This is a genomic window from Caldinitratiruptor microaerophilus, from assembly GCF_025999835.1.
Classification (GTDB): Bacteria; Bacillota; Sulfobacillia; order Symbiobacteriales; family ZC4RG38; genus Caldinitratiruptor; species Caldinitratiruptor microaerophilus.
Window position 1 is genome coordinate 114,342 of sequence record NZ_AP025628.1, and the last position, 57,671, is coordinate 172,012.

Sequence of the window (57,671 nt, forward strand, 5' to 3'; positions counted from 1 at the left end):
CATGTTCCCCCGGGAGGCCATGCCGCCGGTGGTGGCGGCGATCGGGCTGATCTTTCCCCTCACCTTCTTCTTGCGAGTGCTCCGGGGGATCATCGTCAAGGGCATCGGGCTCGACCTGCTCTGGCGGGACGTCCTGGTGCTGGCGGCCTTCGCCGCGGCCATCGTCGGACTTGCCGCCCTGCGTTTCCGGAAGCGCCTCGGATGACTCCTCGCGCCGTTTCCACCGGGCGATCGCCACGCCAGCCGCCTCGTGGTACCATGGAGGTCGGCCTCGCCGCTTGTCGAGCGCTGTAGTCCTGACCGGAGCGCTGCTGCCCGCAGGAGACCACGAATGTCTGGAGGGGGTCCACTTGAACCCGACAAGAGCCGTGTGGTTCCGATCCTGGGTCCGGAGAGCCGCGGGGATGACCCTGCTTGCGGTGGGCCTCGCCTTCGTGGCCGGGGGCACCGGCCGGGCTGCCGGCGCCGGCGGTGAGGTGAGCCTCTCGCTCGGCCAGGCCACGGAGAAGGCGCTGGCCAGCAGCCAGCAGGTCCGGCTGGCCGAACTGGCCGTCGAGCGGGACCGGCTGGGGGTGCGGGAGGCCCGCAATCTGGCCAGTACGATGCGCGACTTGCAGGATATGCCCCTTCCTGCGGAGAGCGGGCCGAGCGGACCCGGCAAGATCGATGTCGATCTGGCCGTTGAGGTCGGGCCCGGCCAAGCACAGGACGCCCTTTACGTCTCCGAGCGCAACGTGGAGGCGGTGAAGCGCCAGGTTCAGGCGGACGCCGAGCAGGCGTACTTCAGCGCCCTCCTCGCCCAGGAGGCCGTGAAGGTCCGGCAGGAGAGTCTACGGCTGGCCGAGGAGCAGCTCCGACTGGCCCGTGTGGGCCTCGAGGCCGGGGTACGGGCGAGGGCGGAGGTGCTCGCCGCCGAGGTGCAGGTCGCCCAGGCCCGTGCCGCCCTGCAGACGGAGGAGAAGAACCGTGAGCTTGCCTTCGCGGCCTTGCGGCAGAAGCTGGGGCTGCCGGCGGAGACCCGGATCACGCTGACCGACCCGCTCGCACCCGGGGAACTGCCCGCGACCACCCTGGACGAGGCCCTGCGGCACGCGACGGAGAACAGCCTGAGCCTGTACCAGCTCAGCCGGGGCGTCGAGCACCAGAAGAAGGTCGTGGAGATCGTCGCCCGGTATCTGCCCGGCACCTTCCGGCACCGGAAGGAGCTGTATACGCAGAAGCAGCTGGAGATCCGGCTCGAGGACGCCCGCAACCAGCTGGAGCTCGCCGTGCGCGGGGCCTACCTCGACATGGTGAACGCCCACGCGCAGATCGCCCAGTACGACAAGGCGATCGAGCAGGCCGAGGAGAACCTTCGCCTGCAGCGCCTGCGCTACGAGGCCGGTCTGGGAACCGGGGTGGAGGTGGACGGTGCTGCCTCCCAGCTCACGGCGGTACGCCTCCAGCGCCTGAAGGCCGTCTACGATTTCCGGGTCAGCCGCTCGAAGTTCGACCTGCTCGTCCAGGGGCCGCCGGTGAGCACCCAGGTGCCGGCCGGGCAGGCAGCGCCCGGGGCGCCGGCGGGCTTCGGAGCCTAGCTCCGCGGTCCGATGCGGAGGTGACCGAATGGAACCCGCACCCCTCAGCGCGATTCGCGAGTTCCGTCCGGAGGACTACGAGACCGTTCGTGCCCTGTGGGTACGTGCCGGGCTGGCGCTCCGGCCGGGTGACGACCTGCCCGACCTCCTGCGGTTCGTCGAGCGCAATCCCGGGCTCTTCCTCGTCGCCGAGCGGGACGGGGAGATCGTCGGCACCGTCATGGGCGCCGACGACGGCCGGCGCGGGTGGGTCTACCACCTGGCGGTCGAGCCCCGGCTGCAGGGGCGAGGGATCGGACGGCGCCTGATGGCGGAGGTCGAGGCTCGCCTGGCCGCCCGGGGCGTGCCCAAGGTGAACCTGCACGTCGCCGAGGGCAACGAGCGCGTCGTGGGCTTCTACCGGCGTCTCGGGTACGAACCCGGCGGCGCCCGCATGCTCGGGAAGTACCTGCGGTGAGCTGTCCGGGTCGGGCGGGAGTTGCGAGTCAGCGTGGGCGGCGGTGGGCGATCCAGCGTTTTGCCGTGATGGTCCCGTCCGGGGCGATCACCACCCGCCACCGACCGGTGTAGCACCCCTCCGCGTCGTAGCGCCCCAGCAGCACTTCCGTGGTGCCCGGTTCCACGATGGGCACCCAGGCGTCCCAGCGGGAGGCGAGCCAGCGGGCCACCGGCAGGTTGGCGGGGATGCCTCCCGCTGACCGACCTCGGGGCGGGGGTGACCCCCCGAACACGGCGGCTGCGGCGCGATCCCCCCACATGGCGATGACGGCGCCCCCGGCCTCCCGCAGGCGCTCCTGGACCCAGGGGGGAAGCCAGACGCGGTTCTTGCCTTCCAGCGAGAACCGGGCCCCGGGCTCGCTGGCGACCAGGACCCCGTCGCGATCCAGGCGGAAAACGGTGGGCGGCTCGCCGGGCGCTTCCCGGGCGAGCGGTCCGCCCGGGCGGGGTTCCCGCCGGCACGCCGGGGCCGCGCCCACCCGGGTGCAGCTGCCCCGGGCCCGTCCGGCGACAAGAGCTCCGCTCGCGGCCCGTCCGGCCGCCCGCACTGCGTTCGCCAGCCGCCGGCCTGCTCTCCGGTTCTCCAGGAGGAGGGCGGCGATTCCCAGCACGGTGGCGAGGAAAGCCGCACCGGCCGCTGTGGCGGGGTGCGCCGAGACGACCACCACGATCCCGAGCACTCCGGCCGCGGCGGCCAGGAGGCCGGCTGCAGCACGGACCGCCCTGTCGTACCCGTCCTCCCCGGCCCGGCGACGTCGCAGGGCCTCCACAGCCCGGTAGACGCCGAGCGCGACGCCGAGGACGCCCCCCGCCATGCCGGCGATGCGGCCGAGCGTGGCGGCCCAGTTCCCGGGGCTCGCCCGCACGGCCGCGAGGACGGCCGAGGGGCGCAGGCTGCGCGCGAACGCCCTCAGGTCGAACGCGTGGCGCAGGCCCAGCCCGACGGCCCGGCGCACCGTGATGGCCCACGCCAGGCCGCGGGCCCCCGGAATGCCGGTCTGCCGGAGCGCGGCGTCGGTTGAGGCGACGTGTTCGAGGAAGCGGGCCGTCAGGGTAGAGAGGCCGCTTCCCGCCGTATAGGCGGCGTCCACGGCGTCCTGGGCCGGACCGTCGGGGAGGAGCGGGCCGGCCAGGCCCGTCCCCGACCAGAGGGCGAGGAAAATCCGGGCCGGACTCGGTTGCCCCGACGGGCGAAGCCCTTCCGCCAGGATGTTCAGGGGCATCTGCACCGCGCGAAGGAGCGTCTGGGCGATCCGGACGGGCAGGGTGACGTCGCGCCCCCCGGCCTCGGGGCCCGATCCAGCCGCCCGGACCGGCCCGGGCGTTTCCGGCCGCCCGGGACGCGGGTTTCCCCGGTCGGCGGCCCCGGCGCGGGGGCCGGGGCCCGCAGGTGGGAGCTGCCCGTTCTCGCCGGCGGGCATCGGTCGGATCTCCGCGTCGACGGGCGCGAGGCGAGCCCCGGGCGCGGCTCCCCCGGGACGGCCTGCGGCGCTGGCCTCGGCGGCCGCTGAGCCCCATACCACGAGCCCGGCCGTGGCCACGGCAGCGGCCCAGCGGAGGGCCAGCCGGACCAGCTGCCGCCGCGTGCGCCGGACCTGTGCGGACCGCAGTTCCCGGAGCGGCACCGGCAGGCACACGGACCTCACCTCCTGCCCACCTGCGTGGGGATCCGGTGCCGCGCCACGAGGCGCCGGATCACCGCCTCCGGCAGGTCGAGCTCGTGGGACCGGGCGTTGGGGTAAAGGTTCAGTGAGGTGGAGCCGGCGAGGAAACCCTCCAGGTGCATGAGGGCCCTGCGAAGGTCCTCCACCGCTGCCCTGGACACCCCCGGTCTTTTCGGCCGCAGCCCTTGGAGCAAGTGGATCGCAGGCATGTACTGTTCCCGCAGTTCCCCGTTGAAATGGGAGCGCTTGATCTCGAGGGCGGCGATGTGCGGAGTGAGGACCGTCCACGGGTCGTCCTCGGTCACCACGGCCTCCTCACCCCTCGCCTCCAGCCGCTCGTAGAGCCGCCGTGCAGCCTCCCGGGCTCCCTGGCGGAGCTCGTCGATCTGAAGTTCCTTCTCGTTGAGGTACCGGACCAGGTCCAGGATCCGGCCGAACGCCTCGCGGTACGTCACCGGCCAACCGGCACCCGTCACCCGGGCCTGCCATTCAGTCAGGTATTCGCGGAGCTGGCGTGAAAGCTCCTCGTAACGGGTCATCTCCGAGGGCGGGGCTGGGGCCTCCAGCCCCGACTTCAGGGCCAGACCGAGCAACCACAAGGTCCGTACAGCACGTGCCGTCAGCTCCAGCGGGGCCGGGCGCAGGTTCTCGTCGAGCACCATGCTGCCGGTGGGCCACAGGTCGCTGAGATGGTAAATGAACACGCGGAATCGGGCACCGCTGCCGTCCTGGAACCAGGGTACACACGTGACCACCTGTTCGAGGGCACGCTTGCGGCTGAGCACGGGTGGCTCCCACGGGGGGTCGACGCCCGGGCGGAAGCAGACCGCCAACACCGAGCCGCTCATGGCGCCGTCCGGGTGGATGCGGGGGCAACGGACCGCCCCGGTCCAGGGTTCGTGGCCACCTGGGCGCGGACCGGTGCCGGCGGGGACCACAACATGAGCAGGATCCAGGGGGACAGCGAGGCCGTTAGGAAGAATCGGACCAGACCTCGCACCCATGGCCGTTGCGGGTTGTGTCCAGTCATTCCCGTCTCACCTCGACCGCGATAACGGACACCGGTGCTGTCTCGTTCGGCGCCTGGCGGAAAAACTTGGAGCCGCACACGGTCGCCCAGACAGAAACCAGCGCCGGCGAACCGGCGCTGGCTGTGCGTTCGTTCTCCCTTGTCCGCTGTCCGAGGGGTTTCGCAAACCGCAGGCCTAGATCTGCGGTCCCTTGTATCCCGGGGGCAGCATGAGAGCGATGAGGGCAGTGGCGAGCAACATCACGATGGCCCCGACCCAGAACTGAGTGCGGAGGGCAGCCCACAGCTCGCTGCGCCGGCGCCAGACGGTGAACAGGAGGGCCAGCGCGAAGAGGACCAGCGTGAAACCGGCCGGCCAGGTGATGTTGCGGGGGAAACCGAGCATGCCCAACCGTCGTCCCCCCTTTCCGGGCGAACACCGCGTGACAATCACGTTCATAAGGATACAGGAAGTCCTGCGCGGACGTCCACACCCGGACCGCCGCGATGCCGCACCGCCACGAGGTGGCCCGCACCGCCGCGATGCATCGCCGCGGCCCGCCGCGCCCGGGAAGAACCGGCGAAACCGGACCACGGGGTCCGGTTTCGCCGCTGCAACCTCTCTATGCGCTGAGAAATGCGCCGAACTCGCTCAGAACTGCACCCGCCGGTATCCTTCCGACAGCGCACGGGTGGCCGCCACCGCGGCATAGGGCCACAGCCGGTCGTAGGCGATCCATGTCACGGTACCGAGGATGTCCGGGTCGATGAAGCCGGTGGCGCGGGCGAGCGCCCCCAGCAGCGCTGCTGCCGGCTCCGCGCCGGTCTCGTCGCTGATGCCCTCGGCGTCCACGGTGGCGGTGGTTCCGCCGAACCAGCGCAGGCCTCGCCTGACCGCATGCGGAGCACGAGGGGTCGCCACCACCAGCGTCCCGTCGGGGTTCAGCGTCCGGCGAAGGTCGGCGCGTGCCAGCAGGGATTCGTCGAGGACCACCAGGAGGTCGGCCCGCCCCGACTCCTCACCGGCGAACCGGAGGGCGCCCCGGCCCCGGCGACCTTGCACGTGCACCACCGGCCGCTCCCGGCTCGCCGTGCAGTCGAGCCCCTGCCGGCGCAGGGTCTCGGCGAGGATGTCGGCCGCCTGGCGGGCACCGCAGCGGTTGTCACCGTCGACGAAGCGAACGGAGAAGTCCCCGACGGGCAAGGGCGAGAGCTGGACTCTGGCCTCGGGCAGCATCGATCGCGGCCTCCTCCGGGCGGATCGCCCTCCGGACATCGCACTTCTCAAGGTCGGATTGTAACGGATGCCACGCGGGCGGTCCCATGGCGGACGGCAAACGGCCGCACGGTGCCGGTGACACGCGCGCCGGGGGCAGAGCCCGGCCACCGGCAGGGGTGGCTGGTGGGTTCGTGCAGTTCAGGGGTCCAGGAACGCGTCTTGCCGCCCTTCTCCGACCATTTGCTGCTTACAAGCCGCTGGTGGGCGTCGGCGGTCACGCGTGTAGTGGTTCCGAAAAGCGGCGCGAATTCAGGATGGTTGCGTTCCTGGCTGGCAGGAACCGGGGGCCCAGGATACGAATTCAAAGGCAAAAACGGCCATGGAGCAACCAGGAAGAGGTCTCCACGAGGGAGCACGACGGCGTGTTGGACACCCAGCCGTTTCTCGAGGCCATTCCCGTCGGGGCGCTCGTCTGGAGTCCATCCAGCGGTGTGCGGCCGAACGCCGCCTTCGCTGCGATGCTCGGCTACGGCCCGGGGGAGCAGGGGCTGCACGCCTCCGCCGAGGCCGTGGCCCGGTACCTGCAGGAGATCCACGGCACACCAGAGCGGTTGGAGGCGCTCCGGCGGGGGGAACAGCGGGAGCCGGTGTACAGCGAGGTGCGGCACCGGAGCGGCAGCTCCGTCCCGGTGGTGGTCATCCCGTCCGTGTGGCCGGGTCCACCGGAGGAGACCGCCCTTCTGGCTCTGGTGGTGGACCTCCGGCCAGGCCTCGATCAGGAACGGAGGGAAAAGATCGCCATCGTGGGGCGATGGGCGGCGGGGGCGGCGCACGACCTCCGCACGCCGATCGCGGCGGTGAAGATGGCGCTGCAGGCGGTAGAGCGTCGCCCTGACCGCGCTCCGGAGCTGATCGCCGAGGCGCTCCGGCAGCTCGCCCGGGTGGACCGGATCATGCAGAACCTTCTCTTCATGGGGAAACCCCAGCTCTCCGAGCTGCAACCGGTGTCGGCCTGGGACCTGCTCCTGGCCGCGGTGGCCGAAGTCCAGGAGCGTGCCGAGGCACAGAACGTCCGGGTGTACTTGCCCGCGCTGCGGGCGGCGGATGGGCCGCCCCCGGTCGTCGTCCACCCGCCCCTCATGCAGCAGGCGTTCACGTACCTGCTCGACAACGCCCTGGATGCCATGGCGGAGGGCGGCATCGTCCTCCTGGACTGGACGGTCCTGGACGGGCGCCTCCGCCTTGACGTGTGCGACAGCGGACCGGGCATCGGCGAAGCCCTGCGCACCCGCGTGTTCGAGGCGTTCTTCTCGACCAAGCCGGAAGGCCTGGGGCTCGGCCTGACGCTCTGCCAGGACATCGTCCAGGCCCATGGGGGCGAGGTGGAGATCGCCCCCGGGCCTGCCGGGGGGCTAAGGGCTTCCGTCATCCTGCCGCTCGCCGGCGACCCGGCTCCGGACCCCGGCGCCGGCGGATCCGACTAACGCCCCATCGCGCGGGGGTTGTAACCCGCCGCCTTCAGGTAGCCGGCGACGCCCGAGCCGCTCAGGACGTGCAGGAGCAGTTCGGGCGTCACGTCCATCCGGGGTCCCATGGTGCCGTACGCGAGCAGCCCCCCGACCGCGCCTGCCAGGATGTCCGAGAGAAACCCCATATACACCCCGTCCCGGCGCAGGCGGGGTAGGTCGAGCGTCCGGTCCTGCACGATGTCAAGCACCAGGCCACCGAGCGCGCCGGTGGCCGCGGCAAGTGCCAGCGGCGACCAGTTCACGTCCGTTGCCACTCCTTCCCGTGTAGGCTGTTTACAGAATATGACCCATCGCTCGGCGGAGTTGCCATACCAGCAGGAGTTCCGGCTCCCACGGAGAATAGGACAGGCGGAATAGTGATACGCTCCTGAATGTGGATGACAGGTCGGGGATCAGGGGGATGCGCCTGGGAGACCTGAAGCAGGAGGTCATGCGAATCAACAACCGGGTCAACCAGGAGGTTTTTGGCACCGGGCTGGTATGGCAGCGCGTCGAGGTGGTCGGTCCCCGCGTCCTCGTGATCCTGGCGGAGAATCGGCGTCTCAAGGCCCTGTCGACTTTGAACGGAGCGGAGGAACTGACTGCCCGGCTAACCGATATCGCTCTCTTGCGCCAGTACAAGGAGCGCCTGCGCCGCCAGCTGGAGGAAGGGCTCGGTGTGTCCGTGCGGGCGGTGCTCAAAGATTACGATGGTGAGGCCCAGCTGGCCGGTACGGTGGTGTTCTTGGACACTAGCTTGACGGTGGAATAGAAGCGCCCGGCGACAATCTCGAGAACAGCTGGTTGGTTGCGGGAGCTCCCTGAGGAGAGCCCAGTGAAACCGCCGGCACTCGTCCCGAAACGGGGGTTTCGACTCCCGAGGCGGGGCGAGTCCGGCGGTTGCTTATTCAGGCAGTTCAAGGGGGTTGGGACACCATGACGAGAGTACCAAGGTGCGCGGTGTGGAGCCTGGTCGCGATGCTTCTCTTGGTGGCAGGCGGGTGTGGGGTGCGCGGTCCGGGTGGAGGGTCGGCAGCCACCGGGGGGCTGCCCGCCGGAGGCCCCGGCGCTGCGTCCGCTCCGAGCCAAGGGGCATCGGCGGGGGTCACGGCTGGCGGTGCCGGGGCTAGTGCTCAAGCAAGCCATACCTCCCTGCCGCCGCTCAGCCCGCCGGCGCGGGTGACCGTCGGCATGAAGGCTGTGCCGTCCGACGCCGGCGCCCTGATCGGGATGGAGAAAGGGTACTACAGGGAACTCGGCATCGAGATCGAGCGGCTGGACTTCAAGACCGGGCAGGACATGATCAACGCCCTGGCCACCGGGCACTTGGACGTGGGCTTCACGGTGACGGCAGCGGGGCTCTTCAACGCCATGAGCCGCAACGTGAAGATGAAGATCGTGGCGGACAAGGGCTACAACATCCCGGGCAAGGGCTACTACCGGCTGGTGCTGCGCAAGGACGTCGCAAGCCAGGTGCGGGATTTCAAGGATTTGAAGGGGAAACGGCTGGCCATCGTGGGGGTCGGATCCCTGGACGAGATCGCGCTCGACCGGATCCTCCGCAAGGGCGGGCTCACCACCCGGAACAACCCTGACATCAAGGTGCTGAGTTCCTTCCCCGACATCGTGGTCGCCTTGGCGAACGGCTCCATCGACGGTGGCATGCTGATCGAGCCGTTCGTCCAGCAGGCGATCCAGAAGGGCGTGGGGGATCCGTGGAAGGACCCCTCGGAATACGAAGATAACGCCCAGATCGCGATCATCGTGTACGGCACGAGCATGATCGAGCGCCCTGACGTGGCAAATCGATTCATGGTCGCGTACTTGCGCTCACTCCGGGATTACAACGACGCGTTCATGAAGAACAAGAACAGGAAGGAGATCGTCGACCTGCTCGCCCGGGTGTCCACCGTCAAGGACGCAGCTCTCATGGACAGCATGCTCCCGGCCGGCCTCAACCCCAATGGTTACGTGCGGATGAAAGGGATCCAGAGCGACATCGATTGGTACGCCGAACGCGGCATGCTTCAGGGTGGTCCTCTGAAGGCGGAGGACGTCGTGGATAATCGATATGTCGAAGAGGCGTTGAAGGTTCTCGGGCGGTACGAGTGAAAGAAAACGCCAGTAAAACTGGACGACACAGGGGTTCATCGCAATGACCAGACCGTACACGACCGTTGCGGACGTGCTGCGGGCCCTCAGCCGTCTCACACGGGGGCGGCTCTTCCAGGGAGAACCTGCGGGGGCGGCGAGGGCTCGCAGCCCTCACGTCGTCTGGAAGTCGTCCGGAATCCCGGGCAAGGAGGTGCTCGAGATCCCCGGGCTCATCGTCGGGAAGCGGGACCGGCCCGTGCGCCGGGTTGCCATGGGCATCACGTTGACGGAGAACGCGATCGAACTGGCGGGCGCCATGAACGTGGATCTTCTGATCTGCCACCACCCGGTGGCCGACGGGGCTTCCGCCGGCGGAGTGCCGCTCAGTCAATACCTGGGGCTGTACGACCTGGCCCTCATCGAGGTGCACGAGGCGTTCCACGGGCTCCATCCGGGAATCCCGTATCTACACGGACTGGACGTCGTCTTCCGCGACACGTCTTTCGGCGGCATCCCCGGGAACGTGGTCGTGGTCGGGGAGCCGTTACCGGAGGTGCGCCGATTGGGCGACATCCCGGCGCGCCTGGAGCGTTTCATGGGCCTGGGACGAGAGGAATCGATCCTCGAGGCGGAACGGGCAGCCGTCGGGACATCGGCGGTGGAGAGCGCTGCCGTCGCCACACGGCCTCGGATCCTCCTGGGCCGTCCGGACGACCCCGTGACGGGCATCATCCAGGTGTTCCCACACTCGGGAACCCGCCCGGAGCACCTGGAGGCCCTGGTCACTCGCTTCCCCTGGTGCAACACCGTCGTGGCGAGCATCAGCCGAGTTCGGGCCGGAGCCCCGCTGGTCGACGCGGCCGCCCGGATGGGCCTCCGCTTCGTACTGGGAAATTCGCACGCCATGGAGGTGTTCGAGAACTGGGTGCCGCTGGCCCACGCACTGGCCGCCCTGTTGCCCGGGTTGGAGTTCCTGATCTGGCAGGAACGGGTGAGCGTGGTGCCGCTGGAGTTCGCAGGATCACCCGACCTGCGTGAGTACGCGGCGGATATCGCCCGGCATCTTCTCGGAGAGGGCTGAGTATTTCGGCGTTTCGACGGTATCTTGCGCTGGGGCGGGCGGGTCGGTATACTCATGCTGAAACGACTTTGGGACGAGGCTTTCTTTTGACCTACCTGCCGCTCATAATTGATGAGCGACTGGTCTCCAGGCGGGCGTTCAGTCAGAACCCCTTGAGGCAGAACCCCGGCGGATACCTTGCCTGTGTTGCGGCGAAGTCAGGGTCCAGGGAGGGAGCGTCGTGCAGGGGAGGCACCACGAGATGGCGGTGGCTGCCCGACGGCTGCTGCAGGGGAACGAAGCTTGTGCGGAAGCGGCCATCGCGGCAGGGTGTCGCTTCTACGCCGGATACCCGATCACCCCCTCGTCCGAGATCGCCGAGTACATGGCGCGCCGGTTGCCTGAGGTCGGCGGCACCTTCATCCAGATGGAAGACGAGATGGCCAGCATCGCCGCCTGCATCGGCGCTTCCCTCGCCGGGGTCCGGGCGATGACCGCAACGAGCGGACCTGGGTTCAGCCTCATGCAGGAGAACCTCGGCTACGCCTGCCTGGCCGAGATTCCGATCGTGGTCGTCGACGTACAGCGGGTGGGGCCCAGCACGGGTATGCCCACGCTGCCGTCTCAAGGTGACGTCATGCAGGCCCGGTGGGGGACCCATGGTGATCACCCCATCGTGGTGCTCGTGCCGGCCTCTGTGGCGGAGTACTACGAGCTCACCGTGAAAGCGTTCCAGATCTCGGAGATCCTGCGGACGCCGGTGGTGCTCTTGGCGGATGAGGTTGTGGCCCACATGCGCGAGGTGGTCTCCGTGCCGGCCGAGGTGACGGTGAAAGAGAGGCCGACCCCCGCCGTGCCGCCGGAGGCATACGTGCCCTATCGGGTGTCGGCGCCGGACGAGGTGCCACCCATGGCACCGCTGGGCAGCGGCTACCGGTTTCACGTCACCGGCCTGTACCACGGCGAGGACGGGTTCCCGACGAACGACCCGCGCGTGGCCGAAGCCCTCATCCGGCGGCTTCACGCGAAAATCGAGGCGAGGCGCGACCTTCTCACCCTGGCGACCCGCCACTATCTGGAGGATGCCGACGTGGCCGTGGTCGCCTACGGCTCACCCGTACGGGCGGCGCTGCGGGCGGTGCGCGAAGCCAGGGCGCTGGGCGTGAGGGCCGGGCTCCTCCAGCTCTCCTGTATCTGGCCCTTCCCCTCGCACCTGGTGCGGGAGCTGGCTCAACAGGTGCGTGCGTTGGCGGTGCCCGAGATGAACCTGGGCCAACTGGTCGGCGAGGTCGAGCGCGCCGCTGCCGGGTTGGTCCCGGTGCGGTCGCTCTCCCGTGTCGGCGGCGAACTGTTCACACCCGACGAGATCCTCCAGGCACTGGTCTGAAAGGGGCGGGCCTGATGGGTGACCGTACGGCCGTGCAAGAGCTTTCCCGTACACAGAGGCGGCGCCACGAGGTGCGCCTGGCGGGTAGTGGCGGCCAGGGCCTGATCCTGGCCGGGATCATCCTGGCCGAGGCCGCCGGGCTCTACGACGGGCTCCACGTCGTCCAGACCCAGGTGTACGGCCCCGAGTCCCGCGGGGGGGCCAGCCGGGCCGACGTGATCATCAGCCCGGACGAGATCGACTACCCGAAGGCGACCACCCCGCAGGCCCTGCTGGTGATGAGCCAGGATGCCTACGACCGCTTTGCCCGTACTCTGGCGCCCGGCGGACTGCTGCTCCATGACTCGAGCATGGTCGAGCACCGATACGTCCTGGGCGAAGGGCGACGCGTCGTGGGCTTGCCCTTCACCCGTGTTGCCCTTGAGGAACTGGGCCGCGCCATCGTGGCGACGATCATGGGTTTGGGGGTGCTGGTAGCCTGGACCGGAGTGGTCACGCCGGGAGCGCTGGAAAAGGCCGTGGCCGGGCGCGTTTCGGGCGGGACCCGTGAGCTGAACCTGATGGCCCTTCGCCGGGGCTTCGACCTGGCACGGCAGGCGCGGGAGGGAACGCTGTGAGCGATACGCTGGCTTGCGCAGGGCACGGGACCGGGATCGTCGACAGGGCGGAGGGGATTCACCGGGTTCGGGAAGACCCGGGGTGGCGCGAGAGCCCCGACACGCCGGAGATCGTCATCAACCGGGGGTACTGCAAGAAGTGCGGGATCTGCATCTCCATCTGCCCGGCGGACGTGTACGCGGCAGGCCCGGATGGCAGCCCGCAGGTGGTGGAACCTGACCGTTGCATCTGGTGTGAACGCTGCGAGATCTATTGCCCCGACTTCGCCATTCAGCTCCTGGGGGACAAGGCCTGGTAGCGAGGTGTCCGCCGGGCCGACGCGAAGGTTCGAGCAGGGGGTTCAGACCCGTGCGCTACCTGGAGACGCAGGCGCTCGTGGCCGAGTACTTTCGGCCCAAGCTCCCCCACATCTGGTGTCCCGGCTGCGCCCACGGCATCATCACCAAGGCCCTGGTCAAGGCCATACAGGAACTCGACCTGGACCGGGACCGGACGGTGGTGGTCTCCGGCATCGGCTGTGCGTCGCGGGCCACGGGCTACCTCGACTTCGGGACCGTCCACGCCACCCACGGCCGGGCCCTGGCCTTTGCCACGGGGATCAAGGCAGCCCGCCCGGACCTGACCGTGATCGTGATCAGCGGCGACGGCGACGCGGCCGCGATCGGCGGAAACCACCTCATCCACGCGGCGCGCCGGAACATCGACCTGACGCTCATCGTGTACCAGAACGGGATTTACGGGATGACCGGGGGACAGTACGCCCCCACGACGGCCCCGGGTCATGTGACGACCACCTCCCCCGGTGGACACGTCGAAAGGGCCTTCGACCTGGCGGCTCTGGCAGCAGCCGCAGGCGCTACCTTCGTGGCCCGCTCCACGGCCTACCACTTCGACCTCACGGTCCAGCTCTTTCAGCGGGCCATCCGCCACCGAGGCTTCAGCTTCGTCGAGGCGATCTCGTCCTGTCCCACGTACGCCGGCCGATTGAACGGGCTCGAGACGGGACTGGACGCTCTCCTCTGGATGCGGAACAACGCCGTGCCCGTCGGCACCGGCCAGGAGGGGGACGGCAGGTTCGAGATCGGCGTCATCCGGGAGTCCGAGGCGCCGGAATGGACGGAGGCTTACCGGCAGCTCAGCGTCAAGGCGCAGGCAGGGAGGAGGGTGTAAGATGGCGCGAGTCGTCGTGGTGGGGGGCGGCTGGGCCGGCTGCGCGGCGGCCCTGGCGGCGGCGAAGGCCGGGGCGGAGGCGGTTCTCGTGGAGAAGACCGACATGCTCCTCGGCACCGGGCTCGTGGGCGGCATCATGAGGAACAACGGGCGGTTCACGGCCACCGAAGAGATGATCGCCATGGGCGCCGGCGAACTCTTCGAGGCCACGGACCGGGTGGCGACCCACCGGGGGATCGACTTCCCGGATCACCGCCACGCCACGCTGTACAACGTCACGCGCATCGAGCCGGAAGTACGGGCGGTGCTCCGGAAGGCGGGGGTCGACGTCCGCCTGCGCACGCGTATCACGGCCGTGCGCATGGAGGGTGAACGGATCCTCGCGGTGGCCTCACGCGGGGGTCCTCCCATCACCGGGGACGTGTTCATCGACACGACCGGCAGCGCCGGACCGCCCGGGAACTGCACGCGGTACGGGGAAGGCTGCGTCATGTGCGTGCTGCGGTGTCCCACCTTCGGAGGACGGGTGGGGCTGGCGGCGCTGTGCGGCGTTCGTGAGCTCCAGGCTGTCAACGCCGCCGGGAAGGTGGGCGCCTACAGCGGCTCGTGCAAGCTCGCCAAGGACTCCCTGGCCCCCGAGATCGTCGCAGAGCTGGAAGAGAAGGGCGTCGTGGTCGTGCCGATCCCTGACCGCCTCCAGGACACGACCAAGCTGGCGCTAAAGGCCTGCCAGCAGTACGCGACCGAAGCGTACGGCGAGAACCTCATTCTGCTGGACACCGGCCACGCCAAGCTGATGGCGCCGTACATGGACCTGGAGAAGCTCCGGGCGGTGCCGGGGTTCGAAGAGGCGCGCTACATCGACCCCTACGCTGGCGGGGTGGCCAACTCGGTGCGTTTTCTCGCCATCGCCCCGCATGATGTGGCCCTCCGGGTCGAGGGGGTGGCCAACCTGTACTGCGCCGGCGAGAAGGCAGGCCCCCTCGTCGGGCACACCGAGGCGATCTGCACCGGCACTCTGGCGGGGCACAACGCCGCTCGCCAGGCGTTCGGACTCGAACCTGTGACGATCCCCGAGACGCTCGCGGTCGGCGACGCGATCGCATACGTCACCCGCCGTCTCGAGGAATCGGGCGGTCTGGGGAAGAAGTACACCTTCTCGGGTTCCGTGTACTTCGAGCGGATGCGCCGGCTGGGCCTCTACACCACCGACGTGGACGCCGTCCGCCGGCGCGTGGAAGCGGCCGGGATGACCGGGTTCTTCGCACGCCCGGTGGCCCGGGCACAGGCGCACGCCGGTTAGCCAGCCGGTGAGCTGGAAGCGGGCGAGAACATTTTTTCTCCGGAACTTGGCGATCGACAGAAGGAATTCGGCGATCTGTGCCGAAAAAGGTTCACCAGCAACCGCTCACCAGTGATGAGTGGATCGGAACAAGCCTCGGGACCTCGGCGCGACGGCCACGTCGGGGTTGGGGAAACGGTACGGTGGCGGCAGGGTTGCCAGGTGGGGTGAGCGAATTCCGATGCCAGACCCGTATGTGGGGGGGCTATTTCGGTCGAGTCCGTACGCCGCGCTGCGGGAGATCACCGGCACCGTGGTGGCCGTATTGGATGCCCGGCTGGCGGGGCGGGGGCTGAACCTGATCGCCCCGATCTCTCGATGCCTTCTGCGGGACGAGATCCACGAGCTGATCCTGACCACGGGGGCGGTCGGGCCGGGAGACCGGGTGGAGGACGTACACTACCTGGCGTTCTTCGAGGTCAGCCAGGGTGGGGTTGCCGTCGTCGGGCAGACCGTCCGGATCGCCGGGTACGAGGTCGGGCGCATCGCGGGGTTCGACGAGACGCACATGCCCAACCACATGAACGTCGTGTTGAGCGGACCCCGGGGGGTCACCGGCGGCGAGCTGGGACTGCAGCCGGGGGACCCTGTGATCATATCCGGCAGGCTGGGGGCCTGACGGAGGGCAGGCAAGGAGCGAACCGAGTCGATGACGCGGAGTAACCCGGAGGACGTCGAGTTCCTGATCCTGGAGTGCCTCGGCCAGGCGGGCAGCCCGCTGGGCTGCGGTGCCGTCGCGGATTACCTGCGCCGCCACGGCCACCCGGTGAGCGAGGCGACGGCAGGCCGGCTGCTACGGGATCTGGATCTGCGGGGCTATACCACCCGCGCCGGATTTCGAGGGCGCTCGCTTACGGAGGTGGGACTGGCTCGGTTGGGCAGCCTGCGGCAGAGCCGCACCCTTTCGAGCTACAGCTCCGAACTGCTTGAAGCGCTGAGCGCTACGCGGGTCGAAGAGGTGATCGACATCCTAGTGGCCCGAAGGGCCGTCGAACGGGAAACCGCCCGCCTGGCAGCGGAGAGGGCCGGCCCGGAGGACGTGGCGGCCCTGGAGGTCATCCTGGACCGGTATGAGAAGGCCGATTCGGCGGCGGCCATGGCGCGGGCCGACATGGAGTTCCACCAGAAGCTCGCCGAGATTGCCGGCAACCGGGTTCTCGAGGCGGCTACCCGCCTGGTTCACGGAGAGGTGGCAACCACCCCGCTGCCGCCGTCCGTCTCCCGGCGGATGCACAGGCGGCTGGCGGAGGAGCACCGCCGGATCCTCGAGTCGATCCGGGCCCGTGACCCGGAAGCGGCCGAGCGGGCCATGGTACGTCACATCGAGGGCATCATGGAGGCGGTGCGGCAGCACGCCGTAGCCCACTGAGCCAATTTCCGGATGCGCGGCCCCGTGTCCCCTTGGTGTGGCCGCTATCGCTCATCATAGATGAGCGAATCCGCCCACCCGACCGCGTCGCTCGGTGCGGGGAGGTGGCGGCAGATGGTGGCAGACGGCGGTAGGGGAGGGAGAGAGATGGCACGTGTCGTGGTCGTCGGCGGCGGGTGGTCGGGCGTCTCGGCGGCCATCGCGCTGGCGAAGGCCGGGGTGGAGGAGGTCCACCTGTTCGAAAAGACCGACCAGCTCCTGGGCACCGGGCTCGTCGGGGGCATCATGCGGAACAACGGCCGGTGGACGGCGGCGGAGGAGATGATCGCCCTGGGGATGGGCGAGCCCTTCGAGGCCGTCGACGCCTGCGCCCGACATAAAGATGTCAATTTCCCGGGGCACGAGCACGCCACGCTGTACGACGTGACTCGCATCGAGCCCTACGTCCGGCGGATCGTGGAGCAGTACGGGGTCCAGGTCCACATGATGTCCCGCGTGACCGATGTCATCCTCGAGGAGGTGCCGGCGCCGCCCTCGGAACGGGGCGGGTTCTGGACCCTGCTGGGGCAGCGGGTCCCGAAGCCGGCCAAGAACAAGCGGATCCGTGCCGTCCAGTACTACGAGAAGCACGGCGCGGACTTCCGCGGCCCGTACACACTGGAAGCCGATGTGTTCGTCGAGACCACGGGCACGGTGGGCCCGCAGTCGGAGTGCGCCCGCTATGGCAACGGCTGCGTGATGTGCGTCATCCGTTGCCCCACGTTCGGGGGACGGGTATCGATCGCGGGGCTCTGCGGGGTGCCCGAGATGATCGGGGGAGCCAACCCGGAGAGCCTGGGTTCCTTCAGCGGGTCCTGCAAGCTGATCAAGGAGTCTCTGGCGCCCTGGATCGTCGAGGAGCTCGACCGTACGGGCGTGTGCATCGTGCCCCTGCCGGACGAGATGATCGACCGGGAGAAACTCAAGAAGAAGGCCTGCCAGCAGTACGCCGGTAAGGAGTTCGCGGAAAACATCGTCCTCCTGGACACCGGACACGCCAAGCTGATGACATCCTACTTCCCCCTGGAGAAGTTGCGCCGCATTCCTGGTTTCGAGAACGCCCGCTACGACGACCCGTACTCGGGCGGTATCGGCAACTCCGTGCGTTACCTGGCGATCAGCCCGCGGGACAACTACCTGCGGGTCGGTGGGGTGGAGAACCTCTTCTGCGGCGGCGAGAAGGCGGGGCCGCTGGTGGGTCATACCGAGGCCATCGTCACCGGGACCCTGGCGGGGCACAACGCCGCCCGGTACGCCTTGGGACTGCCCCTGCTCGAGCTGCCGAGGCAGCTGGCGGTCGGTGATGCCATCGCCTTCGTCAACGAGCAGATCCGTGAGGGCGGGCTGTTCAAAAAGTACACCTTTTCCGGTGCCACTTACTTCGACCGGATGGTCGCCACCGGCCTGTACATCATGGACCGCGACATGATCCGGGCGAAGGTGGAGTCCCTCGGCCTCACCGGAGTCTTCGCCCGGCGGCTCGTGCCGGCCCGGGAGTCCCTACTGCTCGCGGGCGACTGATCTCGGGGGGCCCCGGGGAGCCAGGGGTGCCTGACAGCCCCGGGGCCCGTCCGGATCGCCCCGGAGGCGCCCGGCAAGGCCGTAGTCATAAGTGCTCATCGATGATGAGCGGAAGCCGGCCGAAGGGGGGTGCCACCCGTGGCCCACTTCATCACAGAAAAGTGCATCGGTTGCACGGCGTGCGTGCTGGCCTGCCCTGTCGACTGCATCAGCGGTACCTGGAAGGAGCGCCACGTCATCGACCGGGGCCGGTGCATCGACTGCAGCGCTTGCGCGGCGGTCTGCCCTGTGGACGCCATCACCGGGTGGTGGGTGAGGGAACGGGTGGTGCGCCGCCCCGACTGGCCCGTGCCGGTGGTGAACCCCGAGCACTGCACGGGCTGCGACTTCTGCGTTCAGATCTGCCCCACGGGGTGCCTGGAACTGATCGGAGGCGGGCAGTTCGAGGGAATCGCCCAACTGGTGCGGGAGGCCGACTGCATCTCGTGCCGGCAGTGCGAGGAGGTGTGCGCCAAGGGCGCGATCACGATGGTCGTGCTTGGCGAGAAGAAGCAGCGCGAAGCGGGGGCCGCCTGAGGCGCGGGGATGTCCCAGGCACGGGCCCCTGGCCCAATCCGACTTCCGTGGAGGGGACTTGACATGGGCGAGTTCAGGTACCGGTTCCAGCTCTACAAAGCCCTCCAGGCCAGCATCCCGGCCATCTACGCTGAGGCCCGGAAGGCGGCGGATGAGATCGGCATCCCGCCCGAGTGGCGGGGGAAGTTTGGCCTCACCGGAGCCATCTCCGGGACTCCGGCTCCCCTTCGGCGGGACATCCTGGCCGCCTCCGAAGCCGGGGCCGCGGAAGTCATCCCGCTGGCGACGCTGGTCGAGCAGATCCGGGAGATCGTGAAGGACGTGTACGGGGACGAATGGGACGTGTGCCCCGTGAACACGGCCGAAGCAGGGCTGTGGGTGGCCTTCGACACGCTGTGTACGCCCCCGGCCCTGGGGCGGGGGGACAATTATCGGGCCCGCTACATCGCCCCCCTCGAGAAGCACATGCACCATCAGGCCAGCTACGGGCGGCCCTTCCCGGCGAAGTACAAGGACTTCCTGGCCGACCGCGGGACGACGGCCGGCGAGATGGGGTTCTACGGGAAGCGGCAGAACAACCTGGACACGGTCATCGTCCCGCTCGAAGGGGCCCAGTACCCCAACCACGGCATCAAGTACTGGCCGGTGCCCCTCCTCACGGGGGTCGACCCGGAGGCTTCGGCCCGCCGCATCGCCCGCGTGGCCGCGCAGCATGCGGAACTCCTCACGGGGTTCACCTCCCTCGGGTACGATACGCCCGGCTACGGGTACGGCGTCAAGGCGGAAGACGGGGCGCCCCTTCTCCAGAAACGTATCGGCGAGATCGCCCGGGATTACAACGTGCCCTACATCGTCGACAACGCGTGGGGACTGCCCTTCGTGGGGACCGACCCGCGGAAGATCGGCTGCGATGTCATGGTCTACTCCATGGACAAGGCAACCGGCGCCGCCACCTCGGGCCTGCTCATCGGCCGTGAGGACGTCATGGTCACCATCCGGCGCGCCCTCGGCATGCACGGGGACCGGTACGGCACCCTGGCTTCCTACGGCAAGGCGGCCTACGTCACCCAGGATCCCGGAAAGGAGGCACTTCTCACCCAGATCCAGGCGCTCAAGGTCCTACGGGACCGGCCGGAGGTCATCACCGACCCAGTGGATCGCCTCTACGAGATCGTGGTGGAGGAACTGGAGGGCCTGCCGACGGCCATCCGTTCCGGGATCCTGGTCAGCAAGTCCTACAACTCCGGGGCGGTCGAGGTCAACTACGAGGGTACGTGGAAGGATGGGCGCATCGGGCTCCCCATCTTCTCCATCGAGGACATGTACGCCGGGACCAACATCTTCCAATCGGGCCTCGCCCAGATGGGCATCATCCCGACCATCGCGTACGACGCCAACATCTTCATCTCGCCGGGGCTCGGCACGACCGACCCGGACGGGGCACTGCGGGAGGACAAGGCCCGCCTGGCGGTCCGGGGCCTGGTGGCCCTCATGGGGATCGTGGCCCGCTACGCGGGGCTCGCGGCGGAGGCCGCGGTGTCCTGAACGGGGCGGTCGGGCCCGGCACTTGCCCCCGTGCGGGCCCGGCGTAGGGGGGAGTCATGGTGCACGGCAACGCTACATGGAGTCGCGCGGTGCTGGACGGGGTGGACGTGGAGACCTTCCTGGTTTGCCGGGACGAGGGGGAGGGTCGCCAGCTCATGCTGGCCCTGATGAACAGCATGGGGTTCCAGGACGTGGACATCGTCTTCATCGAGCACCGGGGGCCAGGCGCGCGGGTCCGGGGCCGGGCATACCTCCATCGCCCCGGCGAGAGCCATCCCTTCGGAGAGGCCCCGCAGCGCCCGGGGGAGGGTCGTGCGTGAGCGGGGAAGCAGCCAAACGTGTCCTGCTGGCCCCTCTGGATCCAGTGCACGACGTGGGGCTCAAGGTCATCCGGCGGGCGCTCGAGGCAGCCGGCCACACCACCATCCTGTTGCCTCCCGACGTGCCCCCCGAGGAGATCGTGGCAGCGGCGCTGGAGCACCAGGTCGACGTCGTCCTCCTGAGCCGGACCATTGGCTACCAGGTGGCCGAGGCGGCCGCCCGGTTCGCCGACCTGGCCGAGGCCGCGGGGCTCAGGGAGCGCGTGCGGATTGCGATCGGCGGCATGGCCATACGGCCCGAACTGGCGGCGGAGATGGGGTTCGACGCCGCATTCGGCCCCGGGACCACGCCCGAGGAGGCGGTGGCCTTCGTCGAGGGCCGTGAGCCGGCGCCCGGCGAGCAGCGCGGAGCGACCCGCCGCCGGCCGGCGCTGGCTCCCACCCGCACGTACCGGTACCGGCACGCGGAGATCGGCCGGCTCCTGGAGGAGATCGCCCAGGAGTTGCTGGCCTGGGCCCACGGGCGGCTGAGCCCCGGGGTGGAGCGGGCACAGCTCCGCCAGGCCATGATCCGGGCGGCCCGGGCCGGGGAATCCACAGAGCGCCTCCGGCGGGAGTACGCACGTCTCACCGACGGAGCGGCCGCTGCCTTCTACGCGCGGGGGGACCTGCCGCCCGGGCTGCGCCGGCTGGAGGCCGGCGAACTCCAAGCCATCCGCCGCTACGCCGAGAGGGCGAACGCCGCACCGGCTGGCCCCGAACTCCGGCACGGGCAGGACACCCTGGTGTTCACGCAGTACGGGACGGGGTGCCCGATCCACGACATCGCGCACATCAAGGTCCTCGAAGGCTGGTCGGTGGACGGCGTCATCCATTTCGACCCCGCCTGGGGGGCCCGAACGGAGGGCCTGCTGGAGGGGGCGTTCACACACCAGCGCGACGGGACGGTGATCACGCCCGAGAACCTCCAGCACATCCGCGCAGGGCTGGGGCCGTACACCCTCTGGCAGGTGAGGGCGCACCGGGGGCTTAACACGGCAGAGACCGTCGTGCTGGCGGGCGAGTACGGTGCCGACGCGACCAAGATCAACATCGCCTACGGGTCCCTGTCTGGCGGCACAGACCCCGAACGGCTGGCGGTCGACGGCCTGGCGGCGATGCGCTATGCAGCCGAGTACCGCCTGCCTTACGACGTCGTCACGAACGAAGAGCTTTCTGGCGTACCGGCGCACAAGGCGTTCGCCGGCATGCTGATCGTGGCCCACGTGGGGCGGAGGCTGGGCGGGACCCCTTACCTCCAGCCACTCTTCTGCAAGGGGCCGGAGGCCCTGATCCGGGGTCTCATGGATGCCAACCACGTAGACTTCCACGCGGCCAAGATACTGGCCCTCCGGCGCATCGTCGACGCGCCCATATGGCCCGGGGCCCCGGTGGGCTTCATGACCCACACCGAGGACCGGGTGCAGTCGAGTGTCACCACGGCGCTGCACGCGGCCCTGGGGGCGAGCCTGGGCGTGGAGGCGGTGACCATCGCCTCGTCTGACGAGGCGTACTCCGGTGGCCCGATCACGGCCGCGTCCCGGGTCGACACCCTGCGCGCCGTGGCGGAGGCCCTTCGATTCTTCGGCCGGGCGCGGATCGAACCGACGCCGGCGGCGGAAAGCCTGGCGGACGAACTCGTGGAAGGGATCGAACAGGTCCTGCGTCGGGTGGCGGAGGTCGGCTTCGTCCGGGCCCTTTACGAGGGGGTCCTGGGTTCGCCGGAGGAAGGCGGGCACCCCGGGCGCGCCGGCCGGGGAACGGTCTACGCACGAGCGGCCCGGTAGGATTGACGTCTGGAGGGTCCCCTATGGTGGCCATCGGTGTCGCCGGTACCGCGAAAAATACCGGCAAGACTACCACGTTGACCGCGCTCCTCCAGGTCGCGGCCGGTCTGGGCGCGCCGGTCGGGCTCACCTCGATCGGGTTCGACGGGGAAGACCTGGATCACCTGACCGGTCTGCCCAAGCCCCGCGTCGACGTCCCGGCGGGCACTTGGGTGGCCACCGCCCGTCCTCTGCTGAAGGTGGGAACGGCCCGGCTGGAGCCCGTGTCGGGCACCGGCGTCCAAACGGCCGTGGGCGAGGTGGTGTTGGCACGAGCGGAAGAAGCGGGTCGCGTGGTACTGGCCGGGCCGGCGACGGCGGCCGGGCTGCGGACGGTGCTGGCAGCTCTGCCCCGCAGCGGACTGTGCCTGGTCGACGGTGCCTTCGGCCGGATGGCGCCGATGCTGGCCACCCAGGGCCTGGTCCTGGCGACGGGGGCCGCGTACCGGCGGCAACTCCCGGCGCTCCTGGCGGAGACGGCTGCCCTGGTATGGCTCTTCGAGCGTCCCGTTCTCGACCCTCCGGCCGGACCCGTGGTGCGGCTCCACGGGATCTTGACCCCGAATGATGCGAAACAGGCTTCCGAGGCGCTCCGGCGGTTTGGAGGCGCCGCGGGCGAACTCCGGTTGGTCCTGGGCGGCGTGGTCCCAGTCGCCGGCCTCGAGATCCTGGCGGAGGTCCTCGAAGCCCTCCCGATCGCCCCCGAGATCCAGTTCGACAACGTCATGTGCCTTGCCCTGGGTGGCCCGCCGCTGAAAGTGCGGGGCCTCCTCAGGCGACTCGGGCGCCGCTCCAGGGTCGGGCTCGCCCGTGGGTTCCCGCTCCTGGCCGTGACCGTGAACCCGTTCTTCCCGGATGAGTCGGGCGGGAAGTTCCGCCCGGGCTACGTGGACGGCCAGCGCCTCAGGGAAGAGATGGCAGCCTCGCTCCCCGTGCCGGTGGTAGACGTCCGGCAGCAGGACGCGAGCACGGTTCTGCACCAGGTTGTTGGAAACTTGTTATCCATGAGAGATCTTTCCATAGAAGGAATCAAACGAACCTCGTCGTATCTAAGCGTAGCACCCACTCACAAATGATGAGCGATGGCGGCAACGGGCGTAACGGAGGGGGGTGGAGGCCGCGGACGGCTACATACACCCATCTATCGGAGTATTCGGTTAGAAGACAAGTCAGGGTACAAGCCAAGCTCAGGGAGGGGACTCGAGTGAGGAACGGTAATCTCATACGGCACCAAGCGAAGGTTCTGTTGCTGGCGGTGACCCTCGTCACGTCGCTTTCCGCCTGTGGCGGCCAGAAGCCGGCAACCCCCGCCGGTACCCAGGATGGGCAGGCACAGCAGCAGGCTCCCACCGGGCAGCAAGCTCAGGCCAGCACCACGGCGCAGGCGCCCCAGCAGCCGGCGTCCCAGACCGCCAAGTTGGCGCCGCTCAGTCCGCCGGTGAAGATCTGGATCGCAGAGGACGGCTCACCCTCAGGTGCGGGGTTCTACATCGCGAAGGAGAAGGGGTACTTCGCTGAGTTTGGCATCGAGGCGGATATCCGGCCGTTCGAGTCGTCGAAGGACATGCTCCCGGCCATCGCCTCGGACGAGGTGCAAGTCGCGGGTGGCATCCTGGGGGCCAACCTGTTCAACGCGGTGTCCCGGGGCCTGAACATCAAGATCATCGCAGACAAGGGTACGAACAACCCCGGCAAATCGTACTACAGCATGGTGGTCCGCAAGGACCTGGCAGGCCAGATCAAGGACTACAAGGACCTCAAGGGCCATAAGATCGGCCTCTTCTCCGTGGGCACGCTCAACGAATACACGGTGGAGAAGGCCCTCCTGAAGGGTGGCCTCACCGTGAAGGACGTCGAGCTGGTCCCCCTGGGACCGCCGGACATCAGCGTGGCGCTGGCTCGCAAGTCCATCGACCTGGGCATGCACATCGAGCCCCTCATCACGCAGGGTGTGAAGCAAGGGATCTTCGAGCGGTGGAAAGACACCACAGACTTCCTGCCCGACGCACAGATCGCCGTGGTGCTGGCGAGCCCGAAGTTCGTGGCCAACGAGGCGCTGTCAAAGCGGTTCATGGTGGCTTACCTGCGGGCTCTGCGGGATTACAACGACGCATTCCTGAAGGGCAAGGGGAAGGACCAGATCATCGACATTCTGGCAAAGTACACCGATCTGAAGGACAAGTCCCTCTGGAATGACGTGTACGTCACCGGGCTCAACCCCAACGGCCAGGTCAATGTGAAGAGCCTCGAAGACCAGCTCCAGTGGTACAAGGAGAAGGGCACGGTAACGGGCAACGTCGATCTGAATCACGTCGTCGACCTGTCGCTGGCGAAGTTCGCGGTCGAGTACCTTGGCGGCGAGTACAAGTAGCGAGTCGGCTCGGCAGCCAGGTGCTGAACGGGCGCCTGGCTGCCGGCCGGGGCCGGCAGAGGGAGGGTTCCCCTTGGCTTATCAGGAGGCGTCGGCTCGGACCAAACGGAGGGCGGTGACTTCCCCCGCGCCCGGGCCAGCTCCTCAACCGGTTCACGGTGGGAGCACGAGGGCGCAGGGTCGATCGGGCCGGGAGTGGACGAGCAGGCAGAAGCAGCGCCGGCGGGAACGGATCATGTCTGTCCTCTCGCCGGTTGCCCTGCTGGTGCTCTGGGAGATGCTCGTGCGCTTGAAACTCCTGGACGCCCGCTTCTTCCCGCCGCCCTCCGGGATCGTTGGCACGTTCGTGGACCTCCTCGTCTCCGGGGAGCTCTTGCAGGCGCTGCTGATCAGTCTGTCGCGGATCTTCATCGGGTTCGTGGTCGGCGCCGTGCCCGGACTTCTCATCGGCCTCACGATGGGACTGTTCCCGCTGGTGCGGGCCGCGCTGGAGCCGATGGTCGCTGCCCTCTATCCCATTCCAAAGATCGCCTTGCTGCCCCTCATCATGATCCTTTTCGGCATCGGCGAGTGGTCCAAGTACATCACGATCGCGATCGGCGTCTTCTTTCTGGTGCTCATCAACACCGTGGCAGGCGTTGTCAACATCGACCGGATCTACCTGGATGTGGCCCGGAACTTCGGGGCCAGCCGCAAGGATTTCTACACCACCATTGCGTTGCCCGGGGCCCTTCCCCTCATCTTCACCGGCATCAAGCTCGGGATGGGCATGGCGCTGCTCCTGATCGTGGCGGCGGAGATGATCGGTGCCAAGAGCGGAATCGGGTACATGATCTGGACCGGGTACGACACCTTCTACCTCGAGAAGATGTACGTCGGCCTCGTCATCATGTCGTTCCTGGGCTACGTGTTTACCCTCGTGCTCGACGAGCTCGAGCGGTGGATCATCCCGTGGAAGCACTCGTGATGGGGAGGGAAAGGCGCGTGGAACGTCCGGTGAAGATCTCGGTCCGGAACCTCACCAAAGTGTTCCAGTCCCGGGGACGGCGTGTGACCGCGATCGACGACGTCAGCTTCACAGTGCCCGACGGCACGTTCCTGGCGATCGTTGGCCCCAGCGGGTGCGGGAAGACGACCCTGCTGCGGATCCTGGCCGGGCTGGAGGAGCCTACCTCCGGCGTGCTGGAGGTGCGCCAGACCGACCGCGGCCGGCCGGTGAACTCGATGGTGTTCCAGGAGCAGTCAATCCTCCCGTGGATGACGGTCCGGGACAACGTCGCATACGGCCTCCGGCTGCGCGGGGTGGACCGGCACGAGCGCTGTAAGGTGGCCGACCACTACATCCAGATGGTCGGCCTCACGCGGTTCGCCGATGCATACCCCCACCAACTCAGCGGCGGCATGAAGCAACGGGTCTCCATCGCCCGGGCGTTCGCCAACGACCCCGAGATTCTCCTGATGGACGAGCCGTTTGCGGCTCTGGACGAGCAGAACAAGATCCTCCTGCAGCAGGAACTCCTACGCATCTGGGAGGGAACGCGGAAGACCGTGTGCTACATCACCCATTCCATCGATGAGGCCCTCAACCTCAGCGACCGCGTGATGATCATGACGGCCCACCCCGGCCGGGTGAAGGCGATCATCGACGTGGACCTCCCCCGGCCCCGTGACATCACGAAGATCCGGAGCCACCCACGGTTCGGCGAGCTGTTCGAGCAGATCTGGCTGTCGCTCCGGGACGAGGTCCTTAAGGCGAAGGCGGAGGAAGGCCTGGTGATGGCCGGCGCCGGAAACTGACGAGGATTACCCGGTTCGGCCACCGGGCTCGGCTGCCTGCAGCTAGCCGCTCATCGAAGACGAGCACATGCGGCCGTGGAGGGACGGAGCTTGGACTTCACCTGGAAGATCGGTGGGGCGCAGGGAGAGGGCATCGACAGCGCGGGCGAGACCTTCGCCCTGACGCTCAGCCGCATGGGGTACCACGTCTTCGCACACCGGCATTACCAGTCGCTCATCAAGGGCGGGCACACGAACTACAAGGTGCGGGTGGCTGACCAGCCGGTTCGCCATCACGGCGACCGCCTGGACCTGCTGGTGGCGTTGGATGGCCCGAGCATCACCCACAACTTGGCGGAACTCCGCCCGGGTGGGGCCGTCCTGTGCGAGCCGGCCCACGCTGCACTCGCCTCCGCCCGGCCGGACGTCACCTGCTGGCCCATCTCGTTCGGTTCGGTGGCGTCGGACCTCGGGAGCGCAATCCTGAAGAACGCGGTGGCCCTCGGTGCGAGCGCTGCCGTGCTGGGGCTGAGCCCCTCGTCGTTCACGGGGGTGTTCCGTGGGCAGTTCGCGGACAAGGGCGAGGGTGTGATCACCTCCAACCTCGAGGCGTTTCAGCGTGGCCACGCGTACGCCAGCGAGCAGGGGTGGCGTCTCGTCCCGGGCCTGCCGGCCTTGCCGGAGCTCCCCCGCCGCCACCTCTTCATGAGCGGTAACGACGCGCTGGCCCTCGGGGCACTGGCGGCCGGCTGCCGGTTCCTGGCAGCCTACCCGATCACCCCGGCGACCGATATCATGTACCGGCTCATCCGGTACTTTGAGCGGTTTGGTGGCGCCGTGGTGCAGGCGGAGGACGAACTCGCTGCCATCAACATGGCCATCGGGGCGGCGTTTGCCGGGGTACGCGCCATGACCAGCACGTCCGGCCCCGGGTTCTCTCTCATGATGGAGGCCCTCGGCCTGGCGGGTATCGCTGAGATTCCCGTCGTGATCGTCGACGTGCAGCGGGGCGGCCCCAGTACCGGCCTGCCGACGAAGACCGAACAGGGCGATCTCAACGAGATGCTCTACGGATCGCACGGGGATATCCCCCGGATCGTGATCGCCCCCGCCACGGTGGAGGACTGCTTCGCGTACGCGGCAGAGGCATTCAACTTGGCGGAGCGATACCAGACCCCGGTCATCGTCGCCTCGGACATGTACCTGGGACAGTCGCGGGCCACGGTGGATCCCCTGAGCTTTCAGGTTGCCGCCGTGGACCGCGGGTGGCTGGTCTCGAACGAGGAGTTGGCGGCGGTGGGTACCCGGGAGTACCCCCGCTACCAGGTTACCGCGACGGGCATCTCGCCGCGCACGATCCCCGGCCAGCCCGGCGGCCGGTACGTAGCTCTGGGCAACGAGCATGACGACCGCGGCTACGAGATCGAGGACCCCCCGACACGCATCGCCCAGGTGCAGAAGCGGGCGAGGAAACTCGACGGGTTCCGCTCGGACGTGGTGAAGAACCGCTACGTCGGGCCGCAGGATCCCGACGTGCTCCTGGTCGGGTGGGGATCCACCTACGGGCCTATCCGGGAGGCCCGGGAGGCCCTGCAGGCGTTCGGCGTGCGGGCGGGCCACCTGCACCTCGGGCTCCTGTCTCCCTTCCCCGCCGGTGAGGTCTGCCCACGCATCGCCATGGCCCGGCGCGTCGTGGTGGTGGAGCAGGCCATCACCGGGCAGCTGGCCGGTCTCCTCAAGCGGCACTGCGAGGCCCACGACCGCATCACCTCGTGTCTTCGGTACGACGGCGTCCCCCTTTTGCTGGAAGATATCGTGCGGGCAGTGAGAGAGGTGGCGTAGCGGTGGCGGTGGTCCTCGAGGAATTCAAGACCTCTGTCAAGCCCACCTGGTGTCCGGGCTGCGGCGACTTCGGCGTCATGAACGCCCTGGGGCGGGCCGTGGCTAGCCTCGGCATCCCGGGGCACGAAGTGGTGGTGGTCTCGGGCATCGGCTGCTCAGGAAAGATCTCGCAGCACTTCGGGGCGTACGGGATCCATACCCTGCATGGCCGGGTGCTACCGACCGCGACGGCGGTGAAGGTGGCGAACCGGTCCCTCACCGTGATCGCGGCCGGTGGCGACGGCGACGGGTACGGCATCGGCGTCGGGCATCTCGTGCACGCGGCCCGCCGCAACGTCGACATCACCTACGTGGTGATGGACAACCACATCTACGGCCTGACCACCGGGCAGACGTCTCCCACTTCCGACCCCGGTATGGCGACCAAGACACACCCCCGTGGTGCCTTCGAGGAGCCCGTGCACCCGCTGGCCTTGGCGATCGTATCGGGCGCCACGTTCGTGGCGCAGGGGTTCTCCGGTGACGTGAACGGGCTTGCCCGGATTCTGGCGGAGGCGATCCGGCATCCTGGCTTCGCGCTGGTCAACGTGTTCAGCCCCTGCGTGACGTTCAACAAGGTCAACACCTATGCCTGGTATCGCGAGTCGCTCACCTCGGTTGACGGGGACCCCGACTACGACCCGAGCGACCGCATGGCGGCCCTGAGCCGGATCGAGGCTACGCGCGGCTTGGTAACGGGTATCCTGTACCGAAGTCGGCGGCCGACCTTTGAGTCCCAGTTGCCCGGGCTCGGGGAGAAGCCGCTCGCGGTGTTGCCGGCGGGCCTCTCCGGAGAGGATCTGGAGGACCTTCTTGCCGAGTTCGAGTGATGCGGGATGGGTATCCTGTTCGCCCTGCTGACGGCGCTCTGCTGGGGCCTGTACAACCTCTTCGTGCGGCGGGGCCGGGACGGCATCGACCCCGGAGCCGGCTACCTCCTGACCCTCCTCCTCAACGCAGGCGCCAACGCCGCGTTCACCCTGCTGCCCCTGCCCGGGTCCGGGGCACCGGGTTTCGGGCCAGTCCCCGTCGTTCTCTTTGTCTTGGCGGGCCTGACCACGACTCTCCTCGGCCGGTGGCTGTACTTCGAGAGCGTGTTCACCCTCGGCCCGTCCCGTGCCAGCGCCTGGAAAAACGCTTCGCCCGTATACACGCTGTTCATCGCGTGGCTACTCCTGGCGGAGCGGCCCACACCGTTCACAGTGCTCGGGGTCCTGGCCACGCTGGCGGGGATGTACCTCCTGGCGCGCGAGCAGGCGGAAAGCGAACGGCGCGGCACCCTGGTGGGGGCGGCCGGCGCCGCGGCCGGGCACAGGGGTAACGTGGTGGGTCTCCTCCTGGGGGTCGGGAGCGGGGTGGCGTTCGCCTCAGGCATCATGCTTCGGAAGGCGGGCCTGAACGTCTGGCCGGATGCCGCCATGGGGGCAGCGATCGGTGCAGCCGCGGCGCTTGTTGGCTGGCTACCGGTGTCGGTGCGGAGGGGCGAGGTCGGAGCCCTCCTGCGGGCCTCGGGTCCAGGGCTCCGCTACTTCTTCCTGGCCGGAGTGTTCAGCAGCCTGGCACAGCTGTTCGTTTTCCTGTCCCTCCGCCTCACCCCCTCCACCGTGACCCATGTCGTGACCTCCCTGGAGCCGGTCTTCACGATGATGCTCAGCCCACTGGTGCTCGGGGGCCGTGAGCGCCTGAACCTGGCGCTCGTCCGGGCGGTGGCCCTCATTACCGTGGGTGCCGCGCTGGTATCACTGTAGGGCTGACTATACGCCCGCGCGCGGTCTGTGCTCCGGCCCACCCCCACCCTTGGCCGACCGCCGGCAGAGGTGATACCGTGCCCGTCGAAAATACCGGGACGGGTGTCCCTGTTAACGGGACATGAAGGGACATACCGCCCGGCGAGGAGGAACATCCGATGGGTTCTGCGCCTACTGTGACAGGAGAGTGTGTCCAGGCCCCGCTGCAGTGTCTCACCCCGGCAGGCGAGCTGGCAGCGCCCCTGCCGCCCGGGCTGGATGCCAACCGGCTCGTCGAGATCTACCGCTGGATGGTCCGACTGCGCGCCTTCGACAGCCGGGCGCTTCGGCTCCAGCGCCAGGGGCGGCTTGGCACCTACGCCCCTTACAGCGGGCAGGAGGCCTGCCAGGTGTGCAGCGTCCTCCCCCTCCAGCGCACGGACTGGATCTGCCCCACCTACCGGGACCACGGTGCCATGATGGTCCACGGCGTGCCCATGGCCAACATCCTTCGCTACTGGCGGGGGGACGAGTGGGGGTCCCACCTGCCCGGTGTGTACACCTTGCCCATCTCCATCCCCATCGCGACCCAGTGCCTGCACGCGGTCGGGCTGGCATGGGCGGCCAGGTTGCGCGGGACGGGGCAGGTGGCCGTCGCGTACTTTGGCGACGGTGCCACCTCCCAGGGTGACTTCCACGAGGCCATGAACTTTGCCGGCGTGTTCAGGTTGCCTGTGATCTTCTTCTGCCAGAACAACCTCTACGCCATCAGCGTTCCCCTGGCCCGGCAGACGGCTGCCCCCATCGTGACCAAGGCGGCCGGCTACGGCGTGGCCGCGTTGCGGGTGGACGGCAACGACCCTATCGCGGTGTGGGCCGCCGTGTCCCAGGCAGCGGCCCGAGCACGTGCCGGTGAGGGCGCCACGCTGATCGAGGCCCTGACCTACCGCTACGGGCCCCACACCACGGCAGACGATCCGACCCGCTACCGCAGTGAGGACGAAGTCCGCCAGTGGCAAGAGCGGGATCCCATTACCCGACTCCACCGGTACCTGGTGCACCAGGGCCTGTGGGACGCGGCTTCCGAGGAGGCGCTGCAGGAGCAGGTCAAGGCGGAAGTGGCCGCTGCCGTCGCCGAAGCCGAATCCTTGCACCCCGCGCCGACGGACATCTTTGACTACGTGTACGGGGAGGCGCCGTGGTACATCCGGGAGCAGCGCCGGGAAGTTCTGGCGGAGGCCCGCGTCGGGGAGGGAGGCGGGCATGGCTAAGCTCACCCTGGTGGAGGCCGTTCGGGACGGCTTAGCCGCGGAGATGCGCCAGGACCCACGGGTGATCGTGCTGGGGGAGGACGTGGGCGTCAACGGCGGCGTCTTCCGGGCCACCGACGGCCTTCTCGCCGAGTTCGGGCCCGACCGGGTCATCGACACGCCCTTGGCGGAGTCCGGCATCATCGGGACGGCGATCGGGCTGGCCATCGGTGGGATGCGCCCGGTGGCAGAGATCCAGTTCATGGACTTCATCGCGCCGGGGCACGACCAGCTCGTCAGCCACGCGGCGCGCATGCGCAACCGAACCCGGGGCGCCCTCACCGTCCCCCTTGTCATCCGGACGCCGTCGGGGGGCGGCATCCGACCGCCCGAGCACCACTCCGACAGCACCGAAGCGGTGTACTGCCACTATCCGGGGATCAAGGTGGTGATCCCGTCCAACCCGTACGACGCCAAGGGGCTTCTCATCGCCGCCATCCGGGACGACGACCCGGTCCTGTTCATGGAACCGAAGCGCATTTACCGCGCCCAGCGGCAAGAGGTCCCGGCGGAGGCGTATACCGTGCCCCTCGGCAAGGCGAGGGTGGCGCGGGAGGGGAACGACTGCACCCTCGTTTCCTGGGGAGCGATGGTGGACGTGTGCCTCGAGGCGGCCGAACAGGCGGAGCGGGAGCACCGGTGGCAGGCGGAGGTGCTGGACCTGCGCACCCTGAACCCCATGGACATCGACGCCGTGATCGCCTCGGCGGAAAAGACCGGGCGCGTCGCGGTGGTGCACGAGGCCCCTCGCCAGTGCGGGCTCGGCGCCGAGATCGCGGCGCTCATCCAAGAGCGGGTCTTCCTGTACCTGCAGGCGCCGGTGGTGCGGGTGACGGGGTATGACGTACCCTTTCCCCTCGCCTCCCTGGAGGACGTCTACCTCCCCAACGTGCGCCGGGTGATGGCCGGTATCCAGAAAGTCATGCAGTTCTAACGGAGCCAGGTGAGACAGGACATGTTCGAGTTTCGGCTGCCCGACATCGGGGAGGGTCTCCACGAGGCGGAAATCGTGCGCTGGCTGGTCCGGCCCGGCGACCGGGTGACCGAGGACCAGGCGGTCCTGGAGGTGCAAACGGACAAGGCCACCGTGGAACTCTCGTCGCCCGTCGCCGGCGTAATCGGGGAACTGCGGGCGCAGGAGGGCGAAGTGGTCCGGGTCGGGTCCGTGCTGTTCACCGTGCTGCAGGACGGGGATGAGCCTGGTTCGTCCCCTGACGGCGGCGCCGTGGCCCCGGTTCCGAACGGGGTCACGCAGGTCTCCCCGCCCGCGCCAGGCGAGACCAGGGAAGCAGGGCCGCGGCGCGGCAAGGGACGGTGGGCGCCCGCCACGCCCAGCACCCGACGCCTCGCCCGAGCGCTGGGGGTGGACGTGAACGCCCTTCAGGGCACCGGCCCGGGAGGGCGGGTGACGGACGAGGACGTGCGCCGCGCCGCGTTGGCCGTGGAGGCCGCCGCCCGGGGCGGGGCGACGGCCCACGGCGCCGCTTTGCCGGCGGCGTCTTTCCAGGGTACCGGCGGGCAGGCGGACGTCGGGCTCCGTGCTGCCGCCCCGCCGCCCCAGCGGGTATCCTCCGCTGGGGGTGCGACGGCTCCCGCTCCGAGCCCTGCGCCGGACGGCCAGCCGCCAGGTGACGAGCGGGTCCCCCTGCGGGGGATCCGTCGGGCCATCGCCCAGCACATGGTCCGCGCCAAGACGCTGGCCCCCCATGCGGCTGCCATCGACGAAGCGGACATGGAGAACCTCATCGCCTTGCGCCAGACGGTCAACGACGCCGACCCGGCGCGGCGGATGACGTACCTGCCCTTCATCGTCAAGGCGGTCGCGGTGGCCCTGCGAGCCTTTCCGCACCTGAACGCTCATATGGACGAGGAAGCCCAGGAAATCATCCTGCGCAAATCCGTTCACATGGGTATCGCCACGGCCACGGCGGACGGGCTGCTGGTACCGGTCATCCGGGACGTGGACCGCAAGAGCATCCGGCAGATCGCGGACGAACTGGCGGACCTCACTAGCCGTGCGCGCTCGCGGCGGCTGCGACCCGAGGAGCTATCGGGCAGCACCTTCACCATCACCAACATCGGGTCGGTGGGCAGCCTCCTGTCCGTCCCGATCATCAACCACCCCGAAGTGGCCATCCTCGGCGTGCACACGATCCAGGCCCGCCCGGTGGTGCGCCAGGACGAGCTGGTGATCCGCCGCATGGCGTACCTCTGCCTCTCCTTTGACCACCGGGTCATCGACGGCGACGTGGCTGCCCGGTTCCTGCGCCACGTCATCGGCTATCTGGAAGAGCCGAGCCGGTTGCTGGTGGAGATGGTGTAGATGGTCGTGGGGCAGATTGCGAACGGTACGGAGGTGCTCGTCATCGGCGGCGGCCCCGGCGGGTACCACGCGGCAGCGACGGCAGCCAGGGCGGGCAAGGAGGTGGTCCTGGTCGAGGCGTCTCTCCTGGGCGGCACCTGCCTCAACTGCGGGTGCATTCCTTCCAAGGCCCTCATCCAGGCCACGCGGCGGGCCAGCCCCGTGTCACCGAGCGGGGTGCCCCCCCTGGCGGAGATCCAGGCGTGGAAGCGACAGGTGGTGGACCGGCTGCGCCGGGGCGTGGAGCAGACCCTGAAGCAGGCCGGCGTGACGCTGGTGCAGGGCAGGGCGACCTTCACGGGTCCCGACCGGGTGTCCGTGGAAACCGCCCAAGCCACCGAGGTGTACCGTTTCCGCCACTGTATCATCGCCACCGGGTCCGTTCCCGCCTTTCCCCCGGGCTTTGCCCCCGACGGAGAGGGCGTATGCGACGCGGCGGCCGCCCTCGAGTGGACGGAACCGCCCGAGGAACTCGTGATCCTGGGTGCCGGCTACATCGGCCTGGAGCTGGGCACGGCCTTCGCCAAGCTCGGCAGCCGGGTCACGGTGCTGGAGGTGGCCGACCAGATCCTCCCGGGCCTCGACGCCGAGCTCACCCGCCCGGTGGCGCGCCACCTCGAGAAGCTGGGGGTCAAGGTGCACCTGGGGGTTCGGGCGACCGGTTGGGAGAGGGAAGGCGGACGCATCGTGGTGCGGGCCGAGGGGGTGGTGCCACCCGCTCTTCCCGCGGACAGGGTCTTGGTGGCTACCGGCCGGCTCCCCAATATCAGGGGCCTGGGCCTTGAGAAGGCCGGCATCGCCCTGGACGAGTGCGGATACGTCCGGGCGGACGACCAGTGCCGCACCAACGTGCCTCGCATCTATGCCATCGGCGACGTGGCTGGCGGGCCGCTCCTGGCCCACAAGGCGACCCGGGAAGCCGAGGTAGCGGCGGCCGCTATTGCGGGCCACGTCGACGCCATGGACCCGGCCGGCATCCCCGCCGTCATCTTCACCGAACCGGAGGTGGCCACGGTGGGCCTCACCGAGGCAGAGGCGAGGGCAAGGGGGTACCGGGTGGTGACCGGCCGCTTTCCCTTGACCGCCTCCGGCCGAGCCTGGACCCTCGGGGAGCCCGACGGGTTCGTCAAGGTGGTGGGGGACGGCGACACGGGGGTGCTGCTCGGAGCCCAGATGGTCGGCCCGGAGGTGTCCGAGCTCATCGCGGCCGCCACCCTGGCTCTGGAACTGGGGGCACGGGTCGAGGACGTGGCCCTGACCCTCCATCCCCACCCAACGCTCGCCGAGGCCTTCATGGCGGCGGCGGCCGACGCGGCGGCGAAGAGACGGTAGGGGTGTTGGGTGCTCCGCTCCTGCCGCGCACCGGACGGGCGGTCCGAGATGACGGCAGTCTCCGACCGCTTCCCAGCGCCCGCTCCGTGTGACAGGATGGTCATTGAAGGGGTGAAGGCGGGTGGCTGTCGAACCGGTGCGCGGCCAGCCGAGTCCCATGGAGAAGTGGCTCCGGCTCTTGGAAGCCTTCGCGGACCGGGATGAATGGGGCGTGCGGGAACTGGCCCGCGCCGTGGCGCTCCCTCGCAGCGTGGTGCACCGGCTACTCCACGAGATGGAACGGGTGGGTCTCCTCTCGCCGGGGAGCGAGCCGGGGCGCTTCTCTGTTGGACCCGCCCTGGTGAGGCTGGCCTCTGTGGTGCTGGACCGCCTCGACATCGTGCGGGTGGCTCGCCCCATCCTCGAAGAGACCATGCGCCGGTGCGGCGAGACCGTCATTCTCACCCTCTATGACCCGACCCGCCGCCAGTTCTTTGCCGTGGATGCCGTGGAGTCCCCGCAGGCGGTGCGGTACATCTGGGATGCGCTGCGCCAGTGGAGTCACGTCCATATCGGGTCCAGCGGCAAGGGGATCCTGGCCTTTCTCCCCCCGGAGCAGCAGGAGGCCATCCTGGCCGATCTACCCGACCCGGTGCCGGGGCTGAGACCGGTGTCGAAGGAGCAGTTGCGTCAGGAGCTGGCCGCCGCACGCCGGCGAGGGTACGTGGTGAGCCGGAGCGAGCGGTACGCGGGGGCGATGGGGGTCGCCGCGCCGGTGTACAACGCCCTGGGGCGCGTTGTGGGTGACGTGATCATCACGGCCCCTGAGAGCCGCATGGGCGCCCGCAGCGAAGAGGAGTGGGGGCATCTGGTCATGCGGGCAGCGGGGGCCATCTCCCGGGCCCTCGGCCACAGGTAGCCAGCAGGCTGTCGGCTCCTGGCTTGTCGGTCGCGTGGACCGGGCTGGCACCGGCCGCATAACGTGGCAGGGGCCAGTGGGTCTGGGCCCCTGGGAGGAGATCGACGTGCAGGACGTCTGGACCGGATCCCCGGCACTCTCACCGCCCATCGGCGCGCCCCTGCCGGGCCGTCTCGCCAAGCCCCGCCGCGAGGGGCTCACCGTGGTCATGGACAAGGGGCTTGGCCTGGCCGCGACCCGGGACGTCCTCGAAGTTGCGGCCGCACATGTCGACCTCTGGAAGCTGGCCTTCGGGACGGCGGCGCTGTACCCCGCGCGGCTCCTCCAGGAGAAGATCGCCCTGGTACGCTCGTACGGGGTTGACCCGTACCCGGGTGGGACGTTCATCGAGGCCGCGTACCTGCAGGGCCGCGTGCCGGCGGTGTTCGCGTACGTCCGCCGCATGGGGTTCGCGGCGGTGGAAATCTCGGACGGGACCATCCGGCTGGCGCGGCACGAGCGCAGGGCGCTGATCCGGGCCGCCCGGGAGGCGGGGCTCCGGGTGCTGGCCGAGGTGGGGAAGAAAGACCCCGACCGCCAGCCGCCGCCCGAGGCGCTGGCCGAGCAGGGCCTGCTCGATCTGGAGGACGGGGCGGAGTACATCATCGTCGAGGCACGCGAGAGCGGAAAGGGCGTCGGCATCTACGACAAGGCCGGCGAGGTGAAGGAGGACTCCCTGGCGGTCCTCGCCGGCGCGCTGCCGGTCGACCGGGTCATCTGGGAGGCGCCCCAGAAGCCGCAGCAGCAGGCGCTCATCCTCCGCTTCGGCGCGAACGTGAGCCTGGGGAACGTGCCGCCGGGGGAGGCGCTGGCGCTCGAGTCCCTGCGCCAGGGCTGGCGCGGCGACACCCTGGCGCTCGTCACCTGATCGCCGGGCGGTACCCGGGGGCGAGGGCGAGGAGGCGGGGCCCCGGGCCCCGCCTCCGGCGCGCCCGTGATCCGCGCGAGCCGGGAAAATGGTGCTTTCGGCTCATTACCCGCTTCGGGGGGATCGACTAGACTTCCTTTAGAACAAACCTGCCGTAGCGGGGGAGGGGACGAGCCATGCGGTACCCGGGAGCGCTCCAGTTCGCCCTGGGTCTGTCCTGCGCGCTCCTCCTGGCGCTGGGGCCCCGCCCGGCGGCGGCTCACGGCGCCACGATCGGCGCGCGGGTGCAGTTCGATCCCCATCCCGCGCAGCCGGAGTCCCGGGTGCGCCTGGTCGTCGACCTGTTCGACGCGTACGACAACCCCGTGGACGGCGAGGAAGTGCGGGCGCTCCTGGCCCGGGGGAGTCGCGCCCACGGGCGGCCGGTGGCGCTCGCCCGGGTGGGCGAGGGCCGCTACGCCGGGGAGATCGGTCTTGGCGAAGCGGGCGACTGGACCCTCTGGCTGGACGCGCGGGCGCTCGGGACGCGCTGGCGCGGCAAGGTCGACTTTACGGTGGAGGAGGGCGCCACCCCGCCGCCCGGGCAGGCCGCGCTCGAGCACGTCGAGACGACCGGGCCAGGCCTGTGGATCGGGGTGGCCAGCACCGTCGGGCTCGTGATCGGCGCCGCTGCCGTGTGGTGGGGGCTCCGGCAGGGTGGGGGCGACAGGCCCGGGGAAGGGTGAACGGCTCGAGGTGGTGAGGCGGTCACGCGGGGGCGCCCGCCGGGTAGGTCCTCTCCTCCTGACCCTGTTGGCGCTGCTCTCCCCACTGGGGGGCTGTGCGCCCCGCTGGGGGGATCTCGAGGTCACCGTGAGCGTCGCCGGAGACGAGGCGCTGGTCACCTTCGTTCGGACAGGTGTGCGGCTGTCCGGCGGCCGGCACCTGCACCTCAGCCTCAACGGCGGCCCGGAGATCATGCTCTACTCCGATCGCCCGTACCGCTTCCGCCGGTTGCCTCCGGGCGATTACACGCTGCGCGTCTGGATCACGGACGTGAACCACCGGACCATCCCCGGCCTGGAAACGGTGGTCACGTTCACGGTGCCGAAGGAGCCCCGGGTTCCTCGGGCTCCGTGATGCCCTCCGCCCCGACTGCCCCGTACCGCTCGAGCACCAGTCGGATGAAGTTCTCCACCGCCCGCGCCCGCGGTGCCGCATCGCGGCGGAGGAGCATGGAGGTGGTGCGGTGGAGGGGCGGGAGGCCGTCCACCCGCAACTCGATGAGGGCGCCCGAGTCGAGCTCGGCCCGGACCGTCGACTCCGGCACCATCGCCACCCCGTACCCGAGAAGCACCATGGTCTTGACGGCTTCGTGGCTGTCGAACTCCATGGCGACCCGGGGGTAGACGCCGACCGTTTCCAGGTGGGCCTCGATCAGGGTGCGGAACCGGGAGGGAGCCTGGTAGGCGATCATGTCCAGCTCGGCCAGGTGCCCGAGGGTGAGCGGGTTCGGCAGGCGGGCCGCCTCCGACGGCGAAGCGACCAGCACCACGCGGTCCCGGAACAGCGGCACGGATTCGAGCCGGGGATGGGTCACCGGCATGGTGACGAGGCCGAGGTCGGACTCGCCGTCGAGCACGCGGTCCATCACCGCCGCGATCTTCCCGGACCACACCCGGATCCGGACGGCCGGGTACTGCCGGGAGAAGGCCGCGAGGAGCCCGGGGAGGGTGAAGAGCCCGGTCGTGGTCACGCAGGCGATGGAAACCTGGCCCTGTTCGGGGCTCGACAGGGCCTCCACCTGACGGCGGGCGCTGTCCACCACCGCCACCACCCGCCGGGCGTGCTCGTACACGATCTCCCCGGCGGCGGTCAGCCGGAAGTGCCGCCCCTGCCGGTCCAGGAGAGGTTCGCCGAACTCGGCCTCCAGCGCGGCCACCTGCCGGGTGACGGCCGGCTGGGTCAGGTTCAGCAGCTCGGCCGCCCGGGTGAAACTGCCGGCCTCCACGACGCGGCAGAACGTGATGAGCTGCTGCAGGAGCATGGAGGTGCCTCCTCGATTCATGCCGGACGTTTATTCGCTCTATGTCACTTATGCATTTGCCTCATGAAAGCCTGCAGTCGTATGCTGAAGCTGCGAAGGACCATCCAATGGCAGGTGGCCAGGCGCCCCCGGTGCGCACGTTCCAGGTTCCGGTCGACCGGACCGGGGATCCCCCCGGCCCGCTACCTCCGAGGGAGCCCGGCCACACCAGAGGCACGCGGATGGAACGGGCAGGCGACCGAACAGGAGGCGGGCGTCCGTGAGGGAGATCGTCTGGAAGATCGGTGGCGAGCAGGGGCAAGGCCTGGACTCGACCAGCGACGTCTTCGCGACGGTGTGTAGCCGGCTCGGGTACCACGTCTACGCCTACAAGACGTTCGCGTCCCGCATCAAGGGCGGCCACACGAACTTCACCGTACGGGTCAGCACCCGCCGGGTCCTGGCCCCGGCCAGGCACGTGCACGTCCTGGTCGTGCTGGACCAGGAGGCCGTGGACCGGACCATCGGCGACCTGGTACCCGGCGGCCTGGTGTTGACGGATTCGAGCTTCACCCCCGACGTGCCCCCGGGCACCAACGTCATCTCCGTTCCCATGATCCAGATTGCCCGGGAACTCGGCAACCCGGTCTACAGGAACATGGTGGCCATCGGCGCCTCGGCGGCCCTGCTGGGCATCCCGCTGGACGGCTTCCGCGCCTACGTCGCCGACAAGTTCGGCCGCAAGGGCGCCGAGGTCGTCCAGGGCAACATCGAGGCCCTGCAGCGGGGTTTCGACATCGCCCGGGAGCAGGCCGGCGACCGGGTCTTCGCGCTCGACCGGGGCGACGGGAAGCCGCGGCTGCTCATGACCGGGAACGACGCCACGGCGATCGGGGCGATCGCCGGCGGCTGCCGCCTGGTCGCGGCCTACCCGATCACGCCGGCGTCCGAGATCCTTGAAGTTGCCGCCAAGTACCTGCCGAAGTTCGGCGGGGCTGCGGTGCAGATGGAGGACGAACTCTCCGCCGTGGCCGTGACCATCGGCGCGGGCTTCGCCGGGGTGCGGGCGATGACCTCGACTTCCGGCCCGGGCATCTCCCTGATGCAGGAGAACCTCGGCCTGGCCAGCATGACCGAGATCCCGATGGTCGTCGTGGACACCCAGCGCGGCGGCCCCTCGACGGGCATGCCCACCAAGCACGAGCAGTCCGACCTCATGGCCCTGATCCACGGCGGGCACGGCGAGGGCCCGCGGATCGTGCTGGCGCCGGGGACTGCCGAGCAGATCTTCTACGACACCGCCATGGCGTTCAACCTGGCGGAGAACTACCACTGCCCGGTGATCATCGCCTCCGACCTGGGGCTGGCCCTCTGGCAGCAGACGGTGGAGGACATCGACCTGGACCGGATCGAGATCGACCGCGGTCCGCTCGCCGACCCCGCGGAACTCGAGAAGCTCGGCCGCGAGGCCTTCCAGCGCTACGCGCAGACCGAGACGGGCGTGTCGCCCCGCTCGCTGCCCGGCATGAAGAACGGGCAGTACCTGGCGACGGGTGCCGAGCACAACGTGTTCGGCAAGGTGAGCGAGGACCCGAAGAACCGCAAGCAGATGATGGACCGGCGCCTGCGGAAGATCCGCAAGCTCGAACTCGGCGGCAAGCCGGTGCCGGGCCTCGAGGTCAGCGGCGACGACCGGCCCGACGTGCTCCTCATCAGCTTTGGCTCGACCATCGGCGCGTGCTGGGAGGCGGCGGACGACCTCCGCGAGCAGGGCCTGAAGGTCAAGGTGGCCCAGGTCCGGGTGCTGAACCCGCTGCCCGTCGCCGAGCTGCAGGCGCTCGTTGACGAGGCCGGTGCGGCGTTCACCGTGGAGAACAACGCCACGGCCCAGCTGGCCTTCCTGCTGCGGGGGAACGGGCTGAACGGCAAGCCGCTGCGGTCCGTGCTCAAGTACGACGGCACGCTGATGATGGCGGACGAGATCGTCGCGCAGGTGCGTGAGGCGCTCACGGTGGAAGGGGTGCGGGCGTGATGGCGACCGTCACGGTGACGCTGCAGGATTACAAGACCAGCGAGAAGGCCTGGTGGTGCCCGGGGTGCGGCGACTTCGGCGTGCTCGCCGCGCTGCAGAAGGCCCTGGTGGAGCTGGAGATCGAGCCCCACAACGTGGCCGTGGTGGCGGGCATCGGCTGCTCGGGGAAGATCGGGAACTACATCAACGCATACAACATCCACGTGACCCACGGCCGGACCATGCCCGTGGCGCTCGGGCTCAAGCTCGCCAACCGGGACCTGACGGTCATCGCGGCCGGCGGCGACGGCGACGGTTACGCGATCGGCATGAGTCACTTCCTGCACGCGATGCGCCGTAACCCCGATATCACGTATATCGTCATGGATAACCGCATCTACGGCCTGACGAAGGGGCAGACCTCCCCGACGTCGCAGACGGGGTTCGAGACGAAGAGCACGCCGGACGGCAACCTGGAGCGTCCGGTGCAGCCGATCCAGCTCGCCCTGGCCGCCGGCGCCACCTACGTGGCCCAGGGCTTCTCCTCCAACCAGAAGCAGCTCGTGCGGCTCATCAAGGGCGCCATCCAGCACAAGGGGTTTGCCCTGGTCAACACGTTCAGCCCCTGCGTCACCTTCAACAAGGTGAACACCTACGACTGGTTCAAGGAGCACCTGGTCGACCTGGACGAGGTGCCCGACTACGATCCCCACGACCGGGTCGCCGCCATGCGGTTCGTGGCCGAACACGACGGCCTGGTCACGGGCCTGATCTACCAGGAGCCCGAGTCGATCCCGTTCGAGGAGAAGCTCCCGGGCCTGGGCCGCCGGCCTCTGGCCGCCCAGGACCTGCGGCCGGACAAGGAGAAGCTGCAGCAGATCCTCGCCCAGTTCCGCTGACCCGGAGAGGCGAAACCGGAGGCGCATCCGCCAAGGCCAGAGCGGGGCCGGCCCACGTGGGCCGGCCCCGCCGTCGCTTACGGGTTCGATCAAACGTCGTGCGTGTCTTCCTTCGGGCCTTCCAGATACCGCGCGGCGTCCGACTCGTGGGCGACGTCGCAGTCCGGGCAGAGCCAAGGGGACGTCTGCGCCGGCTGCAGCTCCAGCGGCGTTCCGCACCAGTTGCACAGGATCGGCTCGCGCACGCCTGACACCTCCCTGCCACACGGCGCGCACCCACGGGGTGCCCCCCAACGGACTCCGGTATGGGGTTTCGAGCAGGGAGCCGAAAAACCTCGTCGATTCTATCTATCTCAGTGATAGAAAAAAACTGGAGCTCAAGTGAACCCCCTGCCTCTCTTCCCCACGGCTGTCTTTCCCACGGGCTCCGAGGCGCACCAGCTGCGCGGTACGATTTCCCTCCGCGTGGCAACTCGTGCGTGCGGGTTGGCCATACTTCCCAGCAGGGTCGACAAACCAGCGAGTGCCGGGAAACGCGGGCCCTGCCCAGGTTCACTTCCTCCCCCGAGGCGACCACACCGGACGCGACACGCCAGATGTGACCGGCTACGAACTCGTTCACGGGTCAAGTTGTGCGTTTCGTTTCACCCACGACGGCGGGGTTCCGCCCGGAAGAACGCCCCGCTGCGCCCGGCAGGCAGGCCGAGCGTCGACAGGTCCGGGGCGCCCCCTCCGCGGTCGCGCATAGGCTGGGCCGGAGGGATCGCCAGTGTACACCTACTTCCCCGGCTACGGCTGGCTCGGGCCGAGCTTCGATGGCAAGCGCAGCCTCATCCCGGGTGTGATGCCCGTGGTCCCCCCGTCCATGCCGGAGCCGCCGCCTGCCGCCCCGGGCCCCGATCCGCTGGCAGCGGCACCTTCCGCGGCCCCCGGCTGGCTCCCGGGGCCGACTGGCTCGGGGCTTGCCCAGAGCGGCAGCCAGACCGTGCGCGCGCCAACGATGGGCGGCCCGCTCGCGGCCCTGGCGGGTACCCCCCTGGGTCCGGCGCTGGCCCAATTGCTGGCGTCCAGGCCCGATCTCGGCACCTACCAGCCGGGCAGCCTGCCGCCCGAGATCCCCGGGATACCCGCAATGCCGCCTCCGCCGCCCGGGATGTTCGAGGGGATGCGGGCGGGCGGCGCGGGCCGGCCGTCCCCGCTGCCGAGCTGGCCCCAGCCAGCGGGGGCGGCCGGAACTTGGTGAACGCCTGCCGGTGAGCTCACCCGGTCCCTGCCAGACGGGAGGGAACCGCTGCGAGGTCGCGGCCGGCCACCTCCGGACGGGGCCGGACGAGCCACATCGTCCCGAGGCAGAGACCGAGCACGCCGAGGAACAGCACCAGGCCGAGGAGGCCCGTCGGCCGGAGGGCGGCGAACATTCCGGCGGCGACGGCCAGCAGCAGCACCCCGCTACCCAGCGCCGAGTAGCCGGCCACCGCGGCCCCCCGGCCGGCCGGAGCCACCTGCCATCCGTCCCGGCGGGTGAGCAGGGAGACCAGAACGAGCACGGCGAGGTTCGTTCCCATGCCGACCCATACCGGGTGGATGTCGAGGAAGAAGCGGTTCACCGACCAGCCGCTGAGCTGGTACCAGCCGGTGCCCGCGAGGAATCCCGCGCCCATGGCGGCCAGCACCCCCGGTACCGTGGCCCCCCGCCACAGGAGCGCCGTGATGACCGGGGCGAAGGTCGCCGAGTTCCGGACGGTCCAGGCGAGCACGTTCCACCAGGCCGCCTGCTCCGAGCGCAGCACGCCGAAGAGGACCATGAGCACCGTCAGGAGGACGAGCGACCACCGGGTGTAGCGGACGAGGTCGGCCTCACGCGCCTGCGGCCGCAGCGCCATCCCCACGTCCCGCCCCAGGCTGGTGGCCCCGGAGAACTGGCAGGGGGCACCCCAGCCGAGGGCGCAGGCCCAGATGCCGAGGAAGAAGAGCCCCGTCAGCGGAGCGGGGAGCACGGAGGCCAGGTACTGCGGCACGGCCACGAGCCCGCGGGGGATGCCGGGGACCGCCAGCGCCGCAGCCAGGCCGAGCAGCACGCCGACGAGGATGAATGGGATCCCCATGAGGCTGGCGAGGTAGAGCCCTCGCCGGCCCTCTGCCGCGGTTCGGCACGAGAGCGCCATCTGGAAGGCCGCCTGGGCGAGTGGGACGTTGACGATGAACGTGCCGAACCAGGCCACGATCGTCTGCATGCCCACGGTGTCGAGCCGCAGCAGCTCCGGCCGGGCGGCAGACAGGGTCGCCAGGCCCCCCAGGCCCGGGCGCAGCAGGACGCCGGCGAGCCCGATCGCCAGCATGAGGGCGAACACGATCGCGTTCGCGCTCTGGGTGAGCGCGATCGACCACATGCCGCCGCCCTGCAGGTAGGCGAGGAGAAGCAGGGCGGTGATCACCAGCGAGCCGAGAAGCGGGATGCCGGTGAAGACGTGCACCGCCGAGGCGAACGCCAGGGCCGTGGCCACGGACCACATCGGGAAGGCGAAGGCCGTGATCGCCCCGGCCAGCGCCCGCGCCGCCCGGCCGTACTGGTCGCCGATCAGCCCGGAGACCGTGACGATGGCCCGCTCCCGGAACGGTCCCACGAGGAACAGGGCGATGAGCAGGACCTGGACGGTTTCGGCCACGCCGTACCACACGGCCGAGACGCCCGTCAGGTAGCTGAGCTCGAGGACGGAGATGAAGGTCGACCCGGAGAAGAGCCCCGTGATGCACACCGCGACGAGGATCGGCGAGAACCGCCGCCCGGCGACGAAGAAATCCTCCCCGCGCTGCGCCCGCCGCCGCGCCACCTGGCCCATGACGATGAGCACGGCGGTGTACAGGACGGCGAGGCCGAGGATCCACCGGCCGTGCGGGGTCAACCCTGCTTCACCCCGCTCCGGATCTCCCAGTGCAGGCGCACTTCCGCGCCGCTGTCCTTGATGAGGTTGTACACCGGGCAGCGCTTGAGAACGGCGGCCTGCAGGGCCTCGAGGCGCTCCGGCGGCTCGTCGGTGACGAAGGCGGCGTGGATGTCCACCGACTGGAAGTGCGGGGAGACGTCTGCCGTCCCGAAGAGCCCGCGCTGGTCGACCAGCCCCTCGCTGCGGATTTCCAGGCCCTCCAGGCGGAAGTCCATCTCCCGGGCCACCATCTCGATGACCACGCTGAGGCAGCCGTTGAGCGCCCCGATCACGTACTCCATGGGGGTCGGGCCCTCGTTGGTGCCGCCCAGCTTCTCGGGTTCCGCCGTCACGAAGGAGAAGTCGCGCACGCTCAGGTCGGTGCGGTAGCGGCCCTTCCAGGTCCCCTGCGCGCGGACGACCTTGTACTGCGGCGCGGTGGCTTCGGGCTTTTCGGACACGGTACATCCTCCTTCACACCCACGCCCCCCTTCGGGTCCAGGCCGTTTGGGGGTGAGGCAGCGGTGGTTGGCCTCAGGATAACGGGAACCGTTGCCACGGGTCAAGGATGTGTTCTAGTTAAATAGAACAGTTTTTGGACCACACCGGGTGAGCCTGCACGGCCGTATGGAGGCAGCGGCCGACGGAGCAACGCCGCGTGGCGCTGCCGCGAGCAGGTTGCATCAGTCGCCAATGGTAGTGACATCCAATGGCTTTGTGATAACAGTAACTTGTTCAAGTAAGCGAGATTCAGCAGGAGAAATGCGTACGCGCTTCGAAGTTGGCTTATCGTGAATGCGTATTCAAAGACGTGATGAGGAACAGTGCCAACCGCGAGGGATGTAGCGAACCGGGCGGGCGTGTCGCAAAGCACGGTCTCGCGGGTGCTCAATAACCATCCGCATGTGCGTCCCGAGACCCGGAAGCGCGTATTGGACGCCATCGCCGAACTGGACTACCACCCGAACCAGGCCGCTCGCAGTCTTGTCACACAGCGGACGGGTAGCATCGGTCTGGTCGTGGGGGACATCCGTAACCCCTTTTTTGCCGAGACCGCGAAGGGCATCGTCGACACCAGCCGCAGCTACGGGTACCGCGTGGTGCTCTGCACGACGGACAACCAGGACACCTTGCAGTCGGAAGCGATCAAGTTACTCCGTTCCCAGGAGGTGGACGGGCTCATTTTCGGCTCCGTCCGGATGGACGATGCCGAGGTGCTGGCGCTGATCGAGAGCGGGTTTCCGTGCGTCCTGTACAACCGTGTCCTGAAAACGGATGCAGGAAGCTATGTGGTATTGGACAACCGAAAGGGCGCCCGGATGGCAACGGAGCACCTGCTGAAGCTTGGGCACCGTCGTATCGCAGTGCTCACGGGGTCCCGACAGTTCTCCACTTTTGCCCATCGTCTGGAAGGGTATTCAGAGGTGCTACGCGAATACGGTATCCCGGTCGACCGGCATCTGATCCTCGACCACCAGGCCTACGCTGCCGATCGAATCGGCACGCTGCGCCGGCTCCTCGGGCAGCGGCGGCCGCCCACAGCGATCTTCGCGTTGACCGACGACTATGCCTTGCAAGTGCTCGACACGCTGGCAGAACTTGACGTACCCGTTCCCGAAGGGATGGCGGTCGTCGGTTTCGACGATATCCGGATCGCGGGCCACTCGCGCATCGGTCTCACTACGGTAGCCCAGCGGAAGGACCTCATGGGGCGGCTGGCGGTGGAATCCCTGATGGAACTGATCACGGCCCGGGCGGAGGGGCGAACTCCGCAGCCCATCCGCCTCGTGCTTGAGCCGCAACTGATCGTCCGCCGCACCTGCGGTGCCCAACGCTGAACCAAAACCAGAAGAGGTGGTCTCTGGTGGTGTTCCCGTTCCGTATGCCCGGCGTGCTGTACGCCGGCGTGGGGGCTCTGGACAAACTTGGCCCTGAGGTGCAACGCCTGGGCGGCGACCACGTCGTCGTGGTGACGGACAAGGGACTGGTCAAGGCCGGAGTGGTGGACTCCGTGCTGGCGCGGCTGAAGGAGATCGGCGTCGCGGTCACCGTGTTCGACGAAGTCGAGGCGGAGCCCAGCACCGAGAACTGTGAGAAGGCCGCTTCCGCCGTGGTTGCTGCCGGTGCGCGGCTGATCGTCGCCGTGGGCGGCGGCAGCTCCCTGGACGTGGCCAAGGGCTCGTCCATCCTTGCGGCCCACGGGGGCAAGATCGCTGACTACTTCGGCATCGACAAGGTCCCCGGCCCCGGTCTGCCCTGGATCGGCATCCCCACGACTTCCGGCACCGGTTCCGAAGTCACGCCCAACGCCATCTTCACCGACAAGATGCAGCAACTGAAGATTGGGGTGGTCAGCCCGTACCTTCTGCCCACCGTGGCCATCGTGGACCCCGTGCTCACCCTCACGGTGCCACCGGCCGTCACCGCCGCCACCGGCATCGATGCCCTTACCCATGCGATCGAGTCGTTCACCGCCCCCAAGGCAACGCCGCAGACCGACCTGTACGCGCTCGAGGCGATCCGCCTCATCTCTCGCAGCCTGCGCAAGGCGGTCTGGGCGGGGAAAGACCTGCAGGCCAGGACGGACATGGCGTACGGGAGCCTCTTCGCCGGTGTCTCGCTTGGCAACGCCGGGGTTGGTGCCGTCCACGCCCTCGGCTACCCGCTCGGCGGCCAGTTCGGCGTTACTCATGGCGTGTCCATGTCGCTGCTGCTGCCGTATGTGATGGAGTTCAACATGGTGGCCGACATCGAGAAGTTTGCTCGTGTCGCGGAGGCCATGGGAGAGAACGTCGCGGGCCTGTCCACCCGCGCCGCGGCGGCCAGAGCGGTCGAAGCCGTGCGGACGCTCTCGGTGGATGTCGGAATCCCCCAGCGGCTGCGCGACGTGGGTATCCCGGAGAGCGCCCTGGACGGCCTGGCGGAGGCGGCCATGAAGGTGACCCGCCTGTTGGACAACAACCCGCGGAAGGTCACCCTCGAGGACGCCCGGGCCCTTTATCAGGCGGCTTATTAGGTCCACCCCAACACACATAGAAAGGAGAATCACCCGAGGTGAAGGCAAAGTTCCTTGCGAGCGTCCTCACCGGCGCCATGTTCGCGATCGCGCTGGCCGGGTGTGGCGGCCAGCAGGGAGGTTCCACCGCGGGAGGCAGCGCCGGTGGCGGCGGTGCTGCAAAGGTGGCCGAGGTCAAGATCGGCAACATCTTGCCCCTTTCGGGCCCCGCCGCCCCGCTGGGGGAGCTCGGGAAAAAGGCCCGCGAACTGGCGGCTGAAGAGATCAACGCGGCCGGTGGCATCAAGTCCCTCGGCGGAGCCAAGCTGAAGCTGATCTTCGCCGACAGCCAGGGCAAGCCCCAGGTGGGCGTCGCGGAGGCGGAACGCCTGATTACCCAGGAGAAGGTCTCCCTCCTTACCGGCACGTATCAGTCGGGTGTGGCCATTCCGGTTTCCGAGGTCGCCGAACGCTACAAGGTCCCGTTCTTCGCCCCCGTGCCCTCCGACGACAGCATCACTCAGCGCGGTTTCAAGTACCTGTGGCGGTTGGCCGATACCTCGGAAATGCGGGTGATCGCCCAGAGCCAGTTCCTGGACGACCTCAACAAGACGCAAGGCGCTGGGTTGAAGACCGTCTACTTGATTTATGAGAACACCGCCTGGGGCCAGGGCGTGGCAAAGAGCTGGAAGAAGTACCTGCCCGAGAAGGGTTTCCAGATCGTGGGTGAAGAAGCCTACCCGCAGGGTAGCTCTGATTTCACGCCGCTGGCAAACAAGGTGAAGGCCGCGAACCCCGACGTCGTCCTGCTCACCTCCTACGTGGCCGATGCCTCCCTGCTGACCAATACCTTCGCCGAGCAGAAAGTAACCCCCAAGGTTTTCCTTGGCACTTCGGGTGGTTACTCCGACCCGGTCTACCTGAAGAACACGGGGGAGAATGCCGAATACTTCTTTGACGTCTCCTCGTGGGAGACGGATGTCCGTCGGCCTCATGTGCAGGAGATCAACGAGAAGTTCCAGCAGAAGTTCGGCGTCCTGCCGTCCAACGAAGCCGTGAAGGCGTACGTGGCCATGTACGTCATCAAGGACGTACTGGAGCGGGCGGGTTCTCTGGAGGCCGACAAGATCCGCGATGCCTTCAACCAGACCAACATCACAGAGGGCATCACACAGGTGTACGCTCCCACCATCAAGTTCGACGACAAGGGCCAGATGATCAGCCAGGCCCTGGTCATTGCCCAGTACCGCAAGGTGAACGGAAAGATCGAGCGGGTAACCGTCTGGCCGGAAAAGGAAGCCCGGTCCCCCGAGTTCAAGCCGGTCCTGTTCCCCGGCTGGGACAAAAAGTAGGTCTATGTGTTCTTCCACACCTGGTGGGGCCGCTGGCCTGGACGGCGGCCCCATCTGAGTCAGAAGGTGGTCGGCGAATGGCGCTGACGAATGCCATCGTCAACGGCATCCTGATGGGCGGCATATACGGGCTGATCGCTCTGGGCCTCACCCTCGTCTTTGGGATCATGAGGGTCGTTAACTTCGCTCACGGCGCCTTGCTCATGGTATCCATGTATGCCGCCTACTTCGCGTGGCATTACACGAGGCTGTACCCGTATTTCACCGTGTTTGTGGTTGCCCCATTCATGTTCGTGGTGGGCTTCCTGCTCCAGCGGTACTTGATCAGGCCCGTGTTCAAGGCGGAGGCGGACGTGCGTGAACCGATCAGCGCGCTGCTCCTGACGGCCGGCCTGATGGTCACGCTGGAGAACATGGCGCTGCTCTTCTTCGGCGCCGACTACCGAACGGCCAAGACCACGCTGTCCGGCGTGACGTACCATCTAGGCGGCATCAGCGTTGCCGCCCCGCGCCTTTATGCGTTTCTCATCACCCTTGTGGCTACTGTCATCTTCTACGTCTTCTTACAGCGCACGGAAACCGGCAGGGCCATGCGCGCGGTGGGACAGGACCGATCGGCCGCGGCCCTGGTGGGTATCAACGTCTACCGGATGTATGACGTGGCCTTCGGCGTCGGTCTCGCCCTACTGGGTGTGGCAGGCTCCGTCCTCGTGCCCTTCTACTACGTGCAGCCGTCCGTCGGCCAGATCTTCGGTACCCGGGCTTTCATCACCGTGGTGCTGGGCGGGCTGGGCAGCGTGCCGGGCGCCCTCGTGGGCGGGCTGCTGATCGGGATCGTGGAGTCGGTGGCCGCCCAGTTCATGGAGTCGACCTGGACCCAAGTACTGATCAACTACGGCTTCCTGGCCTTCCTCTTCATCAAGCCCTCCGGCCTGTTCGGGTCGCCGTATGACGCCTGATTGGGGGTATGGAGGCGTTGGCCAAGCGCAAGCTTCTGGCCGTACTGCTGGCGGTGGCAGCTCTGGCGGTGGTGCCGCTGGTCATCACCCAGCCTTATTACCTGCACACGGCCATCATGGTGCTGTACTTTGCCTACCTGAGTTCCTCCTGGAACATCGTAGGGGGATTCGCCGGCCAGCTTTCCCTCGGCCACTCGGCCTACCTGGCTATCGGGGCGTACACGTCCACCTTGCTCTTCATCAACACCGGGCTCACGCCATGGATAGGCATGGTGATCGGTGGCTTGCTGGCGGCCGCGGTGGCGGTGGTGGTTGGCCTGCCGACTTTCCGGCTGAGGGGTGCCTACTATGCCCTTGCCACCGTCGCCTTCTCCGAGGGCTTCCGAGTCATCCTTGAGAGCACCAGTCACATCGGCTCGTGGGAGACCGGTGCCGCCGAAGGCTTGCAGGTACCGCTCAGGGGCGAGGCGCCCGCTGTGATGCAGTTCCTGGACAAGACGCCTTATTACTACTTGATTCTGGCCCTGCTGGTGCTGGTCGTGTTCGTCTCCTGGTGGATTGACCGCAGCAAGCTCGGGTATTACCTCACGGCGCTGCGGGAGGACGAGGAGGCAGCCCAGGCCCTGGGTGTCAACACGGCCATGGCCAAGCTCAAAGCTGCCGCCATCAGTGCGTTCTTCACCGCGCTCGGCGGCACCTTCTACGCCCAGCTCATCCGCTTCCTGGAGCCGCCAGCCATTGCCGGCCCCGATCTCTCGGCGCAGATGGTGCTGCTCACCATCGTCGGCGGCCGGGGCACCGTGTTCGGGCCTGTCGTAGGCGGCATCCTGCTTTCCATGCTCGGCGAGTTCACCCGCGCCAAGCTCGGCGGTTCGCTGCTAGGGGTGCACCTCATCCTGTACGGCGTCGGCGTGATGATCGCCATCCTGTACAAGCCGCAAGGGTTGATCCAGCCGCTGGGCGCCTGGTGGGCCCGACTGACCGAGTCGAGGTCAGGCAAGCTGGCCGGCGTACGGGGGTGAGGGGCGATGGCCCTGCTGGAAGTTCGTAACCTGGTCAAGCGCTTCGGCGGCCTGGTGGCCACCAACGACGTCTCCTTGACTGTCGAGAAGGGCTCCATCACCGGCGTGATCGGCCCCAACGGTGCCGGCAAGACGACGCTGTTCGCCCTGATCTCAGGCTTTCACACCCCCACCAGCGGCGACATCCTGTTCGAAGGCAGGAGCATTGTTGGCCTGAAGCCATACGACCTCTGCAGGCTCGGCATCACCCGCACCTTCCAGGTCGTGAAGCCCTTTGCCGGCAAGTCGGTCCTGTACAACGCCATGGTGGGGGCCTTTGTGCGCACGAACAGCACAGCCGAGGCGGAGCGGATCGCCTTGGACGTGCTCAGGCTCACGGGTCTCTACGAGAAGAGGGACGTGCCGGCCAAGTCGCTGACCATCGTGGATCGCAAGCGCCTGGAAGTCGCGAAGGCGCTGGCCACCCGGCCCAAATTGCTGCTGCTCGATGAGGTGCTGGCCGGCCTGACGCCCAGGGAAGTGACAGAAGCGGTCGAGCTCGTCCGGACGATCCGAGCGCAAGGCGTGACCATCCTGATGATCGAGCACGTGATGCAGGCGGTCATGGCGCTCTGCGAGCGCGTCCACGTCATCCACCACGGCGAGAAGATCGCCGAGGGTACGCCGGCCGAGGTCACTCGCGACGAGAAGGTCATCCAGGCGTATTTGGGGGAGAAGTATGCCGCTGCTGGAAGTCAGTAACCTCGAAGTCCGGTACGGGGACGTCTCTGCCCTTCGGGGCATTTCCTTGCGTGTGGAGGAAGGGGAGATCGTCTCCATCGTCGGCGCCAACGGCGCCGGCAAGACCACCCTGATCAATACCCTTTCCGGTTTGCTCAAGCCGAGCGGGGGCAGCATCCGCTTCCTGGGACAGGACATCACCGACACGGAGCCCCACGACCGGGTGCCGATGGGTATCGTGCAGGTGCCGGAAGGGCGGCGGCTCTTCCCCTTGATGACGGTGATGGAGAACCTCCTGCTCGGCTCCCACGCGCCATCCGCCCGGGCGAAGCGGGAGGAGACGTTGGGGTGGGTGTTCAAGCTGCTGCCCCGGCTGGAGGAGCGCAAGGGTCAGATCGCCCGAACGCTCTCCGGCGGGGAGCAGCAGATGGTGGCCATCGGCCGGGCGCTGATGAGCCAGCCGAAGCTGCTCATGCTGGACGAGCCCTCTCTGGGCCTGGCTCCCGCCATCGTCGAGCAGATCTTCGACCTCATCCGGCAGATCAGCCGCGAAGGTGTAACGGTGCTCCTGGTAGAGCAGAACGTACACCATTCGTTAGAGCTGTCGCACCGCGGGTACGTCCTGGAGCACGGTTCCATCGTTTTGGAGGGTACAGGCCGCGAATTGCTGGGCAACGACCACGTACGCAAGGCGTACCTCGGAATGTAGGTTCTGAGGTCACCGCGTCGTCCACCGGGATGCGTCCGTGCAGGTCATGCGGGAGGGAACGGTAGCCTTGGAACGTGTGTTACGGGTCAACATGACGGACCGGAGCTACCGCATCGAGCCGCTGCCGGAGGCGTGGCGCCTCCTGGGCGGCCGTGCGATCACGAGCCGCATCGTCGCGACGGAAGTGGACCCGCTCTGCGACCCCCTCGGCCCGAACAACAAGCTGGTGCTGGCGCCCGGCCTCCTTTCCGGGACCACCCTCAGCAGTTCCAGCCGCATCTCCGCGGGGGCCAAGAGCCCGCTCACCGGGGGGATCAAGGAGTCGAACGGCGGTGGCCAGAGCGGGCTGAAGCTGGCCCAGCTCGGCTACCGCGCGGTGATCATCGAGGGTCAACCGCGCGAGGCGGGCTGGTGGCTCCTGGTGATCGGGCCGGAGTCGGTCCGGTTCGAGCGCGCGGACGACCTGGCCGGGCTCGGGCAGTACGAGACGGCGCGGCGGCTCTTCGAGCGGTTCGGCCGCAAGGTGGGGCTCTCGGTCATCGGGCCGGCGGGCGAGATGAAGATGAACATCGCCGGGATCGGCAACACCGACCCGGAGGGCCGGCCCGGCCGGATGTGCGCGCGGGGCGGCCTCGGCGCCGTGATGGGGTCGAAGGGGCTCAAGGCGATCGTCTACGAGGACGTGGGGTGGAACCCGCCGAGGAGCCTGGACGAGGCCGTCTGGAAGGCGGCCAGCAAGGCGTACGTCCAGGAACTGCGCACGCAGCCCGCCACGGCCGAGCGGTACCCCAAGCTCGGCACCCTGGGCGTGCTGGAGCTGGTGAACAAGGTCGGCGGGCTGCCGGTCCACAACTTCCGCTGGGGGCAGGACGAGCGGGCGCTGGAGATCGGCGGGATCCGGGTGCGGGAGATCATCCTGGAGCGGGGCGGCCAGACCACGCACTCGTGCATGACCGGCTGCATCATCCAGTGCTCGAACGTGTTCGTCGACAAGGAGGGCCAGGAGATCGCCTCCTCGATGGAGTTCGAGACCCACGGCCTCCTGGGCTCCAACCTGGAGATCTTCGACGTCGACTGGATCGCCCGCTTCACCCGCGAGTGCAACGACCTCGGGGTGGACACCATCGAGACCGGAGGCGCCATGGGCGTGGCGATGGAAGCGGGTGTCATCCGGTGGGGCGACGCGGAGGGCGTGATGCGCCTGATGGGGGAGATCCGGGCGGGCACCGTGCTCGGCCGGGTGCTGGGAGCGGGTGCCGGCATCGCCGGCAAGGTCCTGGGCGTGCAGCGGGTGCCGGTCGTGAAGAACCAGACGATCTCCGCGTACGACCCCCGGGCCGTGAAGGGCAACGGCGTGACCTACGCGACGAGCCCCATGGGGGCCGACCACACGTGCGGGAACACCATCGCCCTTCCCATCGACCACCTCGACCCCTCCGACAAGGTGGCCGTGTCCCGGGAGATGCAGATCGTCGCCACGGCGCTGGACGTGCTGGGCTTCTGCAACTTCGCCCGGGGCGTCATGAGTGCGACCCCGCAGACCTTCGCCGACCTGTTCAACGCCCGGATGGGGACGAACTTCACGCCGGAAGAGATCCGGCGCTACGCCGTGGACGTGATAAAGCAAGAGATCGAGTTCAACCGCCGGGCGGGGCTCGGTCCGGAGACGGACCGGCTGCCGGAGTGGCTGCGCACGGAGCCGCTGCCGCCGCACGGCGCGGTGTTCGACGTGCCGGAGGCGGAGCTCGATCGCATCTGGGAGGGGTACTGACCCGGCCGCGGCCAGACAGCCGGCTGCGACGACCCGTGAGACGAGCCAGCCCTGGGCACGGGGGCTGGCTCTGTCTGGCTCACTCGTTCAGCTCGCGGCGCTCCCCCGTCACCATGTAGATGACCCACTCGCCGATGTTCGTGGCGTGGTCGCCGATGCGCTCCAGGTGCATGGCCACGAAGAGAAGCTGGGCCGCCTGCGGCACGGTGGACGGATCGCGCCCCATGATGGGGACCAGCTCGTCGAAGATCTGCCGGTAGAGGTGGTCCAGCTCGTGGTCGCGCTTGATCATGTCGTAGGCCAGGTCGGCGTCCTGCCGGATGTAGGCCGTGAGCGCGTCCCGGACCATCCCCTGGGCGATCTCGCCCATGCGCGGGATGTCGATCAGCGGCTTGATGAAGGGCTGATCGCCGAGCCGGATCGTGATCCTCGCGATGTCCACGGCGTGGTCGGCGAGCCGCTCGAGGTCGGTGATCGCCTTCAGCGTGGCGCCGATCACCCGGAGGTCGCTGGCCATGGGCTGCTGCAGCGCCACCAGGGTGAGGCAGCGCTCCTCGATCTCAAGCTCCATGGCGTCGATGGCGTCGTCGCCGTCGATGACCTGCTGCGCGAGGGCCGTATCCCGCTGGATGAGGCTACGCAGGGCGCCTGCGATGGCCTCCTCCACCCGGGTGCCCATGCGGGCCAGGTCCCGGCGCAGGTCGGCCAGTTCCTGATGGAAGGACTGGCGGGTCATGATTACCCGAACCTCCCCGTGACGTAGTCCTCGGTGCGCCGGTCCCGCGGGCGGGTGAAGAGCGTCCGGGTGGGTCCGCACTCGACCAGCTCCCCGCTGAGGAAGAAGGCCGTCTGGTCCGACACCCGGGCGGCTTGCTGCATGTTATGGGTGACGATCACGATGGTGTACCGTTCCTTCAGCGAGTGGATGAGGTCCTCGATGCGGGCCGTCGCGGCCGGGTCGAGGGCCGAGGCGGGCTCGTCCATGAGGAGCACCTCCGGCTCGACGGCCAGCGCCCGGGCGATGCACAGGCGCTGCTGCTGGCCGCCGCTGAGGCCCAGGGCCGAGTGGTGCAGCCGGTCGCGCACCTCGTCCCACAGGGCGGCGGCCGTCAGGCTGCGCTCGACGATCTCCATGAGCCGGCTGCGGCTCTTGATCCCGTGGAGCCGCGGGCCGTAGGCCACGTTGTCGAAGATCGACATCGGGAACGGGTTCGGGCGCTGGAAGACCATGCCGACCCGGGTGCGCAGGTCGATGACGTCGAGGTCCGGCCCGTAGACGTCGACCCCGTCGAGCAGGACCTTCCCGGTCATGCGGAACCCGCTCACCAGATCGTTCATCCGGTTGAGCGTGCGCAGGAAGGTGGACTTGCCGCAGCCGGACGGGCCGATCAGCGCCGTGACCGACCGGGCCGGGATGTCCAGCGTGATGCCCTTCAGCGCGTGGAAGTTTCCGTAGTAGACGTGAAGGTCCTGCACCGAGAACGCGGTGCGCGCCGGGGCGGCGGCAAGCGGCTCGGACAACGGTCTCAGCTCCTTCTACGACGGCAGGCTGCCCGTGCGGCGCCGGTACCAGGCCCGGGCCGGCAGGGCGACGGCCAGGTTGAAGGCGAGGACCATCAGCACCAGGAGGGCGGCCGCGCCGGCCTGGATGCGGTCGGCGTCCGGCACGATGGGGTTCGACCCGGTGGCCCAGAGGTGCACGGCCAGGGTCGCGCCGGAGGCCAGGGGGTCGAAGTCGGGGAAGAACCGGGAGGCGGTGGTGCCGGCCGTGAACACGAGGATGGCCGTCTCCCCCAGCGCCCGCCCGGCGACCAGGGTGATCCCGGTGACCAGGCCGGGGAGCGCCGCCGGCAGCACCACGCGGGTCACGGTCTGGAAGCGGGTCGCTCCCAGCGCCAGGCTTGCCTCCCGGTAGGAGTCCGGGACCGACCGGATGGCGGCCTCGGTCACGTTGACCAGGACCGGCAGGTTCAGCAGGCCCAGCGCCAGGGCGCCGCCGAGGATGGTGAACCCCAGCCCCAGCCACTGCACGAAGATGAGCATGCCGAAGAGGCCGAGCACGATGGAAGGGACCGTGGCGAGGGCCTCGGTGCTCAGGCGGATGAGATCGGTGAACCGGCCCGGCCGGGCGTACTCGGCGAGCCAGATCCCCGCCCCCATGCCGACGGGCACGGAGAAGACAAGTGAGAGGGTGAGGATATAAAAGGAATTGAACAGGAAGGGCCCGACCCCTCCTCCTGCCGAGATCTGGCTGGGGAGCCCGAAGAGGAAATCCGGGGTCAGGTGCGGCAACCCCTGGCCGAGGATGTGGAGGAGGAACCAGGCCAGGATGGCGAGGATGAGGGCCATGGCCGCCCACAGGAGGCCGGTGCCGAGGCGGTCGGCGAGGCGCTTGTCCACCGCGCTACCCCCTTCCCGACGCGTACGCCGCGCGCCGGCCCAGCGCCCGCACGGCGAGGATGAGCCCCAGGGAGATGAGGAGGAGCAGGAAGGCCATGAAGAACAGGGCGTCCGCCCACGGGGTCCCGTAGGGGGCGTTCCCCATCTCCGTGACGATCTCGCTCGTGAGGGTCGCCGTCGGCGTCCAGAGGCTCACGGGGAGGCGCGGGCTGTTGCCGATCACCATCTGCACCGCCATGGTCTCGCCGATCGCGCGCGCCATCGCCAGGATGATGCCGGCGAGGATGCCGGGGCGGGCGGCCGGGACGAGCACCCGCCAGATGGTCTGCCAGCGGGTGGCGCCCAGGGCCAGCGATCCCTCCACCAGCGGGCGCGGAACCGCCCGCAGCGCGTCCTCGGCGATGCCGATGACCGTGGGGAGGATCATGATGCCGAGGATCACCCCGGCGGCCAGGAGGCCGAAGCCCGAGCCGCCGCCGGCGAGCCGGTCCCGGATGAAGGGCACGAAGATGGTGAGGCCGATCCAGCCGTAGACGACGGACGGGATGCCCACGAACAGGTCGACGGCCGGGCGCAGCACGGCCCGCAGCCGGGGCCCGGCAAGCTCCGAGAGCACGATGGCGCCGGCGAGCCCGAGCGGAGCCCCCACGAGCAGCGCCAGGGCGGTGACCGCCAGGGAGCCGACGATGAACGTGGCGGCACCGTACTGCTCCGGCGGCTGCCAGCGGGTCGAGAGGAAGAACTCCAGGGGGCTGATCGACCGGAAGGCCGCCAGCCCCTGGAGCCCCAGGAAGAGGATGATGGCGAACACCGTCAGCGCCACGGCGGCCGCGCTGAAGACGAACAGGGCGCGGTTCAGCCGGTCCCAGGCGTGGGCCGCTCCGGCCCGGGCGGGCGGCCGGCGGCCCACCAGCGCGTGCGTGTTCACCGCTCCGACCCCCTCAGCGGCTCATCTTGCT

General features: G+C 68.8%; 59 protein-coding genes (2 of these 59 cut by a window edge). 45 read left to right on the forward strand and 14 right to left on the reverse strand.

Annotation, left to right across the window (positions count from 1 at the left end; translation table 11 throughout):
• The 3 genes from caldi_RS00560 to caldi_RS00570 all read left to right on the forward strand — a co-directional run.
• A protein-coding gene (locus caldi_RS00560; protein ID WP_264843134.1) for an ABC transporter permease crosses the window boundary here: on the forward strand, positions 1–205 show its end. The gene continues 926 nt to the left of window position 1, outside the view; the window shows 205 of its 1,131 coding nt (coding positions 927–1,131); the start codon falls outside the window, past its left edge; its stop codon occupies positions 203–205.
• 199 nt (positions 206–404) lie between these two features.
• Positions 405–1,577, forward strand: a complete 1,173-nt coding sequence (locus caldi_RS00565; protein ID WP_264843135.1) for a TolC family protein — start codon at positions 405–407, stop codon at positions 1,575–1,577.
• Between the two features lie 28 nt (positions 1,578–1,605).
• A complete protein-coding gene (locus caldi_RS00570; RefSeq protein ID WP_264843136.1) occupies positions 1,606–2,034 on the forward strand; it encodes a GNAT family acetyltransferase in 429 nt (142 codons plus the stop codon).
• 28 nt (positions 2,035–2,062) lie between these two features.
• Here the strand turns inward: caldi_RS00570 and caldi_RS00575 are convergent, their stop codons facing one another.
• From caldi_RS00575 to caldi_RS00590, 4 genes are all read right to left on the reverse strand, one after another.
• A complete protein-coding gene (locus tag caldi_RS00575; protein ID WP_264843137.1) occupies positions 2,063–3,712 on the reverse strand; it encodes a hypothetical protein in 1,650 nt (549 codons plus the stop codon).
• Between the two features lie 5 nt (positions 3,713–3,717).
• Positions 3,718–4,587 carry a hypothetical protein gene (locus caldi_RS00580; protein ID WP_264843138.1) on the reverse strand — a complete coding sequence of 290 codons (870 nt, stop codon included), beginning with the start codon at positions 4,585–4,587 and terminating at the stop codon, positions 3,718–3,720.
• Between the two features lie 357 nt (positions 4,588–4,944).
• Complete coding sequence (locus caldi_RS00585) at positions 4,945–5,160, reverse strand: hypothetical protein (protein ID WP_264843139.1); 216 nt, start codon at positions 5,158–5,160, stop codon at positions 4,945–4,947.
• Positions 5,161–5,400: 240 nt separating this feature from the next.
• Entirely contained in the window at positions 5,401–5,985 is a 585-nt protein-coding gene (locus tag caldi_RS00590; protein WP_264843140.1) for a 2-oxoacid:acceptor oxidoreductase family protein, read from the reverse strand.
• Between the two features lie 404 nt (positions 5,986–6,389).
• Between caldi_RS00590 and caldi_RS00595 the strand changes: the two genes are divergently transcribed.
• Positions 6,390–7,451: a sensor histidine kinase gene (locus tag caldi_RS00595; protein WP_264843141.1), complete on the forward strand. Its 1,062-nt coding sequence runs from the start codon at positions 6,390–6,392 to the stop codon at positions 7,449–7,451.
• On the opposite strand, the gene caldi_RS00600 is transcribed toward caldi_RS00595, so the two are convergent.
• A complete protein-coding gene (locus caldi_RS00600; RefSeq protein ID WP_264843142.1) occupies positions 7,448–7,738 on the reverse strand; it encodes a DUF4257 domain-containing protein in 291 nt (96 codons plus the stop codon). The two genes, caldi_RS00595 and caldi_RS00600, sit on opposite strands and share 4 nt — an antisense overlap.
• Before the next feature lie 158 nt (positions 7,739–7,896).
• Between caldi_RS00600 and caldi_RS00605 the strand changes: the two genes are divergently transcribed.
• The 30 genes from caldi_RS00605 (at position 7,897) to caldi_RS00750 (ending at position 38,064) form a co-directional block, all read left to right on the forward strand.
• Entirely contained in the window at positions 7,897–8,247 is a 351-nt protein-coding gene (locus caldi_RS00605) for a Na-translocating system protein MpsC family protein (RefSeq protein ID WP_264843143.1), read from the forward strand.
• A gap of 206 nt (positions 8,248–8,453) precedes the next feature.
• Complete coding sequence (locus tag caldi_RS00610; protein ID WP_264843144.1) at positions 8,454–9,587, forward strand: ABC transporter substrate-binding protein; 1,134 nt, start codon at positions 8,454–8,456, stop codon at positions 9,585–9,587.
• 43 nt (positions 9,588–9,630) lie between these two features.
• Positions 9,631–10,650 carry a Nif3-like dinuclear metal center hexameric protein gene (locus caldi_RS00615; RefSeq protein WP_264843145.1) on the forward strand — a complete coding sequence of 340 codons (1,020 nt, stop codon included), beginning with the start codon at positions 9,631–9,633 and terminating at the stop codon, positions 10,648–10,650.
• Positions 10,651–10,870: 220 nt separating this feature from the next.
• The gene (locus caldi_RS00620) at positions 10,871–12,016 is read left to right on the forward strand and encodes a 2-oxoacid:acceptor oxidoreductase subunit alpha (RefSeq protein WP_319951782.1); all 1,146 of its coding nucleotides are present in this window, start codon (positions 10,871–10,873) and stop codon (positions 12,014–12,016) included.
• Between the two features lie 14 nt (positions 12,017–12,030).
• Positions 12,031–12,633 (forward strand): 2-oxoacid:acceptor oxidoreductase family protein, encoded by a 603-nt coding sequence (locus caldi_RS00625; protein WP_264843146.1) that lies wholly within the window; start codon positions 12,031–12,033, stop codon positions 12,631–12,633.
• Positions 12,630–12,932: a 4Fe-4S binding protein gene (locus tag caldi_RS00630; RefSeq protein ID WP_264843147.1), complete on the forward strand. Its 303-nt coding sequence runs from the start codon at positions 12,630–12,632 to the stop codon at positions 12,930–12,932. Before caldi_RS00625 ends, caldi_RS00630 begins: the two co-directional genes overlap by 4 nt.
• A 50-nt stretch (positions 12,933–12,982) precedes the next feature.
• Positions 12,983–13,804 carry a thiamine pyrophosphate-dependent enzyme gene (locus caldi_RS00635; RefSeq protein WP_264843148.1) on the forward strand — a complete coding sequence of 274 codons (822 nt, stop codon included), beginning with the start codon at positions 12,983–12,985 and terminating at the stop codon, positions 13,802–13,804.
• Position 13,805: 1 nt separating this feature from the next.
• Positions 13,806–15,107 carry an FAD-dependent oxidoreductase gene (locus tag caldi_RS00640; RefSeq protein WP_264843149.1) on the forward strand — a complete coding sequence of 434 codons (1,302 nt, stop codon included), beginning with the start codon at positions 13,806–13,808 and terminating at the stop codon, positions 15,105–15,107.
• Between the two features lie 220 nt (positions 15,108–15,327).
• A complete protein-coding gene (locus caldi_RS00645; protein WP_264843150.1) occupies positions 15,328–15,765 on the forward strand; it encodes a DUF6917 domain-containing protein in 438 nt (145 codons plus the stop codon).
• Between the two features lie 30 nt (positions 15,766–15,795).
• Positions 15,796–16,515 carry an FCD domain-containing protein gene (locus caldi_RS00650; protein ID WP_264843151.1) on the forward strand — a complete coding sequence of 240 codons (720 nt, stop codon included), beginning with the start codon at positions 15,796–15,798 and terminating at the stop codon, positions 16,513–16,515.
• A 147-nt stretch (positions 16,516–16,662) separates the two neighbouring features.
• The gene (locus tag caldi_RS00655) at positions 16,663–18,075 is read left to right on the forward strand and encodes an FAD-dependent oxidoreductase (protein ID WP_264843152.1); all 1,413 of its coding nucleotides are present in this window, start codon (positions 16,663–16,665) and stop codon (positions 18,073–18,075) included.
• 138 nt (positions 18,076–18,213) lie between these two features.
• Positions 18,214–18,651, forward strand: coding sequence for a 4Fe-4S binding protein (locus tag caldi_RS00660; protein ID WP_264843153.1), 438 nt, complete (start codon positions 18,214–18,216; stop codon positions 18,649–18,651).
• Positions 18,652–18,714: 63 nt separating this feature from the next.
• Positions 18,715–20,196, forward strand: a complete 1,482-nt coding sequence (locus caldi_RS00665) for an aminotransferase class V-fold PLP-dependent enzyme (RefSeq protein ID WP_264843154.1) — start codon at positions 18,715–18,717, stop codon at positions 20,194–20,196.
• Between the two features lie 59 nt (positions 20,197–20,255).
• Complete coding sequence (locus caldi_RS00670) at positions 20,256–20,516, forward strand: hypothetical protein (protein ID WP_264843155.1); 261 nt, start codon at positions 20,256–20,258, stop codon at positions 20,514–20,516.
• Positions 20,513–22,342, forward strand: a complete 1,830-nt coding sequence (locus caldi_RS00675; protein WP_264843156.1) for a cobalamin-dependent protein — start codon at positions 20,513–20,515, stop codon at positions 22,340–22,342. Before caldi_RS00670 ends, caldi_RS00675 begins: the two co-directional genes overlap by 4 nt.
• 23 nt (positions 22,343–22,365) lie before the next feature.
• Positions 22,366–23,457: a hypothetical protein gene (locus tag caldi_RS00680; RefSeq protein ID WP_264843157.1), complete on the forward strand. Its 1,092-nt coding sequence runs from the start codon at positions 22,366–22,368 to the stop codon at positions 23,455–23,457.
• Positions 23,458–23,636: 179 nt separating this feature from the next.
• The gene (locus caldi_RS00685) at positions 23,637–24,752 is read left to right on the forward strand and encodes an ABC transporter substrate-binding protein (protein ID WP_264844704.1); all 1,116 of its coding nucleotides are present in this window, start codon (positions 23,637–23,639) and stop codon (positions 24,750–24,752) included.
• Between the two features lie 235 nt (positions 24,753–24,987).
• Positions 24,988–25,719: an ABC transporter permease gene (locus tag caldi_RS00690; protein ID WP_264843158.1), complete on the forward strand. Its 732-nt coding sequence runs from the start codon at positions 24,988–24,990 to the stop codon at positions 25,717–25,719.
• A 17-nt stretch (positions 25,720–25,736) separates the two neighbouring features.
• Positions 25,737–26,549 carry an ABC transporter ATP-binding protein gene (locus caldi_RS00695; protein WP_264843159.1) on the forward strand — a complete coding sequence of 271 codons (813 nt, stop codon included), beginning with the start codon at positions 25,737–25,739 and terminating at the stop codon, positions 26,547–26,549.
• Between the two features lie 90 nt (positions 26,550–26,639).
• A complete protein-coding gene (locus caldi_RS00700) occupies positions 26,640–28,370 on the forward strand; it encodes a 2-oxoacid:acceptor oxidoreductase subunit alpha (RefSeq protein ID WP_264843160.1) in 1,731 nt (576 codons plus the stop codon).
• Positions 28,371–28,372: 2 nt separating this feature from the next.
• Complete coding sequence (locus tag caldi_RS00705) at positions 28,373–29,239, forward strand: 2-oxoacid:ferredoxin oxidoreductase subunit beta (protein ID WP_264843161.1); 867 nt, start codon at positions 28,373–28,375, stop codon at positions 29,237–29,239.
• Between the two features lie 6 nt (positions 29,240–29,245).
• A complete protein-coding gene (locus caldi_RS00710; RefSeq protein WP_264843162.1) occupies positions 29,246–30,157 on the forward strand; it encodes a DMT family transporter in 912 nt (303 codons plus the stop codon).
• 158 nt (positions 30,158–30,315) lie between these two features.
• Positions 30,316–31,407: a pyruvate dehydrogenase (acetyl-transferring) E1 component subunit alpha gene (gene pdhA / locus caldi_RS00715; protein ID WP_264843163.1), complete on the forward strand. Its 1,092-nt coding sequence runs from the start codon at positions 30,316–30,318 to the stop codon at positions 31,405–31,407.
• A complete protein-coding gene (locus tag caldi_RS00720; protein ID WP_264843164.1) occupies positions 31,400–32,380 on the forward strand; it encodes an alpha-ketoacid dehydrogenase subunit beta in 981 nt (326 codons plus the stop codon). Before pdhA ends, caldi_RS00720 begins: the two co-directional genes overlap by 8 nt.
• Positions 32,381–32,401: 21 nt before the next feature.
• Positions 32,402–33,769 (forward strand): dihydrolipoamide acetyltransferase family protein, encoded by a 1,368-nt coding sequence (locus caldi_RS00725; protein ID WP_264843165.1) that lies wholly within the window; start codon positions 32,402–32,404, stop codon positions 33,767–33,769.
• Positions 33,770–35,140 (forward strand): dihydrolipoyl dehydrogenase, encoded by a 1,371-nt coding sequence (gene lpdA / locus caldi_RS00730; protein WP_264843166.1) that lies wholly within the window; start codon positions 33,770–33,772, stop codon positions 35,138–35,140.
• A 121-nt stretch (positions 35,141–35,261) separates the two neighbouring features.
• The gene (locus caldi_RS00735; protein WP_264843167.1) at positions 35,262–36,038 is read left to right on the forward strand and encodes an IclR family transcriptional regulator; all 777 of its coding nucleotides are present in this window, start codon (positions 35,262–35,264) and stop codon (positions 36,036–36,038) included.
• A 106-nt stretch (positions 36,039–36,144) separates the two neighbouring features.
• Positions 36,145–36,945: a phosphosulfolactate synthase gene (locus tag caldi_RS00740; protein WP_264843168.1), complete on the forward strand. Its 801-nt coding sequence runs from the start codon at positions 36,145–36,147 to the stop codon at positions 36,943–36,945.
• 176 nt (positions 36,946–37,121) lie between these two features.
• On the forward strand, positions 37,122–37,670 hold the full coding sequence (locus caldi_RS00745; protein WP_264843169.1) for a FixH family protein: 549 nt from the start codon (positions 37,122–37,124) through the stop codon (positions 37,668–37,670).
• A 13-nt stretch (positions 37,671–37,683) separates the two neighbouring features.
• Positions 37,684–38,064, forward strand: a complete 381-nt coding sequence (locus tag caldi_RS00750; protein WP_264843170.1) for a hypothetical protein — start codon at positions 37,684–37,686, stop codon at positions 38,062–38,064.
• Here caldi_RS00750 and caldi_RS00755 read toward each other — a convergent pair.
• Positions 38,024–38,971, reverse strand: a complete 948-nt coding sequence (locus tag caldi_RS00755) for a LysR family transcriptional regulator (RefSeq protein WP_264843171.1) — start codon at positions 38,969–38,971, stop codon at positions 38,024–38,026. The genes caldi_RS00750 and caldi_RS00755 overlap by 41 nt on opposite strands.
• 259 nt (positions 38,972–39,230) lie before the next feature.
• On the opposite strand from caldi_RS00755, the gene caldi_RS00760 reads away from it, so the two are divergent.
• Positions 39,231–40,982 carry a 2-oxoacid:acceptor oxidoreductase subunit alpha gene (locus tag caldi_RS00760; protein ID WP_264843172.1) on the forward strand — a complete coding sequence of 584 codons (1,752 nt, stop codon included), beginning with the start codon at positions 39,231–39,233 and terminating at the stop codon, positions 40,980–40,982.
• Entirely contained in the window at positions 40,982–41,860 is an 879-nt protein-coding gene (locus tag caldi_RS00765; protein WP_264843173.1) for a 2-oxoacid:ferredoxin oxidoreductase subunit beta, read from the forward strand. Before caldi_RS00760 ends, caldi_RS00765 begins: the two co-directional genes overlap by 1 nt.
• An 89-nt stretch (positions 41,861–41,949) precedes the next feature.
• Here the strand turns inward: caldi_RS00765 and caldi_RS00770 are convergent, their stop codons facing one another.
• Positions 41,950–42,105, reverse strand: coding sequence for a hypothetical protein (locus tag caldi_RS00770; protein WP_264843174.1), 156 nt, complete (start codon positions 42,103–42,105; stop codon positions 41,950–41,952).
• 524 nt (positions 42,106–42,629) lie between these two features.
• Between caldi_RS00770 and caldi_RS00775 the strand changes: the two genes are divergently transcribed.
• On the forward strand, positions 42,630–43,103 hold the full coding sequence (locus tag caldi_RS00775) for a hypothetical protein (protein ID WP_264843175.1): 474 nt from the start codon (positions 42,630–42,632) through the stop codon (positions 43,101–43,103).
• 16 nt (positions 43,104–43,119) lie between these two features.
• Here the strand turns inward: caldi_RS00775 and caldi_RS00780 are convergent, their stop codons facing one another.
• Both caldi_RS00780 and caldi_RS00785 read right to left on the reverse strand, forming a co-directional pair.
• Positions 43,120–44,763 (reverse strand): sodium:solute symporter family protein, encoded by a 1,644-nt coding sequence (locus caldi_RS00780; RefSeq protein WP_264843176.1) that lies wholly within the window; start codon positions 44,761–44,763, stop codon positions 43,120–43,122.
• Entirely contained in the window at positions 44,760–45,245 is a 486-nt protein-coding gene (locus tag caldi_RS00785) for an OsmC family protein (RefSeq protein WP_264843177.1), read from the reverse strand. The genes caldi_RS00780 and caldi_RS00785 overlap by 4 nt, the downstream gene beginning before the upstream one ends.
• Positions 45,246–45,608: 363 nt before the next feature.
• Here caldi_RS00785 and caldi_RS00790 point away from each other — a divergent pair, with 363 nt between their 5' ends.
• From caldi_RS00790 to caldi_RS00825, 8 genes are all read left to right on the forward strand, one after another.
• Positions 45,609–46,622: a LacI family DNA-binding transcriptional regulator gene (locus tag caldi_RS00790; RefSeq protein WP_264843178.1), complete on the forward strand. Its 1,014-nt coding sequence runs from the start codon at positions 45,609–45,611 to the stop codon at positions 46,620–46,622.
• Positions 46,623–46,648: 26 nt separating this feature from the next.
• Positions 46,649–47,800 (forward strand): iron-containing alcohol dehydrogenase, encoded by a 1,152-nt coding sequence (locus caldi_RS00795; RefSeq protein ID WP_264843179.1) that lies wholly within the window; start codon positions 46,649–46,651, stop codon positions 47,798–47,800.
• A gap of 38 nt (positions 47,801–47,838) precedes the next feature.
• The gene (locus tag caldi_RS00800; RefSeq protein WP_264843180.1) at positions 47,839–49,131 is read left to right on the forward strand and encodes an ABC transporter substrate-binding protein; all 1,293 of its coding nucleotides are present in this window, start codon (positions 47,839–47,841) and stop codon (positions 49,129–49,131) included.
• A gap of 77 nt (positions 49,132–49,208) precedes the next feature.
• Positions 49,209–50,090: a branched-chain amino acid ABC transporter permease gene (locus caldi_RS00805; RefSeq protein WP_264843181.1), complete on the forward strand. Its 882-nt coding sequence runs from the start codon at positions 49,209–49,211 to the stop codon at positions 50,088–50,090.
• A 17-nt stretch (positions 50,091–50,107) separates the two neighbouring features.
• Positions 50,108–51,112: a branched-chain amino acid ABC transporter permease gene (locus caldi_RS00810; protein ID WP_264843182.1), complete on the forward strand. Its 1,005-nt coding sequence runs from the start codon at positions 50,108–50,110 to the stop codon at positions 51,110–51,112.
• A 6-nt stretch (positions 51,113–51,118) separates the two neighbouring features.
• Positions 51,119–51,853, forward strand: a complete 735-nt coding sequence (locus caldi_RS00815; RefSeq protein ID WP_264843183.1) for an ABC transporter ATP-binding protein — start codon at positions 51,119–51,121, stop codon at positions 51,851–51,853.
• Entirely contained in the window at positions 51,837–52,541 is a 705-nt protein-coding gene (locus tag caldi_RS00820) for an ABC transporter ATP-binding protein (protein WP_406568113.1), read from the forward strand. Before caldi_RS00815 ends, caldi_RS00820 begins: the two co-directional genes overlap by 17 nt.
• 76 nt (positions 52,542–52,617) lie before the next feature.
• A complete protein-coding gene (locus caldi_RS00825; RefSeq protein ID WP_264844705.1) occupies positions 52,618–54,312 on the forward strand; it encodes an aldehyde ferredoxin oxidoreductase C-terminal domain-containing protein in 1,695 nt (564 codons plus the stop codon).
• Between the two features lie 79 nt (positions 54,313–54,391).
• On the opposite strand, the gene phoU is transcribed toward caldi_RS00825, so the two are convergent.
• The 5 genes in view from phoU to caldi_RS00850 are tightly spaced (at most 15 nt apart) and all read right to left on the reverse strand, a layout consistent with a single transcriptional unit that may run on beyond the window.
• Positions 54,392–55,048 carry a phosphate signaling complex protein PhoU gene (gene phoU / locus caldi_RS00830; RefSeq protein ID WP_264843185.1) on the reverse strand — a complete coding sequence of 219 codons (657 nt, stop codon included), beginning with the start codon at positions 55,046–55,048 and terminating at the stop codon, positions 54,392–54,394.
• Positions 55,049–55,050: 2 nt separating this feature from the next.
• Positions 55,051–55,833: a phosphate ABC transporter ATP-binding protein PstB gene (gene pstB, locus caldi_RS00835; protein WP_264843186.1), complete on the reverse strand. Its 783-nt coding sequence runs from the start codon at positions 55,831–55,833 to the stop codon at positions 55,051–55,053.
• A 15-nt stretch (positions 55,834–55,848) separates the two neighbouring features.
• Positions 55,849–56,712, reverse strand: coding sequence for a phosphate ABC transporter permease PstA (gene pstA / locus caldi_RS00840; protein WP_264843187.1), 864 nt, complete (start codon positions 56,710–56,712; stop codon positions 55,849–55,851).
• A 4-nt stretch (positions 56,713–56,716) separates the two neighbouring features.
• The gene (gene pstC / locus caldi_RS00845; RefSeq protein ID WP_264843188.1) at positions 56,717–57,640 is read right to left on the reverse strand and encodes a phosphate ABC transporter permease subunit PstC; all 924 of its coding nucleotides are present in this window, start codon (positions 57,638–57,640) and stop codon (positions 56,717–56,719) included.
• Between the two features lie 13 nt (positions 57,641–57,653).
• Positions 57,654–57,671 carry the final stretch of a phosphate ABC transporter substrate-binding protein gene (locus caldi_RS00850; protein WP_264843189.1) on the reverse strand. Its footprint extends 858 nt past the window's final position, so the window shows 18 of its 876 coding nt (coding positions 859–876); the start codon falls outside the window, past its right edge; it ends in the stop codon at positions 57,654–57,656.

Coding starts and splice junctions, on each gene's coding strand:
- caldi_RS00565 (WP_264843135.1), top strand. CDS start 405: ATGACCCTGCTTGCGGTGGGCCTCGCCTTCGTGGCCGGGGGCACCGGC.
- caldi_RS00570 (WP_264843136.1), top strand. CDS start 1,606: ATGGAACCCGCACCCCTCAGCGCGATTCGCGAGTTCCGTCCGGAGGAC.
- caldi_RS00580 (WP_264843138.1), bottom strand. CDS start 4,587: ATGAGCGGCTCGGTGTTGGCGGTCTGCTTCCGCCCGGGCGTCGACCCC.
- caldi_RS00590 (WP_264843140.1), bottom strand. CDS start 5,985: ATGCTGCCCGAGGCCAGAGTCCAGCTCTCGCCCTTGCCCGTCGGGGAC.
- caldi_RS00605 (WP_264843143.1), top strand. CDS start 7,897: ATGCGCCTGGGAGACCTGAAGCAGGAGGTCATGCGAATCAACAACCGG.
- caldi_RS00610 (WP_264843144.1), top strand. CDS start 8,454: ATGCTTCTCTTGGTGGCAGGCGGGTGTGGGGTGCGCGGTCCGGGTGGA.
- caldi_RS00615 (WP_264843145.1), top strand. CDS start 9,631: ATGACCAGACCGTACACGACCGTTGCGGACGTGCTGCGGGCCCTCAGC.
- caldi_RS00625 (WP_264843146.1), top strand. CDS start 12,031: ATGGGTGACCGTACGGCCGTGCAAGAGCTTTCCCGTACACAGAGGCGG.
- caldi_RS00640 (WP_264843149.1), top strand. CDS start 13,806: ATGGCGCGAGTCGTCGTGGTGGGGGGCGGCTGGGCCGGCTGCGCGGCG.
- caldi_RS00645 (WP_264843150.1), top strand. CDS start 15,328: ATGCCAGACCCGTATGTGGGGGGGCTATTTCGGTCGAGTCCGTACGCC.
- caldi_RS00650 (WP_264843151.1), top strand. CDS start 15,796: ATGACGCGGAGTAACCCGGAGGACGTCGAGTTCCTGATCCTGGAGTGC.
- caldi_RS00655 (WP_264843152.1), top strand. CDS start 16,663: ATGGCACGTGTCGTGGTCGTCGGCGGCGGGTGGTCGGGCGTCTCGGCG.
- caldi_RS00665 (WP_264843154.1), top strand. CDS start 18,715: ATGGGCGAGTTCAGGTACCGGTTCCAGCTCTACAAAGCCCTCCAGGCC.
- caldi_RS00680 (WP_264843157.1), top strand. CDS start 22,366: ATGGTGGCCATCGGTGTCGCCGGTACCGCGAAAAATACCGGCAAGACT.
- caldi_RS00690 (WP_264843158.1), top strand. CDS start 24,988: ATGTCTGTCCTCTCGCCGGTTGCCCTGCTGGTGCTCTGGGAGATGCTC.
- caldi_RS00710 (WP_264843162.1), top strand. CDS start 29,246: ATGGGTATCCTGTTCGCCCTGCTGACGGCGCTCTGCTGGGGCCTGTAC.
- pdhA (WP_264843163.1), top strand. CDS start 30,316: ATGGGTTCTGCGCCTACTGTGACAGGAGAGTGTGTCCAGGCCCCGCTG.
- caldi_RS00720 (WP_264843164.1), top strand. CDS start 31,400: ATGGCTAAGCTCACCCTGGTGGAGGCCGTTCGGGACGGCTTAGCCGCG.
- caldi_RS00725 (WP_264843165.1), top strand. CDS start 32,402: ATGTTCGAGTTTCGGCTGCCCGACATCGGGGAGGGTCTCCACGAGGCG.
- lpdA (WP_264843166.1), top strand. CDS start 33,770: ATGGTCGTGGGGCAGATTGCGAACGGTACGGAGGTGCTCGTCATCGGC.
- caldi_RS00745 (WP_264843169.1), top strand. CDS start 37,122: ATGCGGTACCCGGGAGCGCTCCAGTTCGCCCTGGGTCTGTCCTGCGCG.
- caldi_RS00755 (WP_264843171.1), bottom strand. CDS start 38,971: ATGCTCCTGCAGCAGCTCATCACGTTCTGCCGCGTCGTGGAGGCCGGC.
- caldi_RS00765 (WP_264843173.1), top strand. CDS start 40,982: ATGGCGACCGTCACGGTGACGCTGCAGGATTACAAGACCAGCGAGAAG.
- caldi_RS00805 (WP_264843181.1), top strand. CDS start 49,209: ATGGCGCTGACGAATGCCATCGTCAACGGCATCCTGATGGGCGGCATA.
- caldi_RS00815 (WP_264843183.1), top strand. CDS start 51,119: ATGGCCCTGCTGGAAGTTCGTAACCTGGTCAAGCGCTTCGGCGGCCTG.
- phoU (WP_264843185.1), bottom strand. CDS start 55,048: ATGACCCGCCAGTCCTTCCATCAGGAACTGGCCGACCTGCGCCGGGAC.